The 54,953-nt window shown below is 71.3% G+C and carries 59 protein-coding genes, 1 other RNA gene and 2 pseudogenes (2 of these 62 only partly in view); 30 read left to right on the top strand and 32 right to left on the bottom strand.

All coding sequences use genetic code 11. The features are described from left to right. The 4 genes from VIS07_01285 to VIS07_01270 form a co-directional block, all read right to left on the bottom strand. Positions 1-190, bottom strand: the 5' portion of a protein-coding gene (locus VIS07_01285; protein ID HEY8514127.1) for a heterodisulfide reductase-related iron-sulfur binding cluster. The gene continues 2,165 nt to the left of window position 1, outside the view; the window shows 190 of its 2,355 coding nt (coding positions 1-190); its start codon is at positions 188-190; its stop codon lies off the left edge, out of view. An 85-nt stretch (positions 191-275) separates the two neighbouring features. After that, positions 276-1,244: an electron transfer flavoprotein subunit alpha/FixB family protein gene (locus VIS07_01280; GenBank protein ID HEY8514126.1), complete on the bottom strand. Its 969-nt coding sequence runs from the start codon at positions 1,242-1,244 to the stop codon at positions 276-278. Positions 1,245-1,274: 30 nt separating this feature from the next. Further along, positions 1,275-2,030, bottom strand: a complete 756-nt coding sequence (locus VIS07_01275; GenBank protein ID HEY8514125.1) for an electron transfer flavoprotein subunit beta/FixA family protein — start codon at positions 2,028-2,030, stop codon at positions 1,275-1,277. A gap of 173 nt (positions 2,031-2,203) precedes the next feature. Next, complete coding sequence (locus tag VIS07_01270; GenBank protein HEY8514124.1) at positions 2,204-2,983, bottom strand: IclR family transcriptional regulator; 780 nt, start codon at positions 2,981-2,983, stop codon at positions 2,204-2,206. Between the two features lie 158 nt (positions 2,984-3,141). Between VIS07_01270 and VIS07_01265 the strand changes: the two genes are divergently transcribed. Both VIS07_01265 and VIS07_01260 read left to right on the top strand, forming a co-directional pair. Beyond that, complete coding sequence (locus VIS07_01265) at positions 3,142-3,885, top strand: dienelactone hydrolase family protein (GenBank protein HEY8514123.1); 744 nt, start codon at positions 3,142-3,144, stop codon at positions 3,883-3,885. Between the two features lie 5 nt (positions 3,886-3,890). After that, the gene (locus VIS07_01260; protein ID HEY8514122.1) at positions 3,891-4,622 is read left to right on the top strand and encodes an N-formylglutamate amidohydrolase; all 732 of its coding nucleotides are present in this window, start codon (positions 3,891-3,893) and stop codon (positions 4,620-4,622) included. On the opposite strand, the gene VIS07_01255 is transcribed toward VIS07_01260, so the two are convergent. After that, positions 4,600-5,064 carry a PKD domain-containing protein gene (locus tag VIS07_01255; protein ID HEY8514121.1) on the bottom strand — a complete coding sequence of 155 codons (465 nt, stop codon included), beginning with the start codon at positions 5,062-5,064 and terminating at the stop codon, positions 4,600-4,602. The two genes, VIS07_01260 and VIS07_01255, sit on opposite strands and share 23 nt — an antisense overlap. Between VIS07_01255 and VIS07_01250 the strand changes: the two genes are divergently transcribed. After that, positions 5,021-6,118: a methionyl-tRNA formyltransferase gene (locus VIS07_01250; GenBank protein ID HEY8514120.1), complete on the top strand. Its 1,098-nt coding sequence runs from the start codon at positions 5,021-5,023 to the stop codon at positions 6,116-6,118. The two genes, VIS07_01255 and VIS07_01250, sit on opposite strands and share 44 nt — an antisense overlap. Before the next feature lie 100 nt (positions 6,119-6,218). Here VIS07_01250 and VIS07_01245 read toward each other — a convergent pair whose 3' ends face one another. Continuing rightward, on the bottom strand, positions 6,219-6,818 hold the full coding sequence (locus VIS07_01245) for an isoprenylcysteine carboxylmethyltransferase family protein (protein ID HEY8514119.1): 600 nt from the start codon (positions 6,816-6,818) through the stop codon (positions 6,219-6,221). Between the two features lie 83 nt (positions 6,819-6,901). On the opposite strand from VIS07_01245, the gene VIS07_01240 reads away from it, so the two are divergent. From VIS07_01240 to VIS07_01215, 6 genes and pseudogenes are all read left to right on the top strand, one after another. Beyond that, the gene (locus tag VIS07_01240) at positions 6,902-7,621 is read left to right on the top strand and encodes a TetR/AcrR family transcriptional regulator (protein HEY8514118.1); all 720 of its coding nucleotides are present in this window, start codon (positions 6,902-6,904) and stop codon (positions 7,619-7,621) included. 40 nt (positions 7,622-7,661) lie between these two features. Further along, entirely contained in the window at positions 7,662-8,321 is a 660-nt protein-coding gene (locus tag VIS07_01235) for a deoxynucleoside kinase (protein ID HEY8514117.1), read from the top strand. A gap of 180 nt (positions 8,322-8,501) precedes the next feature. After that, positions 8,502-9,299 (top strand): annotated as a pseudogene (panB, locus tag VIS07_01230) (3-methyl-2-oxobutanoate hydroxymethyltransferase). A gap of 69 nt (positions 9,300-9,368) precedes the next feature. Next, positions 9,369-10,205: pseudogene (gene panC / locus VIS07_01225) on the top strand (pantoate--beta-alanine ligase). 113 nt (positions 10,206-10,318) lie between these two features. Next, a complete protein-coding gene (gene panD, locus VIS07_01220; GenBank protein ID HEY8514116.1) occupies positions 10,319-10,732 on the top strand; it encodes an aspartate 1-decarboxylase in 414 nt (137 codons plus the stop codon). 235 nt (positions 10,733-10,967) lie between these two features. Further along, positions 10,968-11,804 (top strand): GFA family protein, encoded by an 837-nt coding sequence (locus VIS07_01215; GenBank protein HEY8514115.1) that lies wholly within the window; start codon positions 10,968-10,970, stop codon positions 11,802-11,804. 31 nt (positions 11,805-11,835) lie between these two features. Here the strand turns inward: VIS07_01215 and VIS07_01210 are convergent, their stop codons facing one another. Further along, entirely contained in the window at positions 11,836-12,162 is a 327-nt protein-coding gene (locus tag VIS07_01210) for a hypothetical protein (GenBank protein HEY8514114.1), read from the bottom strand. A 140-nt stretch (positions 12,163-12,302) separates the two neighbouring features. On the opposite strand from VIS07_01210, the gene smpB reads away from it, so the two are divergent. The 3 genes from smpB (at position 12,303) to ssrA (ending at position 14,468) form a co-directional block, all read left to right on the top strand. Further along, positions 12,303-12,782, top strand: a complete 480-nt coding sequence (gene smpB / locus VIS07_01205) for an SsrA-binding protein SmpB (GenBank protein ID HEY8514113.1) — start codon at positions 12,303-12,305, stop codon at positions 12,780-12,782. A gap of 212 nt (positions 12,783-12,994) precedes the next feature. Continuing rightward, entirely contained in the window at positions 12,995-13,984 is a 990-nt protein-coding gene (locus VIS07_01200; protein ID HEY8514112.1) for a hypothetical protein, read from the top strand. A gap of 127 nt (positions 13,985-14,111) precedes the next feature. Beyond that, positions 14,112-14,468, top strand: a transfer-messenger RNA (tmRNA) gene (gene ssrA / locus VIS07_01195). A 129-nt stretch (positions 14,469-14,597) separates the two neighbouring features. Here ssrA and VIS07_01190 read toward each other — a convergent pair. The 4 genes from VIS07_01190 to VIS07_01175 all read right to left on the bottom strand — a co-directional run bounded on the left by VIS07_01190 (position 14,598) and on the right by VIS07_01175 (position 17,629). Next, positions 14,598-15,380 carry an SDR family oxidoreductase gene (locus VIS07_01190; protein HEY8514111.1) on the bottom strand — a complete coding sequence of 261 codons (783 nt, stop codon included), beginning with the start codon at positions 15,378-15,380 and terminating at the stop codon, positions 14,598-14,600. Between the two features lie 10 nt (positions 15,381-15,390). Beyond that, on the bottom strand, positions 15,391-15,537 hold the full coding sequence (locus VIS07_01185; GenBank protein ID HEY8514110.1) for a hypothetical protein: 147 nt from the start codon (positions 15,535-15,537) through the stop codon (positions 15,391-15,393). 117 nt (positions 15,538-15,654) lie between these two features. Then, complete coding sequence (locus VIS07_01180; protein ID HEY8514109.1) at positions 15,655-16,554, bottom strand: RNA polymerase sigma-70 factor; 900 nt, start codon at positions 16,552-16,554, stop codon at positions 15,655-15,657. Between the two features lie 139 nt (positions 16,555-16,693). After that, entirely contained in the window at positions 16,694-17,629 is a 936-nt protein-coding gene (locus VIS07_01175) for a hypothetical protein (protein HEY8514108.1), read from the bottom strand. A gap of 199 nt (positions 17,630-17,828) precedes the next feature. Here VIS07_01175 and VIS07_01170 point away from each other — a divergent pair, with 199 nt between their 5' ends. Continuing rightward, positions 17,829-18,917: a WYL domain-containing protein gene (locus VIS07_01170; GenBank protein ID HEY8514107.1), complete on the top strand. Its 1,089-nt coding sequence runs from the start codon at positions 17,829-17,831 to the stop codon at positions 18,915-18,917. Positions 18,918-18,957: 40 nt separating this feature from the next. Here the strand turns inward: VIS07_01170 and VIS07_01165 are convergent, their stop codons facing one another. The 4 genes from VIS07_01165 to VIS07_01150 all read right to left on the bottom strand — a co-directional run bounded on the left by VIS07_01165 (position 18,958) and on the right by VIS07_01150 (position 21,670). Further along, positions 18,958-19,146, bottom strand: a complete 189-nt coding sequence (locus VIS07_01165; GenBank protein ID HEY8514106.1) for a hypothetical protein — start codon at positions 19,144-19,146, stop codon at positions 18,958-18,960. A 446-nt stretch (positions 19,147-19,592) separates the two neighbouring features. Continuing rightward, positions 19,593-20,264 carry a hypothetical protein gene (locus tag VIS07_01160; GenBank protein ID HEY8514105.1) on the bottom strand — a complete coding sequence of 224 codons (672 nt, stop codon included), beginning with the start codon at positions 20,262-20,264 and terminating at the stop codon, positions 19,593-19,595. Positions 20,265-20,342: 78 nt separating this feature from the next. After that, on the bottom strand, positions 20,343-20,744 hold the full coding sequence (locus VIS07_01155; protein ID HEY8514104.1) for a cupin domain-containing protein: 402 nt from the start codon (positions 20,742-20,744) through the stop codon (positions 20,343-20,345). Positions 20,745-20,920: 176 nt separating this feature from the next. Then, positions 20,921-21,670: an SDR family oxidoreductase gene (locus tag VIS07_01150; protein ID HEY8514103.1), complete on the bottom strand. Its 750-nt coding sequence runs from the start codon at positions 21,668-21,670 to the stop codon at positions 20,921-20,923. Between the two features lie 431 nt (positions 21,671-22,101). On the opposite strand from VIS07_01150, the gene VIS07_01145 reads away from it, so the two are divergent. Beyond that, the gene (locus tag VIS07_01145) at positions 22,102-22,926 is read left to right on the top strand and encodes an alpha/beta hydrolase (protein HEY8514102.1); all 825 of its coding nucleotides are present in this window, start codon (positions 22,102-22,104) and stop codon (positions 22,924-22,926) included. A 122-nt stretch (positions 22,927-23,048) separates the two neighbouring features. Here the strand turns inward: VIS07_01145 and VIS07_01140 are convergent, their stop codons facing one another. After that, positions 23,049-24,383 (bottom strand): choice-of-anchor Q domain-containing protein, encoded by a 1,335-nt coding sequence (locus VIS07_01140; protein ID HEY8514101.1) that lies wholly within the window; start codon positions 24,381-24,383, stop codon positions 23,049-23,051. A gap of 222 nt (positions 24,384-24,605) precedes the next feature. Here VIS07_01140 and VIS07_01135 point away from each other — a divergent pair, with 222 nt between their 5' ends. After that, positions 24,606-26,063 (top strand): RtcB family protein, encoded by a 1,458-nt coding sequence (locus tag VIS07_01135; GenBank protein ID HEY8514100.1) that lies wholly within the window; start codon positions 24,606-24,608, stop codon positions 26,061-26,063. Position 26,064: 1 nt separating this feature from the next. Next, positions 26,065-26,502 carry an archease gene (locus VIS07_01130; protein ID HEY8514099.1) on the top strand — a complete coding sequence of 146 codons (438 nt, stop codon included), beginning with the start codon at positions 26,065-26,067 and terminating at the stop codon, positions 26,500-26,502. 134 nt (positions 26,503-26,636) lie between these two features. Here VIS07_01130 and VIS07_01125 read toward each other — a convergent pair whose 3' ends face one another. After that, entirely contained in the window at positions 26,637-27,182 is a 546-nt protein-coding gene (locus VIS07_01125; GenBank protein HEY8514098.1) for an HPF/RaiA family ribosome-associated protein, read from the bottom strand. A 336-nt stretch (positions 27,183-27,518) separates the two neighbouring features. On the opposite strand from VIS07_01125, the gene VIS07_01120 reads away from it, so the two are divergent. Continuing rightward, positions 27,519-27,989 (top strand): CBS domain-containing protein, encoded by a 471-nt coding sequence (locus VIS07_01120; protein ID HEY8514097.1) that lies wholly within the window; start codon positions 27,519-27,521, stop codon positions 27,987-27,989. Positions 27,990-28,070: 81 nt separating this feature from the next. Here VIS07_01120 and VIS07_01115 read toward each other — a convergent pair whose 3' ends face one another. Both VIS07_01115 and VIS07_01110 read right to left on the bottom strand, forming a co-directional pair. Then, positions 28,071-28,445: a hypothetical protein gene (locus tag VIS07_01115; GenBank protein HEY8514096.1), complete on the bottom strand. Its 375-nt coding sequence runs from the start codon at positions 28,443-28,445 to the stop codon at positions 28,071-28,073. Between the two features lie 109 nt (positions 28,446-28,554). Then, a complete protein-coding gene (locus VIS07_01110) occupies positions 28,555-28,785 on the bottom strand; it encodes a hypothetical protein (GenBank protein ID HEY8514095.1) in 231 nt (76 codons plus the stop codon). Positions 28,786-28,930: 145 nt separating this feature from the next. On the opposite strand from VIS07_01110, the gene VIS07_01105 reads away from it, so the two are divergent. Continuing rightward, positions 28,931-29,854, top strand: a complete 924-nt coding sequence (locus VIS07_01105) for an NYN domain-containing protein (GenBank protein ID HEY8514094.1) — start codon at positions 28,931-28,933, stop codon at positions 29,852-29,854. Between the two features lie 43 nt (positions 29,855-29,897). Here VIS07_01105 and VIS07_01100 read toward each other — a convergent pair whose 3' ends face one another. Both VIS07_01100 and VIS07_01095 read right to left on the bottom strand, forming a co-directional pair. After that, the gene (locus VIS07_01100; GenBank protein HEY8514093.1) at positions 29,898-30,800 is read right to left on the bottom strand and encodes a universal stress protein; all 903 of its coding nucleotides are present in this window, start codon (positions 30,798-30,800) and stop codon (positions 29,898-29,900) included. A 212-nt stretch (positions 30,801-31,012) separates the two neighbouring features. After that, the gene (locus VIS07_01095) at positions 31,013-31,294 is read right to left on the bottom strand and encodes a hypothetical protein (GenBank protein HEY8514092.1); all 282 of its coding nucleotides are present in this window, start codon (positions 31,292-31,294) and stop codon (positions 31,013-31,015) included. 80 nt (positions 31,295-31,374) lie between these two features. On the opposite strand from VIS07_01095, the gene VIS07_01090 reads away from it, so the two are divergent. Beyond that, complete coding sequence (locus VIS07_01090) at positions 31,375-32,259, top strand: c-type cytochrome (protein HEY8514091.1); 885 nt, start codon at positions 31,375-31,377, stop codon at positions 32,257-32,259. 31 nt (positions 32,260-32,290) lie between these two features. Here VIS07_01090 and VIS07_01085 read toward each other — a convergent pair whose 3' ends face one another. Next, the gene (locus tag VIS07_01085; protein ID HEY8514090.1) at positions 32,291-33,214 is read right to left on the bottom strand and encodes a c-type cytochrome; all 924 of its coding nucleotides are present in this window, start codon (positions 33,212-33,214) and stop codon (positions 32,291-32,293) included. 10 nt (positions 33,215-33,224) lie between these two features. After that, positions 33,225-34,244: an alcohol dehydrogenase catalytic domain-containing protein gene (locus VIS07_01080; GenBank protein HEY8514089.1), complete on the bottom strand. Its 1,020-nt coding sequence runs from the start codon at positions 34,242-34,244 to the stop codon at positions 33,225-33,227. 192 nt (positions 34,245-34,436) lie between these two features. On the opposite strand from VIS07_01080, the gene VIS07_01075 reads away from it, so the two are divergent. Next, the gene (locus VIS07_01075) at positions 34,437-34,913 is read left to right on the top strand and encodes a universal stress protein (protein HEY8514088.1); all 477 of its coding nucleotides are present in this window, start codon (positions 34,437-34,439) and stop codon (positions 34,911-34,913) included. Here the strand turns inward: VIS07_01075 and VIS07_01070 are convergent. The 3 genes from VIS07_01070 to VIS07_01060 form a co-directional block, all read right to left on the bottom strand. Then, on the bottom strand, positions 34,891-36,183 hold the full coding sequence (locus tag VIS07_01070) for a HAMP domain-containing sensor histidine kinase (GenBank protein HEY8514087.1): 1,293 nt from the start codon (positions 36,181-36,183) through the stop codon (positions 34,891-34,893). The two genes, VIS07_01075 and VIS07_01070, sit on opposite strands and share 23 nt — an antisense overlap. After that, positions 36,173-37,531 (bottom strand): sigma-54 dependent transcriptional regulator, encoded by a 1,359-nt coding sequence (locus VIS07_01065; GenBank protein HEY8514086.1) that lies wholly within the window; start codon positions 37,529-37,531, stop codon positions 36,173-36,175. The genes VIS07_01070 and VIS07_01065 overlap by 11 nt, the downstream gene beginning before the upstream one ends. A 118-nt stretch (positions 37,532-37,649) precedes the next feature. Then, the gene (locus VIS07_01060; protein ID HEY8514085.1) at positions 37,650-38,039 is read right to left on the bottom strand and encodes a cytochrome c; all 390 of its coding nucleotides are present in this window, start codon (positions 38,037-38,039) and stop codon (positions 37,650-37,652) included. Positions 38,040-38,226: 187 nt separating this feature from the next. Between VIS07_01060 and VIS07_01055 the strand changes: the two genes are divergently transcribed. Beyond that, on the top strand, positions 38,227-39,735 hold the full coding sequence (locus VIS07_01055; GenBank protein HEY8514084.1) for an MBL fold metallo-hydrolase: 1,509 nt from the start codon (positions 38,227-38,229) through the stop codon (positions 39,733-39,735). Here VIS07_01055 and VIS07_01050 read toward each other — a convergent pair. Then, positions 39,732-41,726: a protein-L-isoaspartate(D-aspartate) O-methyltransferase gene (locus VIS07_01050; GenBank protein HEY8514083.1), complete on the bottom strand. Its 1,995-nt coding sequence runs from the start codon at positions 41,724-41,726 to the stop codon at positions 39,732-39,734. The two genes, VIS07_01055 and VIS07_01050, sit on opposite strands and share 4 nt — an antisense overlap. 203 nt (positions 41,727-41,929) lie before the next feature. On the opposite strand from VIS07_01050, the gene VIS07_01045 reads away from it, so the two are divergent. Next, positions 41,930-42,358, top strand: a complete 429-nt coding sequence (locus tag VIS07_01045; GenBank protein HEY8514082.1) for a CBS domain-containing protein — start codon at positions 41,930-41,932, stop codon at positions 42,356-42,358. 73 nt (positions 42,359-42,431) lie between these two features. Here VIS07_01045 and glgP read toward each other — a convergent pair whose 3' ends face one another. Then, positions 42,432-44,672, bottom strand: a complete 2,241-nt coding sequence (glgP, locus tag VIS07_01040; protein HEY8514081.1) for an alpha-glucan family phosphorylase — start codon at positions 44,670-44,672, stop codon at positions 42,432-42,434. Continuing rightward, complete coding sequence (locus VIS07_01035; GenBank protein ID HEY8514080.1) at positions 44,669-44,890, bottom strand: hypothetical protein; 222 nt, start codon at positions 44,888-44,890, stop codon at positions 44,669-44,671. Before VIS07_01035 ends, glgP begins: the two co-directional genes overlap by 4 nt. Before the next feature lie 270 nt (positions 44,891-45,160). Here VIS07_01035 and VIS07_01030 point away from each other — a divergent pair, with 270 nt between their 5' ends. Next, complete coding sequence (locus VIS07_01030; GenBank protein ID HEY8514079.1) at positions 45,161-45,667, top strand: DUF3011 domain-containing protein; 507 nt, start codon at positions 45,161-45,163, stop codon at positions 45,665-45,667. Positions 45,668-45,786: 119 nt separating this feature from the next. Continuing rightward, entirely contained in the window at positions 45,787-46,473 is a 687-nt protein-coding gene (locus VIS07_01025; GenBank protein HEY8514078.1) for a sulfite exporter TauE/SafE family protein, read from the top strand. Between the two features lie 15 nt (positions 46,474-46,488). On the opposite strand, the gene VIS07_01020 is transcribed toward VIS07_01025, so the two are convergent. Beyond that, positions 46,489-46,881, bottom strand: a complete 393-nt coding sequence (locus tag VIS07_01020) for a hypothetical protein (protein ID HEY8514077.1) — start codon at positions 46,879-46,881, stop codon at positions 46,489-46,491. 408 nt (positions 46,882-47,289) lie between these two features. On the opposite strand from VIS07_01020, the gene VIS07_01015 reads away from it, so the two are divergent. The 6 genes from VIS07_01015 to VIS07_00990 are packed head-to-tail and all read left to right on the top strand — an operon-like array spanning position 47,290 to position 52,867. Beyond that, complete coding sequence (locus VIS07_01015; GenBank protein HEY8514076.1) at positions 47,290-48,081, top strand: cytochrome c; 792 nt, start codon at positions 47,290-47,292, stop codon at positions 48,079-48,081. Continuing rightward, positions 48,078-49,478 (top strand): cbb3-type cytochrome c oxidase subunit I, encoded by a 1,401-nt coding sequence (locus VIS07_01010; GenBank protein HEY8514075.1) that lies wholly within the window; start codon positions 48,078-48,080, stop codon positions 49,476-49,478. The genes VIS07_01015 and VIS07_01010 overlap by 4 nt, the downstream gene beginning before the upstream one ends. Then, complete coding sequence (locus VIS07_01005) at positions 49,479-50,117, top strand: cbb3-type cytochrome c oxidase subunit II (protein ID HEY8514074.1); 639 nt, start codon at positions 49,479-49,481, stop codon at positions 50,115-50,117. After that, a complete protein-coding gene (locus VIS07_01000; GenBank protein ID HEY8514073.1) occupies positions 50,117-50,419 on the top strand; it encodes a hypothetical protein in 303 nt (100 codons plus the stop codon). The genes VIS07_01005 and VIS07_01000 overlap by 1 nt, the downstream gene beginning before the upstream one ends. Continuing rightward, a complete protein-coding gene (locus VIS07_00995; protein HEY8514072.1) occupies positions 50,412-50,681 on the top strand; it encodes a hypothetical protein in 270 nt (89 codons plus the stop codon). Before VIS07_01000 ends, VIS07_00995 begins: the two co-directional genes overlap by 8 nt. 2 nt (positions 50,682-50,683) lie before the next feature. After that, a complete protein-coding gene (locus VIS07_00990) occupies positions 50,684-52,867 on the top strand; it encodes a heavy metal translocating P-type ATPase (protein HEY8514071.1) in 2,184 nt (727 codons plus the stop codon). 90 nt (positions 52,868-52,957) lie between these two features. Here the strand turns inward: VIS07_00990 and VIS07_00985 are convergent, their stop codons facing one another. After that, positions 52,958-54,145 carry a cytochrome P450 gene (locus VIS07_00985; GenBank protein HEY8514070.1) on the bottom strand — a complete coding sequence of 396 codons (1,188 nt, stop codon included), beginning with the start codon at positions 54,143-54,145 and terminating at the stop codon, positions 52,958-52,960. After that, positions 54,145-54,953 carry the 3' portion of an ABC transporter substrate-binding protein gene (locus VIS07_00980; GenBank protein HEY8514069.1) on the bottom strand. Its footprint extends 298 nt past the window's final position, so only the last 809 of its 1,107 coding nucleotides appear in the window; its start codon lies beyond the right edge, outside the window; the stop codon is at positions 54,145-54,147. Before VIS07_00980 ends, VIS07_00985 begins: the two co-directional genes overlap by 1 nt.

Raw genomic sequence — 54,953 nt, 5'->3', positions numbered from 1 at the left:
CGCCGAGGCGGATGATCCTGTACCAGCGCCACAGCGGGTACAGGATCGTCAGACCCCAGAGCGCGAACAGGACGAACGGCAGCCCCAGGTAGATGAAGTGGAACAGGTCCGCGAAGTGCTCGCGGAAGACCTGAGGCGCGTTCCAGAAGATCTCGCGGGTTTCGCCGAGCTTCAGGTCCTGTAGCGTCATTGCACTCCCCCGAGCATGCAACCGCTGCCCCGGGAAGCTGGACACCCGGGCTCGAGTCGATTCACGCGGATCGAGAAGCGGGCGCTCAGCTCGCCTTCAGCTTCTTCACCTCTTCCGTCATCTCAGGGACGGCCTTGAAGAGGTCGGCGACCAGACCATAGTCCGCGACGCTGAAGATCGGCGCGTCCGGATCCTTGTTGATCGCCACGATGACCTTCGAGTCCTTCATGCCGGCGAGATGCTGGATCGCGCCGGAGATGCCGACCGCGATGTAGAGCTGCGGCGCCACCACCTTGCCGGTCTGGCCGACCTGCAGGTCGTTCGGCACGAAGCCCGCGTCCACCGCGGCGCGCGAGGCGCCCATCGCGGCGCCGAGCACGTCGACGAGCGGCTCGAGGTACTCCTTGAAGTTCTCGCCCGACTTGAGGCCGCGGCCACCGGAGACGACGATGGTCGCGTCGCCGAGCGACGGACGATCGCTCTTGGTCTCGTTGAACGAGACGAAGCGCATCTTGCTCGTCACGTCGGCGGGCAGGGCGGCCTTCTCGACGCTCGCGCTGCCCGACTTCTCGGCCGGCTCGAACGCGGTGGTGCGCACCGTGACCACCTTGACCGGCGTCTCGATCGTCACCGTCGCGAGCGCGTTGCCGGCGTAGGTCGGACGGGTGATCGTGCCGTCCTCGTTGAACGCCGTGATGTCGCTCGCCATGCCGGCGTCGAGGAGCTGCGCGACGCGCGGGAAGAAGTCCTTGCCCTGCGCGGTCGCGGCGCCGACCACCCAGGTCGCGCCCTTCTCCTTGGCGACGTGCGCGACCGCCTTCGCCTGCAGGTCGGCGACGTAGCTCGCGAGCCGCGCGTCGTCGATCGCGACCACTTGCTTGACGCCGTGGCCCGCGACCTCCGAGGCGATCGCGTCGATGCCCTGACCGAGTACGAGGGCGACGACGTCGTCGTTGCCCTTCTTCGCGACTTCCTGTGCGGCGCGGACGGCCACCAGCGAGCTCTTCAGGAGCTTGCCGTGCGCGTGCTCGATGTAGACCAGAACCGTTGCCATGACTCGTTGCTCCTCAGCGCGCGTGCGGCGTCAGATCAGCTTCGCTTCGGTGTGCAGCAGGTTGACGAGCTCCTGCACCGACTCGACCTTGCGCCCGGCAGCGCGCTTCGGCGGCGGGGCGAGCTTGTGCGTCTTGACGCGCGGCGTGGTGTCGACGCCGAGCTCGGCGAGCGGGATCTCCTTGAGCTCCTTCTTGCGCGCCTTCATGATGCCGGGCAGCGAGGCATAGCGCGGCTCGTTGAGGCGCAGATCGGTGGTGATGACACCGGGCAGCGCGAACGCGACGGTCTCGAGGCCACCGTCGACCTCGCGCGTCACCGTGACCTCCTTCTTGTCGTCGGAGAACTCGACCTTCGACGCGAACGTCGCCTGAGGCCAGTCGAGGATCGACGCCAGGATCTGGCCGGTCTGGTTCGCGTCGTCGTCGATCGCCTGCTTGCCGAGCAGCACCAGGTCCGGGTTCTCCTGCTCGACGAGCTTCTTCAGCACGTTCGCGGTGACCGAAGGATCGAGCTCGTCGTCCGACAGCACCAGGACCGCGCGGTCGGCGCCCATCGCGAGGCCGGTGCGCAGCTGCTCCTGGGCGACCTTCTGGCCGATCGAGACCAGCACGACCTCCGCGCCACCCTGCTTCTCCTTGATGCGCAGCGCTTCCTCGAGCGCGATCTCGTCGAAGGGGTTGATCACGAACTTGACGTTGTCGGTGACGATGCCCGACCCGTCCGCCTTCACGCTGATGTTCGTCTGCGGGTCCGGAACCCGCTTGATCGGTACCAGGATCTTCACTCTGGATGCTCCTTCGCTCGGGAAAAGCGCCGCGAGGTCCCGCGCGCCGTTGGTCGCGCGGGGCGCACAGGACGCGCATGTCGCGATCGACCAGGGCTGGATAACACGGTGCTACTCGGAGTCAACGAAGGGTTTGCTGATGGAAGACGTGAGCGCCCGTGTTGGACGCCAGCTCAGGCGTTGTAGCCGAGCCGGTTCGAGAGATCGCGTCCGGCGCGCAGCGCGAGCGGCGCGATCTCGCGCTCGATGCGATCGGGCGAAAGACGGTACTCGGGCGCCGTGATCGACAGGCTACCGACCACGGTGCGCGTGTAGTCGCGAATCGGCACCGCGATCGACATCAGGTCGGGCAGGTACTCGGCGGCCTCGATGGCGTAGCCGCGCTCGGCGACCGCGCGCAGATCGGCGATCAGATCGACGCGCCTGGTGATGGTCTTGTCGGTGTGGCGCTCGAGCGACTCCGGCAGCGATTGCTTGATCTCTTCCTCGGACTCGAACGCGAGGTGAACCTTGCCCGCGGCCGTGCAGTGCAGCGGCAGCGCCTGGCCGAGGAGCGAGATGACCCGCACCGGACGGTCCGCCTCGACCGACTGCAGCGGCACCACCGACGCACGCCGCAGCAGGCTCAGGTAGACCGTCTCCTGACACGCCTTGACGACGTCCTCCATGATCGGACGCGCCTGGCGCAGCAGCCCCATCTGCTGGACGAAGGTCTGGCCGAGCTGCAGGCAGCGGATGCCCAGGCGGTAGTTCTCGGTCGACTTGTTCTGCTCGATGTAGCCGCGCGACTCGAGCGTCGCGAGCAGACGGAAGACGTTGTTCTTGTGCAGCTTGAGCCGCTTGGAGAGGTCGGTGACGCCGAGCTCCTCGGTGTCGCCTGCGAACTGCTCGAGGACGTCGAGGGCATGCGCCACCGACTGAATCACGTAGTTGGTTTTGTCGCGTCGCACCATGGTAGGAGAGCGGCCCGGCCGGAAGGCCTGCAGCCGGCCATCCGGCTGCAAAAAGCGTTTTACGACTAGGCGGCACCGGCGGCGAAGTCAAACCCCGGCTGGCGGAGCCGCCTGGGCCCGTTCTATTTTCGCGCTCGAGCGCGCGGGAGGTGTCGGCAGTGGACGTGCAGGGCGAGATGGTCGAGATCCGGACCGGCGACGGCGTGATGCCGGCCTACCGGTCCCAACCGGTGGGTGAGGGGCCCTTTCCGGGCGTCATCGTGGTGATGGAGGCCTTCGGGCTGAACGGCCACATCAAGGAGGTCGCCGATCGGATCGCCCGTGAGGGCTACGTGACGATCGCTCCGGACCTCTACTACCGCCATCCCGGCGAGCGCGTCTGCGCCTACTCCGAGCTGCAGCGGGCGATCGGGCTCATGATGGAGCTCCCGGGCTACGACGCGATCGTCGGCGACGTGCGGGCGACGATCGACCACCTCGAAGCGCTGCCGTCGGTCAAGCGCGGCGCGATCGGCATGACCGGCTTCTGCATGGGCGGCTTCATCACCTTCCTCGCCGCCTGCCGGCTGCCGCTGCGCGCGGCGGCGCCGTTCTACGGCGGCGGCATCGGCCGCAACATGATGCCGAGCGAGCGTCGACCGCACCCGCCGATCGAGGAGGCGCAGGGGATCGGCGCCAAGATGGTGGTCTTCTACGGCGAGAAGGACGCCTTCATCCCGCCCGACGAGGTCGCGCTGGTGAAGGAGCGCCTCGCGGCGCTCGGCAAGGACGCCGAGGTGATCGTCTACCCGGGCGCGGACCACGGCTTCTTCTGCGACGAGCGGCCGTCGTACCACGCGGCTGCGGCGCAGGACGCGTGGAAGCGTCTGCTGCGGCTCTTCGAAACGACGCTCAAGAAGTGAAGCCGGTGGCGCGGTCGGCGGGCGGACGCGTCCTCTGGGTGCTGACGTGCGAGCACGCGAGCTACGCGGTGCCGCGCGAGTACCGCGGTCTCGGCGTGCCGCGCGCGGCGATCCGCGACCACATCGGCTGGGACATCGGCGCCCACGCGGTCCAGCGCGAGGTCGCGAGGCGGCTCGGTGTTCCCTACGTCGCGTCGCGCTGGTCGCGCCTGCTGATCGACTGCAACCGCGATCCGCGCGACCCGAGCCTGATCGTCCGCCAGAGCGACGGGGTGGTGGTGCCGGGCAACGCGCGGGTCGACGCGGCCGAGCGTCGCCGGCGGATCGCGCTCTACCACGAGCCCTACCACGCGGCGGTCGACCGCATGGTGGCGCGCGCCAAGCGTCGTCATCCGGACGCGGCCGTGCAGATCCTCGCGCTGCACAGCTTCACGCCGGTGCTGAACGGCAACCCGCGGCCGTTCGACATCGGCGTGCTGTTCGATGCCTACCCGGTGCTCGCCCGCCGGCTCGGGCGCGCGCTCGCGAAGCTCGGCTACCGGGTGCGCTACAACGAGCCCTACTCGGGGCTCGACGGGTTGATCTACAGCGCTCGCCGACACGGCGAGGCGCACGACGTCGCCTACGTCGAGCTCGAGATCAACAACGCGCTGCTACGCACGCGCGCGGGCGTCGCGCGCCTGGGACGCGACGTCGCCCGCGCGCTCGCGAGCCTCACTCTTCCGTGTAAACGCTGACGTCGATCTCGGTCTCGCCCTCGATCCCCTTCGAGTCCTTGCACTTGAGGGTGACCACGTAGTCGCCCTCCGCCTGGTACACGTGCGTCGGGTTCATGTCGTTGCTCGCCGGCGTGCCGTCGCCGAAGTCCCAGGTGCACGTGACCGCGCCGGTCGCGTCCTCCACCGTCGAGGTGAACTTGACGGTGAGCGGCGGCGCGCCCTCGTCGGGGTCGGCTTCGGCGTCGACGTAGAGCTCGTCGATCACCATCGACATCGTCGCGCCGGGAGCGGGCGCCTGCGCAGGCTGCCCGGGCGCGGGTGCCGCCGGAGCCGCCGCGCTCGGAGCCGACGCGGGCTGCTCGGTCTTCTCGGGCTCGGACTGCGTGCAGGCGTGCAGCGCGAGCGTGCTGCACACGATGAGGCCAGACAGGATCCACGACCACGAGCGTTTCGCAGGCATTCGTTCGACCTCCGAGGAAACAGGTACGTTTGGTACGTTCGGCGAAGCCTTATCATCCGTCGCGAGAGCTTGGGAAGCCGCGTGTCCGCTTGGAATCGAGCGCGGCTTCCATGCTAGCCGACGGGCCATGCGTGTCGTTCTCGTTGGTCAGGCTGCGTTCGCACAACGTGTCTTGCAGGGTTTGCTCGCGTCCGGGCACGAGGTCGTGGCGGCGTATGCGCCGCCGGAGAAGGGCGGCAAGCCCGATCCGCTCGCGGCCGCGGCCGCCGAGGCGGGCGTCCCGGTGCGGACGCCGGCGAGCTACAAGACCGAGGAGGTCGCGCGCGAGTTCCGCGAGCTGAACGCCGACCTCGGCGTGCTCGCCTACGTCACCAAGATCATCCCGCCCGCGGTGTTCGAGGCGCCGCGCCTCGGCACGCTGTGCTTCCACCCGTCGCTCTTGCCGCGCTACCGCGGCGGCAGCGCGCTCGCCTGGCAGATCATCCGCGGCGAGACGCGCGGCGGCTACACCGTCTTCTGGACCGACGCCGGCATCGACACCGGACCGATCCTGCTCCAGGAAGAGGTCGAGATCGGTCCCGACGACACCGCCGGCTCGCTGTACTTCGACAAGATCTTCGAGAAGGGCGTCGCCGGGACGGTGCGCGCGGTCGACATGGTGGCCGCGGGCACCGCGCCGCGCATCCCGCAGGACGAGTCGCAGGCGAGCTACGACCCGCTGTGCACCGACGAGCACGCGGGCGTGCGCTGGGAGCTGCCGTGCAAGCAGGTCTACGACCTGATCCGCGGCTGTGATCCGCAGCCCGGCGCGCACACGCGCCTGCGCGGCGAGACGCTGCGTCTCTACGACGCGCGCCGGGTCGGCGACGACGTGCGCGGCGCCGCGCCCGGGACGGTGCTCGCGGTCGACGAGCGCGGGATCGTCGTCGCGGCCGGGCAGGGCGACGGCGCCGGCGCGATCGCCATCGGCCGCGTGCGCGGCGCGGGCGGCAAGGTCAAGGCGGCGGAGTTCGCGGCCGAGGCGAAGCTCGCGGCGGGCGAGCGGCTCGGCTGAGGCGCGGCTCGACGCAGCTCACGGTCGTCACGGCGCGCGCCTGAGCTCGCGCGCGTGACGACGGTCGGCCGTCCGTCGCGTCGCAAGGCCGCGTCTACGCTCAGCGACCGATGCCCGGGACGAAGCGCCCGGTGCGCGCGCGGTACGCGCGGTACGCGTCGCCGTGCGTGCGCTCGAGGTAGGGCTCCTCGACCTTCTTCACCTGGATCTCGACCGCGACGATCAGCGCCGCGACCGCGGCGAGCGCGAGCACGTTCGGCGTGAGCAGCGCGAGACCCGCCACCGCGAGCACCATGAAGCTGAAGATGGGGTTGCGCACGCTGCGGTAGGGGCCGCGGGTGACGAGCGTCGTGCGCTCGCTGGGATCGACGCCGATGCGCCACGAGTCCCCCATCGCGAGCTGCGACCACAGCGTGCCGGCGACGCCGAGCGCGTAGGCGACGAGCCCGACGACGCGCGCGAGCGTCGTGTCGAGCAGGGCGACGCGCGTCAGCGTGCCGGTGAGATCGAGCACCGCCGCGAGCGGGGCGGCCGCGATCGCGACCGCGAACAGCAGCCCCGCGAACCGCTCGAGGCTACCGGCGCGTCCCGAGAAGCCGCGGAAGCCGCTCGAGCCGGTGCGACGCCAGTGCACCCACGTGCGCCAGCCGAAGGCGAGCAGGGCGAACAGCACGAAGCCCACGAGAGCGAGGACGGGCATGAGGCGATCCTCCATTCTTGACGCTCCTTCTTGACGCCGCGAGAAATACCGAGTAATTGCTCGGATTCGCTACTCGGATTCCCATGCCCACCCGAGCGCCCCGCAAAAAGCGGCTCGAGCCGCGCAAGAAGCCGATCCAGCGGCGCTCGCAGGCGACGGTCGACGCGATCCTGCAGGCGGCTGCTCGGGTTTTCGCGACCTCGGGCTACGCGCGCACGACCACCAACCACATCGCGCGGCGCGCCGGCGTGTCGATCGGCTCGCTCTACGAGTACTTCCCGAGCAAGGACGCGATCCTGGTCGCGCTCACCGAGCGCCACGTCGACGAGGCGGAGCGCACGCTCGCGGCGGAGCTCGCCGCGGTGCGCGCGTCGCGCCTGCCGCTTCCCGACGTCGTGCGCCGGCTGGTCGACGTGATGGTCGCGCTGCACGCGCGCGATCCGGGGCTGCACCGGGTGCTGTTCGAGGAGGCGCCGCTGCCGCCGCGTCTGCGCGCGCGCGTCACCGCGCTCGAGCAGGCGATGGCGTCCGAGGTCGCGAAGCTCCTCGAGGAGCACGGCGTCCCGCCCGCCGAGGCGCCGATCGCCGCACGGCTCGCGGCCGAGGTGCTCGAGAGCTTGACGCACCGGCTCGTCGTGCACGACGACGCTGCACCGCGCGCCGCTGCGAGCCCGAACTCGACGTTCGAGCAGCAGGCGCAGGAGATGACGCTCCTCGTGACCAGCTACCTCGCCGCCAAGCGGACCGGGTCGACGGGCGCGCGGACGGGCGCACGCCGGGGTGACGTTCGCGTGTTTACGTAGCCGGAACCGTGTGTTATCCGGGCCGCGGCGGTGCGGCGGGGTGAGCCGAGGACGGTACATCGTAGTCGAAGGGCCCATTGCCGTTGGAAAGACGTCGCTGGCGAAGATCCTCGCCGAGGAGTTCGATGCCGAGCTGGAGCTCGATCCGGCCGAGCACAACGAGTTCCTGCGTCCTTTCTACATGGCGCCCGACCGGCATGCGCTCGCGGCCCAGCTTCGCTTCCTGCTCTTGCGGCTCGAGCAGCAGGCGCGCATCGCGCAGCGTCGGGCCTCTGGCGACGACCGCGCGGTGGTCTGCGACTACCTCCTGGCCAAGGACGAGATTTTCGCGCGCCTCACGCTGGCCAAGCCCGAGTACGAGCTGTACCGGGCGATCGCCGGCGCGCTGGCGCAAAACAGCCACCCAGAGCTGCGGAAGCCCGACCTCGTGGTCTACCTCGAGGCGAGCGCCGAAGTTCTGCAAAGACGGCTTCGCAAGCGAAACCGGGACTACGAGCGCCGAATCGCGCCGGAGTACCTGCGCTCGCTGGCAGAGGCGTACAGGAACTACTTCCACTCGTATGACGACGCGCCCCTGTTGGTCGTGAACAGCTCCATGATCGATTTTCTCGGGAACGGCGACGAACGCGTCGACCTGCTCCGAGAGATCAGGAGCGTCCGCAAAGGGGTGCAGCACTACATACCGCTGGGATCCAGGTAACCGTCGCAGCCCGCTCGTGACCGAGCGGCGGCGACCGAGACTGGACCGGGACGGGTAGGGGGCACGACAGCCCCAGACGCCACGCCGTGGCCGAGGCCTGTCGAGCTCGCGAGCGCCGAGCGACGTGCGCATGCGTCGATCGCTCTCACGGCCTTCCGACCGGTCCGGGAGGATTGATCCGTGAGAACGAAGATCACCGTCCCGGACGTTCGACGAGCGAAGGGAACGCGTCGCCTGACGATGGTGACGGCGTACGACTGCACCTTCGCGCAGCTGATCGACCGGGCAGGCATCGACATGCTTCTCGTCGGCGATAGCCTCGGGATGGTCGTGCAGGGCGAGGAATCGACCCTGCCGGTCACCCTCGACGAGATGGCCTACCACGTCCGGCTGGTCGCCCGGGCGCGGACCAACGCGCTGGTCATCGGCGACCTGCCGTTCCTGTCCTACCAGACCAGCCGACGCGACGCGCTCGAGAGCGCCGGCAAGCTGATCAAGGCCGGCGCCGAGGCGGTCAAGCTCGAGGGCGGACGCGCGCAGGCGGCGACGATCCGCGCGCTCGTGCGCGCCGACATCCCGGTCGTCGGCCACATCGGCCTCACGCCGCAGAGCGTCCACCGCATGGGCGGCCACAAGGTGCAGGGCCGCGACGACGAGAGCCGCAAGCGGCTGCTCGACGACGCGCGCGCCGTGGCCGATGCGGGCGCGTTCGCGGTGGTGGTCGAGGGCGTGCCGCTCGAGCTCGGCCGCGAGATCACGGCGGCGATCGACATCCCGACGATCGGCATCGGCGCGGGGCCGTTCTGCGACGGCCAGGTGCTGGTGATGCACGACCTGCTCGGGCTCGCGACCGAGGAGCGCAAGGCGCCGCGCTTCGTGCGCCGCTACGCCGGCCTCGGCGCGCAGGTGACCGCGGCGGTGCGCGCGTACGCCGACGACGTGCGCGCGGGCGGCTTCCCGTCGGACGCCGAGTCGTACCACGCGCCGCGCGCGAAAAACGGCGAGCGCGACGCCGCCGAGGCCGCGGTCGCCGCGCCCGGCAAGCGCATGCTCGAGATCGAGCGCGTCGCCGAGATGCAGGAGTGGGCCGATCGCCAGCGTGCGCTCGGGCTGCGCATCGCCTTCGTGCCGACCATGGGCTACCTGCACGAAGGCCACCTGTCGCTGGTGCGCGCGGCGCGCGCGCGCGGCGACCGGGTCGTGGTCTCGATCTTCGTCAACCCGATCCAGTTCGATCGCGAGGAGGACCTGATCTCCTACCCGCGCGATCCGGAGCGCGATCGCCGCTTGCTCGAGGAAGCGGGCGTCGACGTGCTGTTCGCGCCGCAGGCGCAGGAGATGTACCCGGAGGAGTTCGTCACCGCGGTCGCCGTCGATCGCTTGACGGACGGGATGTGCGGCGCGCACCGTCCCGGTCACTTCCGCGGCGTGACCACGGTGGTCGCGAAGCTCTTCCACGCCGTCAAGCCGCACGTCGCGGTGTTCGGCGAGAAGGACTTCCAGCAGCTTGCGGTCGTGCGCCGCATGGTGCGCGACCTCGACTTCGGCATCGAGATCGTGGCCGGTCCGACGGTGCGCGAGGCGGACGGGCTCGCGATGTCGAGCCGCAACGCGCGGCTGTCGCCGACCGGTCGCGAGGCGGCGCGCTGCGTGCCGGCGGCGCTCGACGCGGCGCGGCTCGCGGTGGCGCGCGGCGCGCGCAGCGCCGACGAGGTCGCGGGCGCGGTCGCGCGCGTGATCGCAGCCGAGCCGCGGGCGCGGCTCGAGTACGCGGTGCTGTGCGATCCGACGTCGCTCGAGCCCGTCGAGCGCGTCGACCGGGCCGCGCAGCTCGCGGTCGCCGTGTGGGTCGACGGCGTACGTCTGATCGACAACGCGCTCGTCGACCCGAGCGACACCTCGCCGGCGCGCATCGCGCGTCACGAACCTTCGATGATCCATCCGACTGCACGGGCGCAGGCGCTCGTCCCGTCGCTCGAGAACCGCTGAGGCGCACGATGCTCGAGATTTCGCAGAAGAAGCAGAACGACCGTCCCCTGCCGGTGCGCAAGATGCTGCGCGGCAAGATCCACCGCGCGACCGTCACCGACGCGAACCTCAACTACGAGGGCTCGATCACGATCGACAAGACGCTGATGGAGGCGATGGACCTCCTCGAGTTCGAGTCGGTGCACGTCTGGGACGTGAACAACGGCGAGCGCTTCGAGACCTACGTGCTCGAGGGCGAGCGCGACTCGGGCGTGATCTGCGTCAACGGCGCGGCGGCCCGCAAGGTCGCGCCCGGCGACCTGATCATCATCGGCGCGTTCACCTGGCTCGACGAGGAGAGCGCGCGTCGGCACCAGCCGAAGATCGTGATGGTCGACGAGCGCAACCGCGTCAAGCAACCGCCGCTGCTGCAGTCGGCGTGACGCGTTGAAGAGCGGGGCGCGCGCTCCGGCGCGCGCCCCGGGCAGCACGGCCGTGCGCGCGCGGCGGTGTCCGAACGCCTGGCGCGTATCCGCCGTGCTCGCGCGCCGCGGGCACGCGTGACGCTCGGGCGCGCGCGCGATACGACAGGTCCACGCTCGTCGAAGCAGCGCGGCGCGTGCACTCTGTCCTTGACCGCTCGGATGTGGCGTATGTGTGGCGCCAAGGAGGTGCGTCATGCGAGGACGCTGTCTGTGCGGGGACATCGCCTGGGAGGGAACGGGCGAGGGCGAGCTGGTTCACCACTGCCACTGCGGCATGTGCCGCAAGTCGTCGGGGACGGCGTTCACCACGATGGGCGCCTTTCCCGCCGCGAGCTTCCGCTTCGTGCGCGGCGCGGATCGCGTGGCGCGCTACCAGACGTCGCCCGGCGGCCAGCGCTGCTTCTGTCCGCGCTGCGGCTCGAGCGTGCCGGGCGCGCCGTTCGAGGACCGGGTGTTCGTCCCGTTCGGCAACCTCGAGGACGATCCTGGCGGACGTCCGACGGTGCACATCTTCGTCGCGCACAAGGCGCCCTGGTACGAGATCACCGACGATCTGCCGCGCTTCGACGCCTACCCGCCGGGCTACGGCGAGGCGCTGTCGCCGCCGGCGTCGGTCACGCAGGCGGATCCCGTGCGCGGGAGCTGCCTGTGCGGCGCGATCGCGTACACCTTCACGGGTCCGGTCGACGCGTGGAACAACTGCCACTGCTCGCGCTGCCGCTTCGCGCGCGGCGCGGCGCACGCGTCGAACCTCTTCGTGAGCGTCGAGCGCTTCTCCTGGACGCGCGGCGGCGACCTCGTGGCCGCGTACAAGGTTCCCGAGGCGGAGCGCTTCGGGCAGAACTTCTGCCCGACCTGCGGCGGCAAGGTGCCGCGCGTCAACACCCAGCGCGGCTACGTCACGATCCCCGCCGGCAGCCTCGACGACGACCCCGGGGTGCGCCCCGCGCGCCACATCTACGTCGACTCGAAGGCGCCGTGGTTCGAGATCACCGGCGACCTGCCGCGCTTCGCCGAGATGCCGGCTTGAGGTGCGCGAGCGCGAGCTCGGCGCGACGTCCTCAGGCGCGCGCGTAGTCGCGCGCGATCCGCGCCGCGGCGAACAGCGCCACGGCGAGCATCAGGATCCCGGTGACGACTTGCCCGCCGACCACGGCGAGCGTCAGCGCGCCGAACACCATCACGCCGAGCAGGCCCAGGGTGATCAGCAGCGCGGGCGCCGCCGCGCGCCACTCGCCGGCCTGCAGCAGGTGCTTGAGCCCCGCGACGCCTCGTCCGGCGCGGCGCTCCGCCTCGCTCGGCGCGCGGCTCTTGGCGAGCACGTTGGCGGCGATGCCGAACAGCAGCGCGAGCAGGCTCGCGAGCGTGAGGAGGACGAGCGGATGCACTGCCTTTCGATTGAGCCCCGAAGCCGGGCGGCGACGCAAGCGCTTCCGAGCGCGCCGGGGGCCTCCACCGTGGCGCGGATCGTCGCGGAGGACGCACGGGCAGTCGCCGAGAGCGCGCGCTCCTGTTAGCGAGAGCGCGCATGGCCCGCGAGAGCGGTGAGAAAACGATCGCGGTCAACCGCAAGGCGCGACACGACTACTTCATCGACGAGACGGTGGAGGCGGGCATCGTCTTGCTCGGCTCCGAGGTGAAGTCGCTGCGCGAGGGCAGGGTGAACCTGAAGGACTCCTACGCGCGCATCACCAAGGACGGCGAGGCGGTGCTGATCGGCGTGCACATCTCGCCGTACGGCTTCACGACCCGCGACGTCCCGGAGCCCGACCGTCAGCGGAAGCTGCTCCTGCACCGCGCGGAGATCGATCGACTCGCCGGCAAGACGCGCGAGCGCGGCTACACGCTCGTGCCGACCCGCATGTACTTCAAGAACGGCCGGGCGAAGGTCGAGATCGGGCTCGCGCGCGGCAAGGAGCGCCACGACCGTCGTGAGGCGGTGCGCAAGGCGGAGAGCAAGCGCGAGATCGACCGCGCGCTGAAGGCGCGGCAGCGCCAGCGCGGCTAGCGCGGCGGAGGGCGCTCGCCCGATTTCGGCGCGGGCCAGGCTCTCCGGCCGCGGAGATCACTCGACCGTCCGGTGCGAACGGCGCTCGCCCGGGCTGCGCGTTTGCTGTGCGCGGCGAATTCGCGACGTCTCTAACGTTCTCCTCGACGAACGCCGAATCCTCGAATGGGCTGCCGCCTCACGCGGCGTAATCGATGGCCCAGGAGGATTCGATGAGTAGGAGATGGATCGGGAGCCGGGCGTCGATTGCGCTTGTGGCGCTGGCGGCGGTGCTCGGAACGGCGACGGTTGGAAGCGCGCAGGTCGAGGCTCCGGAGGCCGAGGCGGCTGGGCAGGGAACGACGGTACGCAGCTGCCTGACGACGATCAAGACGAACATCGGGCCTGTCCGGGTCTTTCGCAAGCTCGGCCCCAAGCAGACCTGCCCGCCGGGCGAGGAGTACTACACCTGGGAGCGGACCGGCTTTCAGTGGCGCGACGCCTGGCAGCCCGACGTCACCTACAAGATCAACGACGCGGTCAGCTTCGGCGGGACGAGCTTCCTGAGCCTGATCGACGACAACGTCGACAACCCGCCCGACGAGAGCCCGCACGCCTGGGCGATCCTGGCCCTCGAGGGCGAGACGGGGCCGACCGGTCCCACCGGCCCGACGGGTCCCACGGGTCCGACGGGTCCCACGGGCCCGACCGGTCCGGACGGGATGATGGGTCCCGCCGGGCCGACCGGCGATCCGGGCCCCACGGGGCCGACCGGTGCGACGGGCGCCACGGGTCCCACCGGGCCGACCGGTCCCACCGGTGCGACGGGCCCGACCGGCCCGCGCGGCCTGGTGGTGATCATCATCGTCGTCGCCTCGGACGTGACCTTGCCGGACGAGACGACCCGCTACGTTGCGATCGGCTCCGGGCGCTTGGAGGAAGATCCGCTCTCGGCCTCGTCGCCGCTGCCCGTGGGCGGAACGATCGGCAACCTGCGAGTGCGCCTGACGACGGCGAGCTCCGATTCGGTGCAGGTCCGCGTCATGGTGAACGGCCAGGCGACCTCCCTCGCGTGCGAGGTCGATGCGTTCAGCCAGACGTGCAGCGACACCGCGAACGAGGTCGTGGTCGACCCGGGCGACCTGGTGACGATCGAGGTCCAGACGGGCGACGTCACGAGCCCCCACGTCCACGCGTCGTTCACGCTGTCGGGCGAGGAGTGATCTTCACGCCGAGCGGCGCGGAGTGAGCTGCGGCGGGCCGGGGCGGAGATCCCTCCGGCCCGCCGTTTCGCGCCCGAGGGTGGCGCGAGCGCCCGAAGCGCCTTATAGTGAACGTGTCCTTCGAAACGGGGGCGACCTGGTTTCGACGGAGGTTGACGAAGTCGAGAGTTGCACGCCGAGGTTCCGGTTGGCCTCGTTAAACAGCCGGACTGCTTAACCGCAGACAACGATCAGTACCTCCTCGCGGCCTAAGTCCGTGAGGCGCTCGTCCGACCCTCTCCCGCGGGGTTGAAGCGAGCGTCGCCAATGCGGGATCGGAGGCGAGCTGCCGCCGGGAGGCTCGCGACCTAAATCTCTCCTGGCTGGTCCCCGAGGAGCCCGCTCACGGGCGCCGAGGCGGATGACGACAAATCGTGAGCTAAGCGTGTAGGAGCTTTCGGCCGAGCGCCTTCGGACGGGGGTTCAATTCCCCCCGCCTCCACTGGTTGCGAAGCGAACCGCCCTCTGGGCTTCCGTCTCGACGATGCGTCGGGCGCGTGGTCCAGAGGGCGGTTTCGTTTTGCCCCGTCTCGAGCGACGGCACGCCTCGTCGCGTCATACGGCGGCTGGCTCCTCAGGAAACCTCGAGGCCGCCGTCGATCGTCACGACCTGACCCGTGACCCAGGCGGATCTCGGATCGGCGAGCTGCACGATCCAGCGCGCCACCTCCGCCGGTACACCGCGCCGTCCGAGCGGGATCTGTCTCGCCTCCTCGCGCTCAAGCGCCGCGGCCTCCTCGCGCGACATGCCCATCATCCCGGTCAACGCACCGGACTCGGTCGGGCCCGCGGCCACCGCGTTGACCCGCACGCCGAGCGGTGCCAGCTCGAGCGCCCAGCAGCGCGTCAAGTGCTCGAGCGCCGCCTTGCTCGCCGCGTAGTGCGAGAGCGTCGCCGCCGGCTTGTGGCCGAAGGTGCTCGACACGTTGACGATCGCGCCCTTCGCAGCCGCGAGGTGCGGCAGCGCGGCCGCCGCGAGGAGGCTCGGGCCGATGACGTTGACGGCGAAGATGCTCGCGATGCGTTCCGCCGTCGCGTCAGCGAGCGGCAGGATCGCGCCCGCGCCTGCGTTGTTGACCAGCACGTCGAGGCGTCCCCAGGTCTCGATCGCGGTCGCGACGGTGCGCGCGGCGTCCTGCGGCATGGCGACGTCGGCGACGAGACCGACCACGTCGGGATGCTCGGCGGCCGTCGCCTCGAGCGGCTGCGCGCGTCGACCCGTGACCACGACGCGCGCGCCGCGGGCCGCGAGGTCGAGCGCCGTCGCCCGCCCGATGCCGGAGCTGCCGCCGGTCACGATTGCCACCGTGTCCTGCAGCGCTGAAGCCTCTCCACGCCTCTCGCCGTGCGCTTCCATCGCGGCGCCCCTAGCGCGCCGCCCACGCCGACGGATCGGCGAAGCGGATCGTCGTGACGCGCACCGGGCGGGCCTGTGCCGGCGATGTGTGCCATCGCGCGCGAAGGACCTCGACCCAGGCTGCAGCCAACGCGCCGGTCACGCCGCGGATCTTCATGATCGTCTCCTTTCGTCGTTCGGCGACGCGCGACGCCGTGTGCGCGCGTCGCGCTCTCGACGAGCAGGACCAGCGAGCATGGTCTTTCGTGACGCGCTCGACCCGCGCGCGCGTCGTTCAGGCCGTGCGAGGCACGCGGGCAAACGCCAGCTTCGCCGGGTTCATCACCCAGAACACACGGTCGATCCCGCCGCTCGACGCACCGACCGTCAGCACGGCGTACGGCGCGCCTTCACGCTCGATCAAGACCGCGCCATGGCCGTTCGCGTCGAGCGGCTCGACGCTCGCGTCCAGCCAGAGCCAACGTGCGATCGCTGCGTGGAAGCGTGCGACGCGGCTGATTCCCACGACCGGCTTGCGCGCGGCCCGCACGACACCCCCGCCGTCGGAGTAGCTTACGACGTCGGCGGTGAAGAGGCGCTCGAGCGCCCCGAGATCACCATCCTTGGCGGCGGCGAGGAACGCCTCGAGGAGACGGCGCTGCTCACTCGCGGGCGCCGGACCGCGCCTGTCGTTCGCGAGGCGCTTGCGAGCGCGGCTCGCGAGCTGACGCGCGTTCGCCTCGCTCACCGAAAGCATCTCGCCGATCTGCGCGTACGCGTAGTCGAAGGCTTCGCTCAGGACGTAGGCTGCGCGTTCCGCGGGCGCGAGCTTCTCGAGCAGCAGCAGGGTCGCGATCTCGAGCGCCTCGCTGCGCTCGGCGCCGAGCGCAGGGTCGTTCGTCGTATCGACCGGCTCCGGCAACCACGGCCCGATGTAGGTCTCGCGGCGTGCGCGCGCCGATTGCGCGACGTTGATCGCGAGGCGCGTGGTCGTCGTGACGAGGAACGCGGTCGCGTCGAGGACGACGCTCCGATCCGCACCCTGCCAGCGAAGCCACGCGTCTTGCACGACGTCGTCGGCTTCGGCGGCGCTGCCGAGCATGCGGTAGGCGACTCCGAAGAGCCGGCCGCGCAGCGCCGTGAACGTGGCCGCCGCGTCGTCACGCTCCGCGCCCGGGACGTCCTTGGGGTCCATCGCCAGGGGCGAGCGTATCCCCGGGGCGGAGGTACACCAATCGCGTTCGCGCGCGGCGCGGAGAAAAGTGACGCGCGCGTCGCGAACGCGATTGGCGAGGCGTTCGGTAGAGCGTGGGACGCCGTCCGGGGGAGGCTCCTCACAACGCCGGCCACCAGCACCCTTCGCACGGCGCGCGCCGCGCTCGCGTGCTGTGCGTCGCGATGAGCGCCCCGTCGTCGGCAGGGCTCGCGTCTTCCAGCGGCGGCGCCGAGGCGACGGCCGCCTCGATCACGTCGGTCTCTTCCGCGACACGCGGCTCGTCGACCAGCTCGAAGACGTCCCCGCGCTCACCGTGCTCCGCAAGAGCGATCGCGGCCTTATCGAGGATGGCGTGCTCGGTCGCGTCCGGCGGACGGTTCGGCAGCCCGAGCTCGCGCAGCTCGTCGGCGTCGATCACGAAGCCGTGCGACGGGTAGTTGTGGATGAGGCGGTGGACGAGTTGCGCGTGCCGCTCGCGCGGAACGTCCGGGCGGTAGCGCGCGAGGATCCGCCGCGCGTATTCGGAGCCGAGCTCGAGGCCGCGCGCCGCCTCGGCGACGCGGATCGGATCGATCTTGGCGTAGATCGGCCCGAACAGGCTCGCGGTGAGCTCGCTCGCCTTCGTGCCCGCGTCGAACGGGCTCATGCGGCTTTGATTGACGACGCGGCGAGCGGCGTCGTCGTACGCGTCGAGGGCCATGAGCTGCAGCTGCTCGACGGCCTTGAACAGCGCGAGCCGCGAGGTGTTGAGCGGGAAGTCGGCCTGCTGGCGCTCGTCGCACTGCGCGTCGAGCGGCCCGAGCTCGCCGAGGTCGCCGAGGACGAGCTCGTCCGCGGCGAGGCAGAGCAGCGTCGCCGCGCTCTTGGCGATCAGCGGCACGAACACCGCGAGGTGCTCGAAGCGCTTCCGCAGCTCGCGGGCCATGATGTAGGCCGCGTCGATGTCGCCGCCGCTGCTGCAGAACAGCACGTCGAGCGCGTCGCCGCGCTTGCTGCCGAGCGTCTCGCGCAGCGTGAGCACGTCCCAGCGCTGCATGGTGGGGGCGACGAGCACCAGGCACGGGCGGGAGCGGTGCGCGCGCAAGGCCGCTGCTTGCTCGAGGATCCGCTGGGTCGGGTCAACTTGTTTCTCTTCGTCTGCCGGCAAGTGCACCTCCTTGGTTGCTGACGTCTGACAGAGTCTTGTACATCGGGGCGCGGCCAACGGCTGTCCGCGACGAAGCGGACGCTCAGCGGACGAAGATGGGAGTGGGATGAGCAGCGGAAGGAAGCCGACCTACGGCGCGGCGACACGCCTCGCGCGAATCGTGTACGGGCTCGTCGAGCGGCCTTTCGGCTGGAGCCTGAAATCGATCGCTGACGAGCTCGGCATCGCCGAGCGCACGGTGAATCGCTACGTCGAGGCCTGTCGCGAGGAGCTCGTCGATCCGACGGGCGCGCCGCTGATCGAGGTCGAGACGCGCGGCGGCAAGCGCGTGCTGCGCCTCGCGTCGAAGGGCAAGCCGCCCGAGGCCGGCGCGTGGGCCGCGGTGTCGTTCTTCTTCACCTGGTCGATGATCCGCTTCCTCGAGGGCACCGTGCTCGATCAGGGCATGGACCTGCTGTGGAAGAAGATGCTCAACAGCCTGCCGCTGTCGCAGCGCGAGCGGCTGCGCGACATCGACCGCAAGTTTCACGTCCTCGCCTTCGTGCCCAAGGACTACCGCAAGCACGACGCGACGATCGGGGAGCTCATCAAGGCGCTGGTCGATCAGTACCGGCTGCAGATCGACTACGGCGGACTGCTCGGCGAGGGTCGCGTGCACGAGGTCGAGCCCTACACGCTGCTCGGCTACCGCGGTGGCCTCTACCTGCTCGGCAAGAGCAACCACGGGCAGCGCGTGCTCTGGTTCGCGGTCGAGCGCATGCGCGCGGTGACGCCGGTCAACGGCGAGGATGGCAAGCCCGTGCGGTTCACGTACCCGAAGGGCTTCCGCCCCGAGCGCTACACCGCAGGAATGTTCGGCGTCGTCGAAGGTCCGGAGAGCGAGGTCGAGCTCCTGATCCTCAACGCCGAGACCGAGGCCTACCTTCGCCAGCGTACGGTGCACCCGTCGCAGCGGATCACGCGTCGCAGCGACGGCCGCGCCGTGCTGACGCTCAAGGTGCGCGGCACGGTCGAGCTCGCGAACTGGATCATGAGCATGTCGCCGTGGGTCGAGGTGCTGCGTCCGGCGGAGCTGCGCGCGGAGATCGCGGAGCGGATCGCTTCCGCGGCGCGACGGTACGGGGCGACGCGCCGCGATGCCGCGAGGTCCTCATCGGGTCGAGACGAGCCGACCGATCACGCGGCGCGAGCGTAGGAAGCCTGCTGACGTTCAGGCAGGCGGGGCTGTTGCGGCGTCACGCCGGCGCGAGGTCGACGAGCAGCATGGCGTGGTCGGGCAAGCCGACGCGCCCGGTGCTCGCGTGGGCGTCGAGCGCGTGGAAGTCCCAGGAGTACGCGACGTCGTCGCAGCGAAGCGTCGACGTGTGGAAGGCGAGGTCGATCCGCGGACCCCTGCCGCCGGAACGCGACGACGTCGACGTCACCGTCGGTGAGACGCACGTGGAGGAAGTTCGGCGGTAGCGTCGTGGATCTCGCTCGGGGCCGTGAGCGTTCCCGGAGCGACCGGCCGGCGAGTGGCGACGCGCACCTGATTGCTGCGCTTGACGCGAATCGTGATCGCGCGGTGGCCGAGGCGTGTCTCTCGTCATCGCGCGAAAGAACGTTCCGCGTGATCCCACGCGAGATCGGCGACGCCGCGGAACGCGCTGGTCTCGAGTGGTTACTGGTTGCCGATTCCCGACGAGCGCGGTCACACCTATGGCGCGAAAGCTTTCGATGTCGCGTCGCAGCGCACCGCGATCGTGCGCCGGCGCACCGGGGCAGGGCGACATGCCGATGGCACCGCCGCCAGGAGCCTCGACGAAGGGGATCAACTGCCCGCCCATCGCAAGTCATCCGATGGAATCCGACATCGTCGCAGCGTCCGGAGTCAGTCGAGCTGCACCGACCGCTCGGTGTACTCGTCGAGCATGGCCTCGCTCGCTCCGACCAGATCAGCCGGCCCGAACGGCGCGCCAGCCTTCGTCGCCCGCGTGATCGCGCGGCGGTATCCGGCGCGCGCCGCGTCGAGCAGATCCGGATCGCAGATCGTGACCGTGCACCAGCGAACGTCCGAAACGTACTCGGCTGCATGGAACCTCACTCCCCGGCTGGCGAGGAGCTCCTCGATCACGGCGCGTCGGATCTCGAGATCGGCGGACGGCTGCGCGTGGGCGAGCAGCAGGACGGGCTCGTCCGGTTGCTCGGGATCGCCGATGGCGATGAAGAGCGAGCTTCCGTCGCGCAGCTCGAGCCGTTCGACAGAGGACGTCCACGTACCCGCCAGCGAAGCCCAGTTGGTGATGACCGCCTCGGTCGTGACGTGCCAGAGCCGAGCACGCCGGTCGAACAACCGCGCGACGCGGTCGCGGGCGTCGAGCCAGGCATCGAAATCCTTGTTTTCGATGGCGCGCTCGAGCTCGCCTAGGTCTGCTCTGTAGGCCCAGCTCACCGGCTCGTCCGCGATGCGGACGGCGGTGTCACCGAACCGTCGCCAGGTCGTCCGCAGGGTGCTGCGCGCAAGCTGCTCGATGTACCAAACTCCGATCTTCTGACGCGTCACGGGGGCGGGCTCCTCTCGCGTGTCGATGACGCGGGAGCTTAGCCCGGCGTGGGGACAGAGGTTGTCCGCCGCCCCGTATCAGGGCTCGACGACCTCGAGCAGCGGCGTCCCGCGATCCTTCACCAGCACCACGACGAACTTCGCAGGCTTCGTGTCACTCGTATTCCGCCCCACCGCGTGCACGCGGCCCGGCTCTTCGTAGAACGTCTCGCCGGCCTCGAGCGTCACCTTCTGGCCGCCCTCCATCTGCATCTCGATCGTCCCTTCGAGCACGTAGAGGAACGCGGCGCCGTCGTGGCGATGCACGGGGTCGACGGCGCCGGGCGCGTAGTCCACCGTGATCATCGTGACCTCCTTGCCAGGGACGTTCGGGAGCGCCTGCGTCATGAGCTCCGTGACGCGTCCCGCCTCGCCGGCGCGCGCCTCGTCCGCCGACGCGATCACGACCGAGGCGACGGCGACCACGACCAACGTGCACAACAGCGCGACCGAACGCGTCGCGCCGCGCGAGCCACGAAGAATGAGAGCCGACCGATTCGCCATGCGTCGCCTCCTCGGCAAGCGGACCGGACGCGCGAAGGAGACCGCGTGCACGCGCACGGCGCACGCCGCCCGTCCTGCGCGCACCATGTGAACGTCGCTCGGAGCCAGCAGCGTCAGTGCGCGACCCGCGGCAACCACTCGGCGAACCGCGTCGGCGCGAGCCGCGCGTCGTCGCCGGCGACGAGCGACTCGTCGTCCGCCGGCGTGCCGAAGTAGAGCGCCTCCGGGTCCGCGACCACGGGACGGTCGTCGCCGCGCGCGTGCAGCACGCGGCGCGCGAGGCCGTCGAGCCGCAGGCGCTCGGGACCGGCGACCTCGGCCATGCCCTGCAGCGGCTTGCCGCACGCGACGTCGGCGAGCGCCGCCGACACATCACGCGCCGCGATCGGCTGCATCAGGATCGGCGGTACGTGCACCGCGGTGCCGTCGAAGCCGGCGTCGGCGACCTGTCCGAGGAACTCGAAGAACTGCGTCGCGCGGAGGATCGAGTACGGCACGGGGCCGTTCTCGATCAGCTCCTCCTGCGCGACCTTGGCGCGGAAGTAGCCGCTCTCGGGCATGCGCTCGCAGCCGACGACGGAGAGTGCGACGTGATGCTGCACGCCGGCCTTTCTTTCCGCTGCGAGCTGGTTGCGCGTCGAGGTCTGGAAGAAGCGCATCACGTCGTCGTCGGCCCACGACGGCGAGTTGGTGACGTCGACCACGACGTCGGCGCCGTCAAGCACATCCGCGAGGCCCTCGCCGGTCAGCGTGTCGACGCCCGAGCGCGGCGAGGCCGACACGACCGTGTGTCCGCGCTCGCGAAGGATCTCGACGAGGCCGCTGCCAATGAGCCCGTTGCCACCGATGACCACGATCTTCATGGATTTTCCCTTCGTCGGCAGGCGAGGTGGGCGCCGCGCGGCCCGTGCTCCTCGCAGTGCGAATACGAAAAGGAAGACCAGGTAGCAGCACGTTTCGTGACAGGAGACGCGCACGAGGGCGCCGGAGCATCAGCGCGACGCGACCGCAGCGACCACGAAGACGACGCCGACGTCACGCAGACGCCAACGCACGCGTCACGATGCCGAAAGGATCGCCAGAGCTGCCGACATAGCGTCACGGTGCCGACATCCGATCAGGCGCGTGATCCGCAACGACGCTGCAATGCGGCTCTGGAATCTACTCGCGACGCTGGCAGGATGCTTGCGGACGAGAATACGCCGTCGACGGAGCTCGACTCGCGTGTCGAGCGGACGCGCAGCGCTGGTCGTCGGCAGGAGGAGAGTCAGAGGAGATTCAGAGGAGGAAGACCATGGGCGTGTTCAAGACGAAGGACGGCACGGAGATCTTCTACAAGGGCTGGGGCAGCGGACAGCCGGTCATGTTCCATCACGGCTGGCCGCTCAGCTCGGACGACTGGGATGCCCAGATGCTGTTCTTCCTCGAGAAAGGCTACCGCGTGATCGCGCACGATCGGCGGGGCCACGGTCGCTCGACGCAGACCGCGACCGGCAACGACATGGACACCTATGTCGAAGACGTCAAGCAACTCGTCGAGGCGCTCGATCTGCGCGACGCGATCCACATCGGACACTCCACCGGTGGCGGCGAGGTCGCACGCTACGTCGCCCGCTACGGCAAGGGGCGCGTCGCCAAGGCCGTCCTGATCAGCGCGGTGCCGCCGATCATGGTGAAGAGCGACAAGAACCCGCAGGGCACGCCGCTCGAGGTCTTCGACGGCTTCCGCGCGTCGCTCGCCGCGAACCGCGCGCAGTTCTACCTCGACGTCGCGAGCGGGCCCTTCTACGGCTTCAATCGCCCGGGCGCGAAGCGTCTCGACGGGGTGGTCTGGAACTGGTGGCGCCAGGGCATGATGGGCGGCGCCAAGGCGCACTACGACTGCATCAAGGCGTTCTCCGAGACCGACTTCACCGAGGACCTGAAGGCGATCGACGTGCCGACCCTGATCCTGCACGGCGACGACGACCAGGTCGTGCCGATCGAGGCCTCGGCGCTGCTGTCGGCGAAGCTCGTCAAGAACAGCACGCTGAAGGTCTACAAGGGTTTCTCGCACGGCGCGTTCACCATCAACGCCGACGTGATCAACCCCGACATCCTCGCGTTCATCCGCGGCTGAACGCCGGCCGCGTCGCCGCTCCGGGCGTCACGCCACGTGCGTCCCCGGAGCGGCGACGTGCGCTCCATCCTTCGTCACGCGTCAAGTACCGCGCCAACGCGTCGACGAAGACCTACCGCGCGTCAAGAGACGCGCTCGTCCGCGCCGATGTCGCACTCCGCACCGACCGGCCGCGGGTCGCCCTCGAAATCGACCGGCGGCGCGCCGACGCACGTGCCGGCGTTCACGCACGGCGAGGTCGCCTTCAGGTGGACGTCCGAGCCGTTCGCGCGCACGAGCTGCGGGTCGGCCGAGATGTTGCCACCGAAGTCGTTGACGACGCCGGGGACGCCCGGGAACGCGATCCCGCCGACGTCGCTGTGGTCGAGGTCGAGGACGCCGCCTCCGTGCAGCAGCACGGCGGCGCCCGTGCTCCACACGATCGAGCTCCGCACGGTGACCGTGCCGTTCACGATCCGGAGCGGGATCGGCGGCGGCTGACGCTTCGACGCGGTCAGGAGCGTCGAGCTCGACACCGTCAGCTCGGGAAGCGGCACGAGCGGCTCGCCGTCGACGGAGACGACGCCGAAGGGTGCGCGGTTGTCGCGCGCCACGGTGTTGACCAGCGTCGCCGTCACCGCCCCGCGGAGCGAGAGGGCCGCGCCTTCGTGCGCGCGGTTCTTCTCGAGCAGCCCGGCGTCGATCGTCATCGTCGTGAAGCCGGGATCCGCGAGCCGGTCGAGCGCGATGGCGCCACCGCGCCCGCTCGAGCGCGCGACGTTGCTGCGCAGAGCCGTGCGCTCGAGCTGAAGAGAGACGTTCCCCGCGCCGACCACGGAGATCGCGCCGCCGTGCTCGGCGACGTTGTTGCTGAACGACGCGTCCTGCGCGAGCACCGTCACCGAGCTCGCGTCGTGGCCGAACACGCCGAGTCCGCCGCCGGAGATCGGGAAGTCCTTGGTGGTCTGGTTGCGCATCACGGCCACGTTGCGCAGCGTGAGCGAGAGCGTGCCGCCGTTGCGCGCCGTCGCGAGGATGCCGCCGCCGTGCAGCCCGACGCCGGGTAGGGCGGTCGACGACTGCCCGCGCAGGACGGTCAGGTTCTCGAGCGTGACGTCGATGGTCTCGGCGTCCGCGTCGAGGGCGAGGACGCGATCGAGCTTGCGACCGTCGAGGCGCGTGCGCGGCGTCTTGCGGGGCGCGTCCTGCTTGGTGAAGCCGGACGTCCAGCCGCCTGAGACCGTCAGCGTCGCGGGAAGGTCGACGAGCGCGTTCGTGCGGTGCGTGCCAATTGCGAGCTTGACGACGTCGCCGGCGCCCGCCTGGCCGAGCGCGTGCGCGAGGGTGCGGCAAGGAGCGGCGCTGCTCGAGCAGTCGTTCGCGGTGTCCGTCCCCCGCGGCGACACGAAGCGGTCGATTGCGAGCGCCTCGCCGGGAATCGACGCCAAGGCCACGAGGAAGATCGAGAGGCGCAGCATGGCGCCCTCCTTTCGGCTGCGGGTGGTAGCGACGGCATCTCACGGATCCACGACCGCAGCAAGACGAAAATGTCGTTCGCGCGCTCTTCGAGACGTGCTCGACGGCAGCGCGCGCGGCGCGCAGTGCGACGTCGCGTTGCGGGTGGTGCAGATCGCACGCCGCCGGGCCAAATCAACCAAGACGCTCTGGCTCCGCTCGCAGCCAGCGATACAATCGACGAAATGGCAGCACCGAAGGGCATCAAGCGAATCAGCGACGCGGTGTGGGAGCTGCCGACGAGCTTCCGCTCCGGCATGCGCGTCCCGATCCGCGTGTTCGCAACCGAGGATCTCGTGCACGCGATGGACGACGCGGTCTTCGAGCAGGCGGCGAACGTCGCGCGCCTGCCGGGCATCGTCGGCGCGAGCATGGTGATGCCCGACGCACACTGGGGCTACGGCTTCCCGATCGGCGGCGTCGCGGCGATGGATCTCGAGGACGGCGTGATTTCGCCCGGCGGCATCGGCTTCGACATCAACTGCGGCATGCGGCTCGTGCTGACCAACCTGACGCTCGACGAGGTGCGGCCGCGGCTGCGCGAGCTGGTCGACGCGCTGTTCGAGCGCGTGCCGGCGGGCGTCGGCTCGCGCGGCTTCCTCGAGCTGACGCCGTCGGAGTTCGCCGACGTGCTGCGCGAGGGCGCGCCGTGGTGCGTGCGGCGCGGGCTCGGCACCGAGGAGGACCTGCGCCGCACCGAGGAGCGCGGCTGCTTCCCCGGCGCCGATCCCGACGCGGTCAGCGAGCGCGCCGTCGAGCGCGGCCATCACCAGATCGGCACGCTGGGCTCGGGCAATCACTACCTCGAGATCCAGGTCGTGCGCCCGGAGCACGTGATCGACGCGAAGCTCGCGCAGCGCATGGGCTTCGTGCGCCCCTACCAGGTCGCGGTGATGTTCCACTGCGGCAGCCGCGGCTTCGGCCACCAGGTGGCGAGCGACTACGTGCGGCTCTTCCTCGACGTGATGACCAAGAAGTACGGCCTCGAGGTGCTCGACCGCGAGCTCGCCTGCGCGCCGTTCCGCTCACCCGAAGGGCAGCGCTACTTCGCAGCGATGAAGTGCGCCGCGAACGTGTCGTTCGCGAACCGCCAGGTGATCCTGCACCGCGTGCGCGAGGTGTTCTCCAGCGTGTTCCGTCGCGCGCCGGAGGACCTGGGTCTGAACCAGGTGTACGACGTCGCGCACAACACGGCGAAGGTCGAGACGCACGTGGTGGGCGGCGTCAAGCGCAAGCTCCTCGTGCACCGTAAGGGCGCGACGCGCGCGTTCGCGCCTGGCATGGCGGGCGTGCCGGAGGAGCTCGCCGAGGTCGGCCAGCCGGTCATCATCGGCGGCTCGATGGAGAGCGGCTCGTATCTGCTCGTCGGTACCAAGGGCGGCGAGGCGTCGTTCTTCAGCACCGCCCACGGCAGCGGCCGGACGATGAGCCGGCACAAGGCGAAGAAGTCCTTCCGCGGACGCGAGCTGCGCGACCAGCTCGAGCGGCGCGGCATCTACGTGCGCAGCGTCTCGTGGTCGGGCCTCGCCGAGGAGGCGGGCGCGGCCTACAAGGACATCGACCAGGTGATCGCGGCGACCGCGCGCGCCGGGATCAGCCGTCCGGTCGTGCGCTTGACGCCGATCGGCAACGTCAAGGGCTGACGTGCCGGCGCCGCGCTTCGAGTACATCGAGGGCGTCACCGCCGACGTCACGTTCCGCGCCTACGCGGACGACCTCGACGGGCTCTTCTGGATCGCCGCCGAGGCGACGGCGAGCGCGATGGTCGGCTCGCTCGACTCGATCGCGCCGACCGTCGCGAAGCCGGTGCTCCTGACGGCGAGCGAGCTCGATCTGCTGCTCATGGTCTTCCTCGAGGAGCTCGTCTTCTGGAAGGACGCGGAGCAGCTCCTGCTGCGCGCGACCGAGGTGCGCGTCGCGTCGCGCGACGGCGAGCACGAGGTGCGCGCCGAGCTGCGCGGCGAGCGCATCGATCCGACGCGTCACCGGCTCGAGGCGGACGTCAAGGCGGTGACGCTCGCGGGCCTGCGCGTCGAGCGGACCGACGACGGCTGGATGGCGCAGGTCACGCTCGATGTGTGAGCGCCCGCGCGCGTGCCGGCGGCGCGCGCGGGCGCGGCGCATTGGCGAGCCGCTGCGTGCGCGAGCCGTCGCGGGGACGGGGGCGCGCTTACCATCGCGCACCGCGCACCGCCCGCCCCGACACGCAGCGCGCGCTACGGCAGCGCCACCGTGCTCGCCTGCGGCCCCTCCGTCCCTTGCTCCTCCGCGTAGCGAACGAGCGTCCCTTCGGTCAGCCGATCGAAGGCGCCGTTCAGCACGCTGTTGCGGTGAAAGTAGATCTCGCGCCCGTCGGGCGTCTCGAGAAAGCCGTAGCCCTCGTCGGGGAAGATGCGCGCGACGCGGGCGCGCGGCGGGTGCTCGTTGACCTTGACCTCGCGCCGCTGGCGACGCGCGTGGTCCTGGAGCCGGCGCTTGGCGGCGTCGAACGCGTCGCGGATCGCCACGTAGAGATCGGTGTGCTCCGGGTGCTGCGCCGGCTCGCGCCGCACGACGATCTCGGCGCCCTTGACCACCAGATCGATGCGCACGTCGTACAGCTTGGCCTTGACCTGGCTGCGGTGTGGCGTGTCGACCGTCACGTGGCAGCTGATGATGTCGTCGTAGTAGCGATCGAGCCTCGCGGCGCGCTCGCGGATCTTGGCCTCGATGGCCGGCGTCGGCTCGATGCCGCGATACGTGATTCTCAGCGGTTCCTTCATTCCTTCCCCCGTGTGGCGCGGATCCGCCGGGCTGGCAGACCCGTCCCCATCGCGGCCCGTGGGGCCCGACCGCGGAGACGCAAGCCCGCTGCCAGGCGAGCGCCGAAGAAAAGCTGCACCACGACGCCACCTCGCGGCGCGGCCGTTCCCGAACGAGCGAAAGCCGGGCGGCGGGGCGTCGCAGGTTTGGCATCGCGAACGACGCGCAGGCGCGAGGACGCTGCACGAATCGGCGGACCGGTCTGGCCTCGCGCTTGCGACCGCGCAACGCTTGCGTGGGCCGCGACCGGTGCGGTCCACCGTCGCTGCCGCGCGCAGGCGCAGAGGAGGTTCGCCATGCTGATCGAGGAATGGATGTCGCGCCCCGTGCACACCGTGAAGCCGCTCGACACGATCGCGCACGCGCGCGAGCAGATGTTCCGCCACCGCGTGAACCAGCTGCCCGTGGTGCGCGATGGGCACGTGATCGGCATCGTCACCGACCGCGACCTCCGCGACGCCTTCCCCTCGGTGTTCACCGAGATCGAGGAGGCGATCACTCGCGAGCTCGAGCCGCGACGGCGACGGCCGCGCGCGCGCGACAACGATCCGGGCAAGGTGGCGGTCGAGATGGTCATGACGCACGAGCCGATGACGCTCTCGCCGCAGGACACCATGGAGGATGCCGCACGGCTGATGCGTCGCGAGCGCTTCGGTGCGGTGCCGATCGTCGAGAACGGCAGGCTCGTCGGCATCGTCACGCGCAGCGACGTGCTCGACGCGTTCCTCGGCCTCGCGAGCTCGATGAGCGAGGTCTCGGGCGCCTGAGCACCTCGCCCGGACGCCGGCGCCGATGCGATCCGCATCGGGCCGCGCGCGCCGGTCATTCGCGTCACCTCGCCGTCGACGTCACTCCGACGACGCCTCGTACAGGAGCCGCATCGCCTCGGCGATCTTCTGCATCCGCGTGACGTCCGACTTGTCGCGCGAGCGCAGCGTGATCGTCACGCCGTCGTCGAGGTTCTTCACCTCGATCGTATCCGCGTGCTCGGCGAGCGTGCACATCGCGCCGCCCGGCCCGCCGCCCATCGGGCCGCGCGCGCGCATGCCGTGAGCGCCCATCCGCGACCCCATCGGCCCGCGCGGTCCGCCCATCTTGGCGCCGCCCGGCACGGGCGCGAGCGTCGGACCCGGCGCGGGCGTCGCGTTCTGGGCGTCGGCGGGGCCTCCGACGAGAAGCGCTGCGACCAGGGTCGCGCCGAGGAAGATCGTCTTCACGGTCATCGCTCACCTCCTTCGCGCGCGACGGCGATCGCTCGCCGTCCGCGCGCCTCGTCGCATCGTTCCGCCGCGTCCCGGCGCGGGCGTCCGCCGGCCGCGCGCCACGCGCCGCTCACAGCAGGTCGTCGAGCTTCAGGTGGCCGGCGATCCGGTGCAGCTTCTCGTGAATCGACGCGTTGTTGAGCCGCTGGATGTCGTTCAGCGCCACGCAGTAGTCGGTCAGCGCTTCGAGCCACTCGCGGCTGCACTGCTGGTCGAAGGGCTTCACCTTCGCTGCCTCGATCCGGAGGCTCGCGTCCTCGAGCCGGCCCACCGCCTCGTCCAGAAGCTTTCCAAATGACACGTCGGTCCTCCTTCCAGCCCGGCGACCCGGGCGGGCCGCTGCGCGCCCCGGCGCGCAGCCGTCATCCTATCCCAAACCGAATGCAGGTGAACGACCCGGAGCCACTTGCGCTCGGGGCCTGCAGGCTGTCATTTCGACGTCGCCCATGGTGGATGAGCGCAAGATCCTCGCGGTATTCGTCGACTTCGAGAACCTCGCCCTCGGCTTCAAGGCGGGCGAGCGCTTCGACATCGAGCGGGTGCTCGCGCGCCTGGTCGAGAAGGGCGACATCGTCGTCAAGCGTGCGTACGCCGACTGGAAGCGCTTCGCCGACTTCCGCACGCAGCTCCACGAGGCGGCGTTCGAGCTGATCGAGATCCCCGGCCGCGGCATCAGCGGCAAGAACTCGGCCGACATCCGTCTGTGCGTCGACGCGATGGATCTCTGCAACTCGAAGCCGCACATCAACACCTTCGTGATCGTCTCGGGCGACAGCGACTTCTCGCCGCTGGTCTCGAAGCTCAAGGAGAACGGCAAGCACGTCATCGGACTCGGCACCGAGGCCTCGACCTCCGATCTTTTGCGCGACAACTGCCACGAGTTCATCTACTACGAGGACCTCGCCGCCGTCGTCGAGGAGCCGGCCGAGCTGCCGGCCGCGAACGAGAAGCAGCGCAAGGCGTTCGCGCTGCTGCTCGAGTCGCTGCAGGCGCTGCGTCGCGAGAACCGCGACGTGCTGTGGTCGTCGCTGATCAAGGAGACCATCAAGCGCAAGAGGCCGTCGTTCAACGAGGCGTTCTACGGCTACAAGACCTTCGGCAAGCTGCTCGAGGACGCGGCGCGCCGCGGCCTGCTCGAGCTCACGCGCGACGCGCAGAACCGCTCCTACATCGTGACCCGCTTCGGACCCGAGATGAGCACGCGTCCGGCGGAGTCCGCAGAGCGAGCGGAGCGCACGGAGCGAGCGCCCGAGCCCGAGGCGGCGAAGGCCGAGAGCGCGAAGCCCGCCGCGAAGAAGGCGTCCCGCTCGCCGCGCTCCTCGCGCCGGCGCTCGCGCTCGTCGTCCCCGGCCGCCACTCCGGCTTCCTGAGCACGCTCGACGCGAAGCTGCGCCACCGCCGCACGCGCGTCGGCTAGCTCGGCCGGTGCACCGTCAGCACCGGGCAGGGCGCCGTCGGCAGGACGCGCTCCGCGGTGCTGCCGAGCAGGAAGCGGCCGAGCCCCGAGCGTCCGTGCGTCCCCATCGCGATCAGATCGGCCTTCGCGGTGCGCGCGAGCTCGACGATCACCTCGGGCGGGTAGCCCTCGCGCGCCATGGTGTCGATCGTGAGCCCAGGACGGCGCAGCGTCGCGGCGAGCGACTCGAGGCTCTGCTGCGCCGCGCGCTCGGCGTCGCGCAGCGCGTCCATCAAGACCTTCGCCGGCAGGTGCGCCGCCTCGATCGGGCAGCGGTAGGCGTGCAGCAGCACCAGACGCCGCTCGCCGCCGAGCTCGCCGAGCAGCTTCGCGGCGGCGTTCGCCGCGAGGCTCGCGTCCTCCGAGAAGTCGGTCGGCACGACGATCGTGCGCACCGGACGCGGCGGACCCGCGTCCTGCGGGTGCACGACCAGCACGGGGCAGGTCGCCTCGCGGACGAGCCGCGCCGCCGTGCTGCCGAGCAGCGCGCGCTTCCAGCCGGTCTGACCGCGCGTCCCGACGACGATCAGATCGGCGTTGCGCCGCGCGGCGACGTCGAGCACGCCGTTCGCGGGCAAGCTCAGCAGGAGCTCGCAGTCGACCGTCAAGCCACGCTGACGGACCTCGGCCGCGATGCCCTCGAGCCGCTGTCGCGACTCGGCGTGGATCCGCTCGTAGTACTCGGCCGGCAGCGGGATGAACTCCGGCGCGGGGAGCACCTCGGAGGGCGCCGCGTGCACCAGCACGAGGTGCGCTCCGTGGTCACGCGCGATGGTTTCGGCCCACCCGAGGGCGGCGGTCGCGTCCTCCGAGAAGTCGGTGCCGACGACGATGGTGCGAAGCCCCTTGCCGTTGCTCATGTCGTCCTCCAGTCGAGGCGGCCGGTGGTGCGCCGCGCATGCTCGCTCGTGCGGTTTGTCGTGGGTTCCGTCGTGGCTGCTCGCGCTTGCAAAGAATGCCCGGGGTGCGCAGGTCCGCGACGCGCCGTCAAGCGGCGCCGGCGCCCTCCGCTCAGCGGACGCCGCGAGGATCGGAATCCCGGGCGCTCACGGCGTCGCAGCGATGGGAAAGCTCAGTGCGCCCCGTTCTCGTCCCGTGGTGTGGGTGCGGGGCCGATCACCTCGTCGAACGCCTTGCGCGCGAGGTCCGCCGAGCCCTGGTCGAGCGCGTACGCCGATTTGAGCCAGCTCCAGATGCGGCTCTGCGACCAGCCGCGCGCCGCTTTCGCCTGCACGTCGCGACGGATCACCTCCGCGAAGCGGTCGCGAGTCCATTCGACGTTCACCCCGTGGAAGCGTCCGCGCACCCGTCCGGCGCCGATCCCGATGCGTCCTTTGTCCTGCGCCAGCATCATGCGCTCTCCTCCATCGCAAGAGCGCTGCCAGCTTGCGCGGGTTGTTTGAAGTGGGTCCGGCCTCGTGGTGGAAGGTCCGCATGCGGATCGTCCTTCGCTGCCGGCTGGTCGCGATCCTGGGCGTCGTCCTGGGACTGCTCGTGCCGTCCGTGGCCCTCGGCGCCGACGCGCCCGACGGCGCCGCGCTCTACCTCGTTCAGTGTGCGCCCTGCCACGGCGTCGGCGGCAGCGGCGACGGACCGGAGGCGCGCTGGTTCGTGCCCAAGCCCCGCGACCTGCGCGCTGGCGTGCTCGACGCCAGCGAGGACGCGCTGGTCGCCCGCCTGCGCGACGGCGCGCCGCTGCCGATCACGCCCGATCCGAAGACGCTCGCCGAGCGCCTCGCGAATCTCGACGCGCTGGTCGCGCACGTCGAGCGCCTGCCGACCATCGACTGGGCGCAGGTCGACGCCGGTGCGGCGCTGTTCGCCGCGCGCTGCGCCGTCTGTCACGGACCGTACGGCAAGCCGCTGCCGGCGTCCGAGCTGCCGCCCGGCGTGCAGCGTCCGCCGCGCGACCTCTGGGACGCGGGCTTCCAGCGCGTAACGAGCGACGACGAGCTGATCGCCGTGGTCCAGCACGGGCACCGCGCGATGCCGGCCATCCCCGGGCTGCAGGACGACGCCAAGGCGCGCACGCTGCTGCCGTTTCTCCGCCTGCTGTCGCCGGGCTTCGAGACCTACTCGTACTCCTGCGCGCCGTGCCACGGCGACGAGGGACGCGCGAACGGCGTGCTCGCGCGCGGCGAGCAGCGGCCGCGCGTCGTCTTCGATCGCGCCTGGCTCGCGAGCAAGGATCGCGCGCAGCTCCGCAAGGAGGTCGCGCACATGCTCGAGCAGCACGGCGCGCGCATGCCGCACTTCCGCGAAGCGCTGTCGGATGCCGAGCTGCGCGCGATCGTCGGCCATTTGAAGCAGAACGACTGAGCGCCCGACCGCACGCGCACGACGCGCGGGTTCACTTGCGCTGCGGCGAGGGCCGCGGGCTCTTGTCGGTCGCGCGCAGGTACTCGACGATGCTGCGCACCTGCTCCTCGCTGAGGCCGCGCTGCATGTGCGGCATCGCGCCTTCCTGCGACTCGAGCATGTGCACGACGTTGCGCCGCAGCTCCTTCGGATCCTGCGCGCGCAGATAGGCGCGGTCGAGAACGACCTCCGGACGGTCGACGCCGACGCCGGGCTCGCCGACGCCGCTGCCGTCGTCGCCGTGGCAGCCCGCGCACCACAGCGAGTAGAGCTCGAAGCCCGGCGACAGGAGCCGCACGTACGCGACGACGTCGCGCGCGTCGGAGGCGTCGAGCGGCGCGATGCGGGGCAGGCCTTCGCGCTCGTGCCGCACGAGCTCGAGGAGCTTTGTGTCGCTGACCGATTTTTGGAAGGACGGCGCGGACAGGTTCTGCCGCGGGGGCTGCTCGGGAAGGGCGCCGGCCTCCTCCGGGCGCCCGAACGGCCCGTGGCAGCCCGCGCAGCGCGTCGCGTAGAGCTCGGCGCCGCGCTCGACGCGCTCCCAGTCGACGTCCGGCAAGCGCTCGAGGTGCGCGACGATGTCCTCGACCATCCGCTCGCGGCGGCGCAGCGCCACCTGATCGATCTCGATCGTCAGCGGCTGCCCGCTGCGGATCCGCGCCACGATCTCGTCGGTCTCGTAGAGCGCGAGAAAGCCCTCGTGCAGGTTGCGCGGCGGCGGGTTGAAGTAGACGCCCTCGGGGCCGTCGCCGCGTCCGGTCGGACCGTGGCACGGCGCGCACTCGGTCGCGTAGAGCTGCGCGCCGCGCAGGTCGGTGCGCAGGCGGGCGTGCGCGTCGCGCGCGCCGAGCGCGCAGGCGAGCGTCGCAGCCAGGACGAGCGCGGAGGCCGCGGCGCGGGCGCCGATCGTGCTCATGACGGACGGCTCACGCGACGCGCAGCACCTTCGCGCCGCGCCCCGCGGCGCGCTTGAGCTCGACCAGCACGCGGTTCGCGTCCGCGAGCGGGAACTCGGTCGCGGCGGGCGCGATCTTCGCGGTCGCGGCGAACTCGAGGAACTCGCGCACGTCGGCGCGGGTCACGTTGGCGACGCTCTTGATCTCCTTCTCGAGCCAGAGGTCGCGCGCGTAGTCGAGCGTCGCGAGCCGGTCGCGGTCGGCGCTCTCCTTGCGGATCGCGTTGATCACCAGCCGTCCGCCCGGCTCGAGGTTCGCGAGCGCGCCGAGCACGGGGCGCCACGCGGGCGTGGTGTCGATGATCGCGTGCAGCTTCGCGGGCGCGAGATCCTCGCTGTCGCCGGTCCACACGGCGCCGAGCTCGCGCGCGAACGCGCGCTCCTCGGGGTTGCGCGCGAAGACGTACACCTCGCTCGACGGGAAGCGTCGGCGCACCATCGCGAGCACGAGGTGGCCCGAGGCGCCGAAGCCGGTGAGGCCGAGTCGGTCGCCGTCGGACATCCCGGTGAGACGCAGCGAGCGCCAGCCGATCGCGCCTGCGCAGAGAAGCGGCGCGGCCTCGACGTCCGACAGCCCCTCCGGGATCGGGTGCGCGAACGTCTCCGGGACGATCATCCGCTCGGCGTAGCCGCCGGGGACGTCGCGTCCGGTGGCGACGAACTCCAGGCACAGGTTCTCGTCGCCCACGCGGCAGTGGCGGCAGACGCCGCACGCGTGGTGGATCCAGGCGACGCCGACGCGCGCGCCGAGCGCGATCTGCGTCGCGGCCTCGCCGCGGCCGATGACGCGCCCGACCGCCTGGTGGCCGAGGATCATCGGCAGCGTGCGTGGCGGCGTGCGGCCTTCGATCTCGTCGAGCTCGGTATGGCAGACGCCGCACACGCTGACCTCGAGCAGCAGGTCGTTCGGACCCGGCTCGGGGTCGGGCACGGTCTCGTACGACAGCGGCGCCGTCTCGTGCCGCAGGTCGCACAGCTTGCGGAGAACCATCGCTCGCACGGCTCGCTCGCTTTGCAAGCGACGATCCCTCGTCGCCGGCGTCGGCGCAAGGGCAGGCGACCTGCACGACTCTCAGGACTGGAAACGAAGCCGAGGCGGCGATTCCAAAGCTTGCGAACGCGGCGCGTCGAGGTGTGGCGTCGACGCGCGCGCAGGACGGTGGCGCGCTGGTGTGTGCCTTGCATGGCGCTCGCGCCGATGAGCCAGCCAGGTCCGCTTCTCGTGCCGCTCGACTTCTCGCCGACCTCCGAGGTCGTGCTCGAGTTCGCCGCGGACATGGCTGGCCGCTTCGACGCGGAGATCGTGCTGCTGCACGTCGAGGCGGCGGCGGAGACGGCGCCGCTCGACGGCGATGGCCTCGCACGACGCGAGCGCTCGCGCGCGGCGCTCGAGCGCGCGCGCAGCACGCTCGTCGAGCGCGGGCTCAGCGTGCGGACGCTGCTCCGTCCCGGCGATCCCGCGCGCGAGGTGCTGCGGCTCGCCGACGTCGAGCGCCCGCTCGCGATCGTCATCGGATCGCACGGCCACTCGCGCTCGACGGCGCCGCTGCTCGGCAGCGTCTCGGACCGCGTGGTGCGCTACGCCGGCTGGCCGGTGCTGCTCGTCCCGCACCCCTCGCGGCGCCTGACGAGCACCGTCACGCGCTCCGCGGCAAGCTGACCCAGAAGGTCGTCTCGACGCCCGGCTGGCTGCGCACGCCGATCCGGCCGCCCATGTGCTCGACGGCGAGCTTGCAGAAGGGGAGGCCGAGCCCGGTGTCGCCGGTCGGTGCGCTCGCCGGCGAGCGGCGCACGGAGCGGAACTTCTCGAACACCACCTCGAGGTCCGGCTCGTCGAAGCCGCTGCCGCGGTCGGTGACGGTGAGCACGACGTGCGACGGATCCTCCACCGCCGCGGCGATGACGACGTCCGGGCTGCCGCTGTGGCGCAGCGCGTTCGCGACCAGGTTGACGAGCACGCGCTTGAGCAGGCTGCGGTCGGCGACCAGGTCGGGCAGGCCGTCCGGGACCTGCACGATGAGCTCGCGTCCCGCCTGTGCCGCGACCGGCTCGTACTCGCGCTGCACCTCGGCGATCAGCTCCGCCGCTGGCAGCGCTTCCTTCGCGACCGGCATCTTGCCCTCCTCGATCTTCGCGATCTCGAGGAGGTTCTGGATGAGACGCATCATCTCGCGGCAGGTGCGCTCGATCTGCCGCAGGTAATTGACGTGCGCTTCCGGCAGGTCGGCGCTCTTGCGCAGCGCGAGCTGCGCGGTCATCGCGATGCCGTTCACCGGATTCTTCAGGTCGTGGACGACCATGCTCGTGAGGTCGTCCTTCAAGCGCTCGGTCTGCTCCTTGGTGCGCAGCGCCTCCTGCGCCATCTCGGTCGCGCGCTGCAGGCGCGCCGCGTGCTCGCGCTCGACGAAGCCGCCGGCGATGTAGGTGTCGATCGCGAGCGAGAGGTCGAGGAAGAGCGTCTTGATCAGCGCCTCCGCCTCGGGCGGCAGCGTGCTGCCGCGCTGCTCGAAGATCGTCCGCAGGTACGCGCGCAGCAGCAGGCTGAAGCCGCCGATGTACCACTCGGGCCGGAGCCCGACGCGCTGGTGCGCGTTGCCGACGCGCAGCCGGCTCTCGAAGTAGTCCGCGTCGAGGCGGCCGCGCGTGAGCTGGTGGAAGTACTCCCGCTGCAGCCCCTGCAGCTTGTGCACGCGGTCGGGGACCGCGCGCAGCATCTCCTCGAGCTCCGGGAAGCGCAGCAGGTGCGCGTAGAAGTCGGCGATCGCTCGCTCGAGGTGCGGGTCGCAGATCTCCGCGAGCTTCGCGAGGTGCGCCTCGTCGGCGGGGGAGATGTCGTAGAACGCGAGGCGCTCGGCCCGCTTCTCGGCGTCGAGGCCGATCAGCTCGCTGAGCTCGCGCGTCTTGCGCGCCGTGTCGCGTTCATCGGCCAAGCGGAATCCCCAGCTCCTCGATCTTGCGATACAGCGAGGAGAGCGAGAGACCGAGGCGCTCGGCGGCGAGCTTCTTGTCGTTGCCCGTGCGCTGCAGCACCGACTCGATGTGGATGCGCTCGTAGGCGCGCAGCGCCTCGCGCAGGTCGTCGCCGACCACCGGCGACAGGTCGGCGTCGGGACCGCGCAGCGAGCGCGGCAGGTCGGCGAGCGTGATCCACTCGCCCTCGCCGACGATCATCGCGTGCTCGATCACGTTGTCGAGCTCGCGCACGTTGCCCTTCCACGGCTGCGCCATCAGCACCTTGAGCGCCGCGTTGTCGACGCCCTTGAACGGCCGCTTGAGCTCGCGACGGTGACGCCGGATCAGGAAGTCGATCAGGCCGGGGATGTCCTCGCGCCGCTCGCGCAGCGGCGGCAGGTGGATGTTCACCACGTTGAGCCGGTAGTAGAGGTCCTCGCGGAACGTCCCTTCCTCGACCATCTTCGCGAGGTCGCGGTTGGTCGCGGCGAGCACGCGGACGTCGACCTTGATCGGCGTCGTCGCGCCGACCGGCAGGATCTCGCGCGACTCGACGACGCGCAGCAGCTTCGACTGCAGCCCGAGCGGCATGTCGCCGATCTCGTCGAGGAAGATCGTTCCGCCGCGCGCGCGGCTGAAGAGGCCTTCCTGGTTCGAGACCGCGCCGGTGAACGCGCCGCGCACGTGCCCGAAGAGCTGGCTCTCGAGCAGCGACTCCGGGATCGCCGCGCAATTGACCGGCAGGAAGATCTTGTGGCGCAGCTCGCTCGCGGCGTGGATCGCGCGCGCGATCACCTCCTTGCCGGTGCCGCTCTCGCCGGTGATCAGCACCGTGCTGCGCGTCGGCGCCACCTTGGCGAGGAGCTTCGTCACCTCCTGCATCGCCGGGCTCTTGCCGACCAGGTCGAACTCGACGTGGCGCTCGAGCTCGCGGCGCAGCATCTGCGTCTGCCAGACGAGCTCGCGGTGCTCGAGGATGCGCTCGACCTTGGTGAGCAGGTCGTCGAACAGCACCGGCTTGAGCACGTAGTCGGCGGCGCCCGCGCGCAGCGCCTCGACCGCGCTCTCGATGCTGCCGTGCGCGGTCATCACCATGACCACCGTCTGCGGCGACAGCTCGCGCGCGCGGCGCAGCACGGTGAGGCCGTCCGCGCCCGGCATGCGGAGGTCGGTGACGACGACAGCGAATTCTTGTCGCTCGAGCGCCGCGAGCGCGCTCGCGCCGTCCGCCGCGGTTTCGACCACGTGGCCCGCGTCGCGCAGCACCTCGGCGAGGCTTTCGCGGACTCCGGGCTCGTCTTCCGCGATCAGGATCGGATCCGGCACGGCTCGGGCTTAGCGTCGGCGTGTCGCGGATTGCAAGGGCTGCACCGGGCGCCGGGGGCGCGCGTCCCGCCGCGCCGTCCGGTTCGTGCCCGACGAGCGCGGAGCGCCGTCCGCGGGGTCAGTTCTTCCCGTCCTTGTCGGACTTCTGCAGGCTGCGCACGTACTCGGCGAGGATCTGCTCGGTGCTGAGCGCCGCGCGGTGCTGGCGCGGGCTTCCCTCGAGCGCGTGCTCGAAGACGCGTCCCCAGACCGGCATGGCGGCGTCGCCGTGCGCTCGGATCGTGCGCCGTCCGTCGATGACCTTCATCAGCTCCGGGACGCTGAGGTCCGACTTGGTGAGGTCGGTCGGCGGCGGCGAGAGCGCGGGCGCCGCCGGACCGTCGCCGCGGCCGTCGACGCCGTGGCACGACGCGCACAGCGTCCGATAGAGCTTCTCGCCTTCGCTTTCGCCGCGTGCCGGCTCCGCGGGCGCTGCGAGCCAGGCGAGCGCCGCGACCGCCGTCGTCACGGCGCGCACCACCGGCCTGCGCGCGGCGCGTCGCCGCAGCGCCGCCGAGCGGCTTGCCGTCTCCTCGCAGGGCCCACGGTGCGTTCTGGTCATGACGGCCGTTATCGCGGGCTTCCCGCCAGGGCGCAACCTTCGCCGCTCGTGCGCGGCGCTTCGCGGAGCGGCGACGCTGCTGTAAAGACACCGCGTGCGCGAGCGTCCGCGGAAGGCCGACGGCAAGCGCGCCGGGGACGCGACGACGCTCGCCTTCCTCGGCGGTGCCCGAACCGTCACCGGCTCGAAGCACCTCGTGCGCACGGCGAAGAGCCAGGTGCTGCTCGACTGCGGGATGTTCCAGGGGCAGAAGGAGCTGCGCCTGCGCAACTGGCGCCCGCTGCCGCTCGATCCCGAAGCGGTCTCGGCGGTGGTGCTGAGCCACGCGCACATCGACCACTCCGGCGCCCTGCCGCTCCTCTTCAAGCAAGGATTTCGCGGGCCCGTGTACTGCACGCCCGCGACCGCGGACCTGCTCGCCATCCTGCTGCTCGACGCGGCGCGGTTGCAGGAGGAGGAGGCCGCGTACGCGAACCGGCACGGCTACTCGAAGCACCGTCCGGCGCTGCCGCTCTACACCGCCGAGGACGTCGAGCAGGTGTGGCGTCTCGTCGAGGTGCGCAAGCGCGGCGAGTGGTTCCGCGTCGCCGACGGCGTGTCGGCGCGCCTGCGCCAGGCGGGGCACATCCTGGGCTCGGCGATCGTCGAGCTCGAGATCGACGGACCGCCGCCGCGTCGGCTCGTCTTCTCGGGCGACCTCGGACGCTGGAAGCGGCCGATCCTGCACGACCCGGAGTACATCGACGAGGGCGACGTCGTGCTCGTCGAGTCGACCTACGGCGACCGCGTCCACCCGAGCGACCCGACCTCGATCCTCGCCCAGGTCGTCAACGACACGGTGGAGCGCGGCGGCGTGCTGATCGTTCCCGCGTTCGCCGTCGGGCGCACGCAGGAGCTGGTCTGGGCGCTGCGCCACCTCGAGGACACCGACCGGATTCCGGTCGTGCCGGTCTTCGTCGACAGCCCGATGGCGTCGCACGTGACGCAGATCTACGCGCGTCACCGCGACGAGCACGACGTCGACATGCAGGCGCTCACCGACGCGCAGCGCAACCCGCTCGAGACGCGGCGCTTCGAGCTCGTGCGCTCGGTCGCCGACTCGCGCGAGATCGGCATGGCGCGCGGTCCGATGATCGTCATCGCCGGCAGCGGCATGGCGACCGGCGGACGCGTCCTGCACCACCTGCGACAGCGTCTGCCCGACGAGCGCAACACCGTCCTGCTGACCGGCTTCCAGGCCGCCGGCACGCGCGGACGCTCGCTGCAGGACGGCGCGAAGACGCTACGCATGTTCGGCGAGGAGGTGACCGTGCGAGCGAAGGTCGTCGCGCTCGACGGCTTCTCCGCGCACGCCGACCGTCAAGACATCCTGCGCTGGCTGCGCGGCTTCCGGCGCGCGCCGAGGAAGCTCTGGCTCGTGCACGGCGAGCCCGAAGCGTCGGCGAGCCTCTGCGAGCTCGTCGAGGAGCAGCTCGGCTGGAACGTGAGCGTCGCCGAGGACGGCGCGATGGTGCCGCTCGACGGCGACGTCGCCGCCGTCCGCGAGCGCTCGCGCCACGAGCCGTCGCGCCGCGCGCCGCGACGGCGAGGAGCCGTTCGCTAGCGCGCGCCGTCCGCGAGCTGCTCGAGCACGCGCATGTCCTGCGCGGTCACCGGCAGGACGGTGTGCGACTCGTCGAACCAGATCCACGCGTCGAACTGCAGCGGCAGCGAGGCGTGGAAGTAGTGGCTCTGCAGCTCGGTTTCCGGCCGGTAGATCACGCCGATCGCGCGCTCGAGGCGCGGCGGGACGAGCTCGCCGCGCAGCTCCTCGCGCTCCGGCTCGCGGAGCTGCAGGATGAACGCCGGCACACCGCTCTGGTGGCAGATGCGCTCGTAGCTCTCGGCGTGCGCGTGGCGGACGCGCATCACCTCCATCGGGGCATCCCAGTCGTGCGCGGCGGCGACCGTGCCGTGGTCGGTGCCGAAGCCGACCAGGAAGGCCGCGCGCCCGAAGCGCTCGCGGCAGAGCTGTCCGACGTCGAGCTGGCCGCGCACGCCCATCTCGGTCGCGCGCGCGTCGCCGACGTGCGAGTTGTGCGCCCACACCACGGCCTTCGACTCCGGGCCGTGGAAGTCGAGCAGCGCGAGCAGCGTGTCGAACATGTGCCGGTCGCGCAGGTTCCACGACTCGTCGCCGCCGTAGTACATCACGCGGTAGTAGCGCTCGGCGCTCGCCACGAGCGCCGCGTTGCGCGCGGCGTCGAAGAAGCGATCGCCGTCGCGGGCCGAGTACTCGAGCCGGCGCGCGAGCAGGTCGGCGAGCATCGCGGTCGCCTCCTTCTCGCACACGCGGTAGCGGCCGGTGACGGCGGCGCCGCCGTAGGCCTGGGGATCGTTCTCCCACGGCGTCAAGCATGCATAGCGGCGGCGCGCGATCCTGGCCGCCTCCGGATCGACGCTGTCGAGGTAGTCGAGCACGGCGCGGATCGAGCTGAACATCGAGTAGAGGTCGAGTCCGTAGAAGCCGGTCTGCGCCGCCTCGTCGTGGAACGCGTTCCAGGCGTTCAGCCAGCGCACGAACTCGAGCACCTCGTGGTTGCGCCACATCCAGGTCGGGAAGCGGGAGAACGGACCGCCGGGAAGAGGCGTGCCGTTCGGGAGGCGTCGCACCCAGCGGTTGACCACCGCGGCGTCCGGCCAGTCGCCTTCGATCGCGACGATGCGGAAGCCGTGGCGCTCGATCAGCGCGCGCGTGATGCGCGCCCGCATGCGGTAGAACTCGGAGGTGCCGTGCGTCGCCTCGCCGAGGCAGACGACGCGCGCGTGGGCCATGCGCTCGAGGAGCGGTCCGAGGTCGGCGTCGTCGATCTCGTCGAAGCGCCACGCGCTCTCGCGCACGAGCTGCGCGACCGCTTCCGGCTCGCTCGGGACGTGCGGCGCACGGCCGTCCCAGGGCCGCTCGTCGTCGCGCCAGCCCTGCACGCCGATCAGCGGCACGAAGCGCACGTCGCCGAGCGACTCCTGCTCGAGCGTGCCGTCGGCGCGCCGCGTGATGCGCACGAGCGTCTGCAGCTCGCGGTCCTCGCCGACCGGCATCACGAGCCGTCCGCCGACCGCCAGCTGGTCGAGCAGCGCCTCGGGGACGCTCGGGCCGCCGGCCGCGACCACGATCGCGTCGTACGGCGCGCTCTCGCGCCAGCCGAGCGTGCCGTCGCCGTGGTGCACGGTGACGTTGTCGTAGCCGAGCGCGCGCAGACGCTCGGCGGCGGTGCGCGCGAGCTCCTCGTGGCGCTCGATCGTCACCACCTCGCGCGCGATGCGCGACAGCACCGCGGCGGCGTAGCCCGATCCGGTGCCGACCTCGAGCACGCGATCGCCCGGCTCGAGCTCGAGCGCGGCGGTCATCAGCGCGACGATGAACGGCTGCGAGATGGTCTGGCCGCGCTCGATCGGCAGCGGGCTGTCGCGGTAGGCGAACTCCGCGAGCTCGGGCGGCAGGAACGCCTCGCGTGGCACCTCGCGCATCGCACGCAGCACGTGCGGATCGCGGATGCCGCGCGCCTGGATCTGCGTCGCGACCATGTACTCGCGTTCGGCGGTGGTGTCGCTCATCGCTGCTCCTCCCGCGCAGAGGTCGCCCTGCGCTCAGGATACGCCATCGTCTCGGGGTGGGGGATGCGTGCTGGCCCGCGCCGCTTTCCGACCTGCGAGAACGTCGTGCGGCGACGATTCGCCGGTCCGGGAAGACGAGCGCGCGACGCGCACGAAATCCGGGGTACGTCGCTTGCTGCCGCTGCGTCTCGGGAGGCTTCGCGATGAGCACCGTGCCAGCCGAGCGCAGCGAGGTACGTCATCTGATGACGCCTGTCGTACGGACTCTGCATGTCGACGATCGCCTCGAGGTCGCGGACGACATCATGGCCATGCAACGCATTCGCCACCTGCCGGTCGTCGACGAGCGCGGCGTGGTGTGCGGTGTGGTGAGCCAGCGCGACCTGTTCCGCGGCGCGCTCGCGCAGGCGCTGGGCTACGGACGCACGGCGCAGCAGAAGCTGCACTCGACGCTGCGCGTGAAGGAGGTGATGAGCCCGCACGTGGTCACCATCGGGCCGTTCGAGCCGATCGCCAACGCCGCGCGGCTGATGCTCGAGCACAAGATCGGCTGCCTGCCCGTGGTCGAGGGGCAGCGGCTCGTCGGGATCGTCACCGAGACGGACTTCGTGAAGCTCGCGCTGCCGACGTGAGGCGGCGACGAATCGCTGGGTCGAGGGGGCGGCGGCGCGGGGGCAGGCGAGGGCGGCCATCGTGCGCCGTCGCTCAGGTCGGACGCCCCTGCGCCGCGAGCGGCGTCGTGTCGGGCGGCGCGCTCGCCGAGGTCGGCGTCGGGCGCGGCGCGTAGAGCACGCTTGCGTACTCCTCGACCATGCGCTGCGCGCTGAAGCGCGGCGCGAGCCGCTGCAGCGACGCGCGCACCTTGGCGAGCCAGCGCTCCGGGATCCCGTCCGCGCCGCGCTCGTAGAACTCCGGCACCACCTCGTGCTCGAGGAGATCGAAGAGCACGAGCGCGTCGTGGTCGTCCTGCGTATGCAGGTCGCCGGGCGGCGATTCGATCGCCCAGCCGACGTCGGGCTCGTAGGCCTCGCACCACCAGCCGTCGAGCACGCTCAGGTTGAGGCCGCCGTTGAGCACGACCTTCATGCCGCTCGTGCCGCTCGCCTCGTACGGCGGCCGCGGCAGGTTGAGCCACAGGTCGACGCCCGCGACCAGGCGGCGCGCGATGTCGAGGTCGTAGTCCTCGAGAAACGCGATGCGCCGCCCGACGTTCGGCATGCGCCGGACCTCGAGCAGGCGGCGCAGCGTCTGCTTCGCCTCGTCGTCCGCAGGATGCGCCTTGCCCGCGATCACGATCTGGATCGGCGCCGCCGCGTCGTCGAGCAGCCGCAGACCGCGCTCGAGGCGGTGCATCAGCAGGTGCAGCCGCTTGTAGGTCGCGACGCGGCGTCCGAAGCCGATGGTCAGCGTGTCCTCGTCGAAGACCTGCGCCGCCTGCTCGACGTAGCTCGGCGGCTCGCCGTGCGACAGCCGATCGCGCACCGACTTGTCGCGGACGAAGCCGACGAGGTGGGCGCGCAGCGCGCGCCGCGTCTCCCACAGCTCGCGCGACGGGATCTGCGCGACCGGCTCCCAGGTCTCCGGCTCGGCGACGCGCTCGCGCCAGCCGGGCGTCAAGTAGCGATCGAGCAGCGACTGCATCCGGCGCGACATCCAGGACGTCGTGTGGACGCCGTTCGTGACGTGCTCGATCGGGACCTCGGAGATCTCCCTCTCGGACCACAGCGGCTGCCACATGACCCGCGCGACCTCGCCGTGCCGGCGCGACACCCCGATCGACTTGCGGCTCGTGCGCAGCGCGAGCGGCGTGATGTTCATCGGCTCGTGCTGGTCTTCGGCGCGGAAGCGTCCGAAGCCGTACATCCTGTCGCGCGGCAGCCCGCAGCGGTCGATGTAGCAGCCGAGCACCGGCTCGACCTCCTCCATCGCGTACCACTCGTTGCCGGCCGCGACCGGCGTGTGCGTCGTGAAGACGCTGCCGGCGCGCACCACCTCGAGGGCGTCGTCGACGTCGCGCCCGTCGGCGACGAGCGCGGCGAGACGCTCGACGTTGGCGAGCGCCGCGTGTCCTTCGTTCAGGTGGAGGAGGCCGGGACGCACGCCGAGCGCCGCGAGCGCGCGCACGCCACCGACGCCGAGCACCGCGTACTGCGCGAGCCGCGTGTGTCGGTCGCCGACGTAGAGCCGCGCGGTGATCCAGCGGTCGATGGTCGCGTTGGGCTCGAAGTCGGTGTCGAGGAGGTAGAGCGGCACGCGGCCGATGTCGGCGCGCCAGATCTGCACCTGCACGTGACGGTTGCGGATCTCCACCGACACCGTGAGCGGCCTGCCGTCGTCGGTCGTGACACGCACGAGCGGATGGCGCTCGAAGTCCGTCGCCACCCACGACTCGTGCTGCCAGCCCGAGAGGTCGAGCCGCTGGTGGAAGTAGCCCTGACGGTAGAGGAGCCCGATGCCGACCATCGGCAGCGCCGTGTCCGACGCGGCCTTCAGCACGTCGCCGGCGAGCACGCCGAGCCCGCCGCCGTAGAGCGGCAGCGTCGCGTGCACGGCGAACTCCGAGCAGAAGTATGCGACCGGCCGCTCGGCGCCGACGACGCCGATGGTCCGGCTCGGACGCGCGCGCTGCGCCTCGAGCCGCTGCTCCTGCTCCCCGAGGCGCGCGAGGAAGCCCGCGTCGCCGGCGAGCTCGCGCAGGCGGTGCGGCGCGACGGCCTCGATCAGCCAGCGCGGGTTGCCGCCCGAGCGGATCCACAGCGTCGGGTCGATCGTGCGGAAGAGCTGCGGGCCGCCAAGTGCCCAGGTCCACGAGTAGTCGTAGGCGACGCGCGCGAGCGCGACGAGCGGCTCGGGCAGACGCTCCGCGAGCACGGCGATCGCGCGCTCGACGTCGCGGCGGCCGTCACCGCCCGAGCGGACCGCATGGCTCGCCGCGCCCGTGGTCACGCGCTCGCTCGTGCGGTGAGATGTCGCGAAGCAGGCTCGTGATGCAGCGGGTCGGGGCGCGAGAGATCGAGCGCGCCGTTGTGCTTGACGTTCTCGCCGTGCGCGCGACGGTGCGTGAGCAACGAGACCCGGCCTTCGTGCAGCGCGCCGTCGCGTCCCTCTCGCGCGAGGAAGCTCGCGACGAAGACGAACGGACGCTCGTCGTGCACGTACTGCACAGGATCTCTCTTGATGCGAGACGGCGGGATCCTACACCAGTCGCCTGCCGTGGAATACCCCGTTTGCCGGCTCCGGCCGTGAAGCGCCTCGCCCGTGATGCCGCGCGATGGGCCGCGGCGCGGACGGTCGCGGATTGCGCCGCGCCATCTCGCCTGCCGAAGCGATTGCGCCGCAACCGCTCGCTCGCCCAAGCGAACGCGCGCCCCTTAGGGGAAACTCCCGACCCCGGCCCTTGCGTGGCCCCGCGGGCCCGGGACATGGATGGACCCATGATCGCGCAGCGCACCCTTCTCGCGGCGGCCGCGGTGCTGGCCCTGCTCGCGTCCGCGACCGTCGACGGCGAGGCTCGCGTCTGGCCTCCGGCGGTGCGGATCGAGTGCAGCTCCCTGAAGGGCAAGCACGCCTACTGCCGCACGCACACCGTCGGACGCGTGCGCCTCGAGCGTCAGCTCAGCAAGGCGCCGTGCCGGCAGTACCAGACCTGGGGCAGCGACGGGGACGGCAGCGGCGTCTGGGTGCGCGACGGCTGCCGCGGCGTCTTCGTCGTCGACCGCGGCTCGTGGTCGGGGCGCGACCAGCCGGATCGCGGCAAGCGCATCACCTGCACGTCGCGCGACTACGGCTACGCGCACTGCCCGGTCTCGACCTGGGGGCACAAGGTGCACCTCGTCCGGCAGCTGAGCCGCGAGCGCTGCGTGCGCGGCGACAACTGGGGCGTCGACTGGCGCGGCATCTGGGTCGACCGCGGCTGCAACGCGGAGTTCGTCGTCGATTGACGGCGACGCACGCCGACGCCGCGAGGAATCGCTGGTGTCGACGGGACAGCGAGCTGCGGACGCCGACGCCGACGGCGGGTCGCTGACGCAGAAGCACGGCGCGGCGTCGGGCACCGTCCTTGCTCCCCGCGGGCGGCGTGCTCTACCTCTTCGCCTTCCTGGGGGGGCTCGCGGGCTCGCTGCACTGCGTGGGGATGTGCGGCGTCTTCCCGCTCGCGCTCGCCCGCGCGCGACGGCAGGACAACCTCGCGCGCCAGGTGCTCTACAACGCGGGCCGGCTGAACACGCTCGCCTTCGTCGGCGCGCTGAGCGGCGGGCTCGGCGCGGCGCTGGTCACGACCGCGTCGGTGCAGCTCGCCGAGCGCGTGCTCGCCGTGGTCGCGGGGGTCGTGATCGTGCTCGTCGGGCTCGAGATGCTGGGCGTCGTCGCGGGGCTCTCGGCGCGCTTCGTCCTGCTGCCGCAGCGCGCGCTCGCGAGCTCGCTCGGCTCGGTGCTCGCGTCGGGCTCGCGCGGCGCGCCGCTCGCGCTCGGCGTGGTGAACGCGTTCCTCCCGTGCCACCTGGTCTACGCGTTCGCGGCGCGTGCGGCGGCGACCGCGTCGGCGCTCGAGGGCGCGCTCGTCATGCTCGCCTTCGGGCTCGGCACGCTGCCCGCGATGCTGACCCTCGGGCTCACGCGGCTTCTCGCGCGTCCGGCGCTGCGCTCGCGCCTCTCGCTCGCAGCCGGCGTGCTCGTCGTCGCCTTCGGCGTGCTCACCGTGCTGCGCGGCGTGCTGCCGCCGGACGCGCAGGTGCACCTGCACTGAAGCTCCGCGACGCGCTCAGGGCGACGCGGCGATGCCCAGCACGAGCGCCAGCGTCGCGGTGAGGATCAGCTTCAGCGCCGCGAGCACCGCGCTCGCGCCGAGCCACAGCCCGAAGCGCAGCTCCCGGTTGCGCGCGAGCGCCGCCGCGACGCCGAGCGGGATCACCGCATAGCTCACGACGATGCGCGCGAAGTCGCCCTCGCCGAGGTGGCGCCAGAGCGGACCGCCGAGGAAGGCGTAGACCAGGCAGGCGAGGGTGAGGATCGCGACGAACTGCGCGCGCGTCAGGTGAAGCGGCGTCCACGGACCGCGCACCGGAAGCGGCGCGAACAGCGGTGCGCGCGACCGCGCCGCCTGCGCCACCGGCGTCTCGTCCTCGTCCAACGACCTCGCTCTCACCTGCTGCATGCGTTCTTCGACCTCGTTCGCAGTTTCTGGGCGGGTTCGGGGTCGCCGATTCCCAGCGCTGGGAAAAGCGCGCGTCCCGAGTCCGCAGGAACGCGTACCGTACGTGGCATACGGCTTGCCGTCACCGGCGCGGCGACCATGGCCCACGACAGCGAGCAGTTCCCGCGCCACCTCGCGCGAATCGCACCATTCACATTCTCGGACCGACGCGACCGACGGCGTCCGGAGCGCGCGAGGCTCGCGCGGGACGCCCGCCGCGCCCGCGTCGCTCGACCGTTCGAGCGGCTCACGGCACCTCGAGCCCGCGAGCGTCGGCGACGCGGGCGCGAGCGGTGTCTCGCTGCGGCGTTCGCGATCGCGCTGCTCGCGCTCGCATCGGCGGCGCGCGAGGCGAGCGCAGGTCCGCCGGTGACGCCGCAAGCCGAGACCATCGCGCGCGGCAAGGCGGTCTACGAGACGTACTGCGCGGGCTGCCACGGCGTGAACGGCGACGGCAAGGGCCCGGCCGCGGCGATGCTGCTCGTCAAGCCACGCGACTTCACGAGCGGCGTCTACAAGTTTCGCACGACGCCGAACGGCGCGCTGCCGACCGACGCGGATCTCTTCCGCACGATCACCAACGGCGTGAACCGTACCTCGATGCCCGAGTGGTCGCTGCTCTCCGAGCGCGACCGCTGGGCGCTCGTCGCGTATCTCAAGACCTTCTACCCGCGCTGGGCGGAGGAGGAGGGCGCGGCGACGCCGATCCACGTCCCGCGGCCGCCGGCGACGCTCGGCTCGCCCGAGTCGGTCGCGCGCGGGCGCGAGCTCTACGAGATGCTCGACTGCGGACGCTGTCACGGCGACGCGGGACGCGGCGACGGGCCCTCGGCCGCGACGCTCGCGCCCGACGGCTGGGGCAACCCGCAGAAGCCGTTCGACTTCACCAAGGGCGCGCTCAAGAGCGGTGCCGCGCCCGAGGACGTCTACCGGACGTTCATGACCGGGCTGAACGGCACGGCGATGCCCTCGTACGCCGACGTCTTCGAGAACCCCGACGGCGAGAGCATCCACCCGGGCGACGCCTGGAACCTCGTCTCGTACATCCTGTCGCTGCGCGCCAAGCCGCGCGGCGGTGCGACGCTCGCGGCGCACGCGAACGCCACCGACGCGCACGCCGTCGCGAGCGCCGCGTCGCGCGACCACCAGGAGGTCCCGTGATCGCGAAGGTCGCGACCGTCAATCACCGCGCGCTCGTCAACCTCGACCTGGTGCGCTGGCATCTCGTCGCGAGCGCCGCGTTCCTCGTGGTGTCGCTGCTCGGCGGGCTCGCCTACGCGTTCCAGTTCAACGGCCTCTACCCGTTCGAGGGGGTCGAATGGCTGTCGCCGGGCCGCGTCCGCATGGTGCACACCAACATGGCGGCGTACGGCTTCATCGCCAACGCCTTCATCGCGGGGCTGCTGTTCGCGATCCCGCGTCTGACCGGCCAGCCGATCCTCTCCGACCGCCTCGGCTGGGTGATCTTCGGCGCCTGGCAGCTCTTCATGGTGCTGACCATCGTCGGCCAGCTCGCCGGCTACGGACAGGCGATCGAGTGGGGCGAGACGCCGATCTTCGTCGACCCGCTGATCCTCGTCGGGCTCGTGCTGCTCGTCATCAACATGACGGCGCCGATCGTGCGCTCGAAGGAGCAGGGGCTCTACGTGAGCCTGTGGTACTTCCTCGCCGCGTTCGCGTGGACCGGGCTCGTCTACTTCATGGGCAACTACCTGCCGCAGTTCTGGGTCCCGGGCACGGCGGGTGCGGCGATCACCGGGCTCTTCATCCACGACCTGGTCGGTCTCTTCGTCACGCCGATCGGCTGGGGGCTGATGTACTACTTCGTGCCGCTGCTGCTGCGGAAGCCGATCTGGAGCCACGCGCTGTCGCTGATCGGCTTCTGGGGGATCGCGTTCTTCTACCCGATGCAGGGCGTGCACCACTTCCTGTTCAGCCCGATCCCGATGTACGCGCAGTACGGCGCGGTGGTCGCGACGATCGCGATCGAGGTCGTGGTGCTCACCGTGCTGGTGAACTTCTTCGGCACGCTGCACGGGCGCTCGGAGGCGGTGCGCGGCAACCTCGCGATCCGCTGGTTCTACACCGGCATGATCATGTACGGGCTCACCTGCCTGCAGTGCGCCTTCCAGGTGACGCTGACCTTCCAGAAGGTGATTCACTTCACCGACTGGGTGGTGGGCCACGCCCACATGGTGATGTTCGGCGTCTTCGGCTTCTGGATCTTCGGCTTCTTCGTCGAGCTCTGGCCGCGGGTGATGGGTCGCGCCTGGGTGCAGCCGCGGCTCTTGACGGCGCACTACTGGCTCACGCTCGCCGGGCTGTCGCTGATGATCGTCGATCTGACGGCGGCGGGTCTCGTGCAGGGCTTCAGCTGGGCCGGGCTCGCGCACTGGGGCCAGTCGGTGAAGGACTCGATGCCGTTCTGGTGGGTGCGAACCTTCGCCGGGTTGATGATCATCACGGGCCAGGTGTTCTTCCTCTACGCGCTGTGGGCGACCGCACGGCGCCGCGTCGAGCGCATCGTGCCGGAGCCGCTTCCCCTGGAGGCCGCCTGAATGGAGCGCTTCGCCTCGACGTTCCTCGTCGCCGGGGTGGTGACCTTCCTCCTCGGCTTCTTCCTGCAGGGCGCGATGCCGATGATCACGCTGCGCGACGTGCCCGTGCGCACGGTCGAGGAGATCGCGCAGGACGTGCCGCCCGAGTTCGTGCAGCTCGCGGAGGACTACCCCGAGGAGTTCGAGCGCAGCTTCGGCACGCCCGACGCGAAGAGCTTCGCGCGCGCGCTGGTGATGGGGCGCGACTGGTACATCGCCGAGGGCTGCTGGCACTGCCACTCGCAGTTCGTCCGCCCGGTGTCGAACGAGGATCAGCGCTTCGGTCCGGTGTCGGTCGCGAGCGAGTACCAGAACGAGATGAACCTGCCGCACCTCTTCGGCACGCGACGCGTCGGGCCGGACCTCATCCGTGAAGCGGGTCGACACTCGAACGACTGGCACATGGCGCACCTCTACGACCCGACGAGCGTCGTGCCGTACTCGGTGATGCCGTCGTACCGCTGGATGTTCGACGAGGAGCGGCGTCCGACGGAGCGCGCGCTCGCGCTCGTCACCTACCTGCAGTGGCTCGGGAGCTGGGTGAAGGACGGCGTGATCCACGAGCCGGGTGCGCCGGCGTCCGTGGGAGGGCAGGGCTGATGTCGCGCAAGAGTGTCGTGCTGTTCGCGATGACGGTGCTGGTGATGGCCGTCGCCGGACTCGCCTTCGTCTACAAGATGGCCGAGTTCGCGATGACCATGATCGAGGACGACGTCGTGGGCTTCGGCGCCGTGACGGTCGTCACCTACCTGCTCGGCATGCTGCCGATTCTGTTCATGACGCTGTGGGCGGTGTTCTCCGGACGCTTCCGCGACATCGAGGCGCCGAAGTACCGGATGCTCGAGCTCGACGAGCAGATCGAGCGCGGCGGCGAGCTCTACGCGGAGGTATCCCGTGCCTGAGCGGAAGGGAGCGCTGCACGCGCCGCCGCCCGCCGCACCGGACGAGACGTCGCACGACGAGACGCTGATCGCGCAGCCCGACCCCGGTCCGATCGTCGCGGGCCCGCGCGAGAGCGCGGCCGCCGCGTCGCGCCCGGAGCACGCGCTCGATGGGCGCTACCTGCACTACGAGGAGAACCCCGCGCCCTGGTGGGTCGGGCTGATGTGGGTGGCGTTCTTCCTCTTCTCGGCCGTCTACCTCGTCGTCGGCCTCGTCGGCTGACCGTGGCCGGCGACTGCGCGCACTGCGGGCTGCCGATCCGCGGGCGCCCGGTGCGCGGGACGGTCGGCGGCGAGCGCGGCGCGTTCTGCTGCATCGGCTGCCTGCTCGCCATGCAGGTGACGCGGGCGCGCGGCGAGGCGGGCGCCGCCGCGAGCCTCGTCGTGCGGCTCAGCGTGGCCGTCTTCTTCGCGATGAACGTGATGATGACGAGCATGCCGAGCTACGTGCCGCAGGTGTACGGCGACGGCGAGGCTGTGATTGACGGGCCGCTGTTCGCGCTGCTGCGCGTGCTCGCGGCCTTCTTCGCGCTGCCGGTGCTCGCGATCCTCGGCGGCCCGATCGCCTCCTCTGCGCTCGCAGCGCTGCGCGGTGGACGGGCGAGCAGCGACCTCCTCGTCCTGCTCGCGGTGCTCGCCGCCTACGGGCTGTCGCTCGCCAACACGCTCGCCGGGCGCAGCGACGTCTACTTCGACACCGCGGTGATGCTGCTCGTGCTGGTCACGCTCGGGCGCTACCTCGAGGCGGAGGCGCGCGCCGAGGCGGGCCGCGCGGTGCGCGCGGTCATGGCGCCGCAGCCGGAGGTCGCGCGTCGCGTGCGTGGCGAGCGGCTCGAGACGACGCCGATCGACGCGCTCGTGCCGGGCGACGTGATCGAGGTCGCGCCGGGCGAGGTCTTTCCCACCGACGGCGTGGTGCTCGACGGCGAGGCGTCGTGCGACGAGTCGGCGCTCACCGGCGAGAGCCGACCCGTACCCAAGGCGCCGGGCAGCGCGGTCGCGGGCGGCACGTGCAGCATCGACGGCCGGCTGCGCGTGCGCGTCACCGAGCCCGCCGCGTCGAGCGCCGCCGCGCGGATCGCGGCGCTGATCGAGGCCGCGCGACGCGAGCGCGCGCCGATGGAGCGTCTCGCCGATCGCGTCGCAGCCGCGCTCGTTCCGCTCGTGCTCGTCGTCGCCGCCGGCGCGGGCGCGTGGTGGGCGGTCGACGCCGGCGTGGAGCGTGGCGCGCTGGTCGCGATCGCCGTGCTGGTCGTCGCCTGCCCGTGCGCGCTCGGCATCGCGACGCCGGTCGCCGTCGCACGAGGTCTCGCGCTCGCCGCACGGCGCGGCGTCGTCGTGCGCAGCGCGGCACTCCTCGAGCGCGCGGCGGACGCGGCGCACGTCGTCTTCGACAAGACGGGGACGCTCACCGAGCCGCTGCCGCGTCTGGTCGCGGTGCGCGTGATGGACGGTTGCTCGACGGAGGACGAGCTGCTCGCGCGCGCCGCCGCGCTCGAGCAGGGGCTCGCGCACCCGCTCGCGCGGGCGATCGCGGCGGCCGCTGCTTCGCGCGGTCTCGAGCCGTCGTCCGCGCGCGACGTGCGCCTCGTGCCGGGACGCGGCGTGCGTGGCGAGGTCGCGGGCGAGGAGCTCTTCGTCGGCGCGCCGGCGCCGGGCGACCTGGCCGCGCTCGGCGAGACGGACGCGCGCGACATCTCGACCGACGCGCGCGACACGATGCTCGTCGTCGTGCGCCGCGGCGCGCGGGTCGTCGGCGCGCTCGAGCTCGGCGAGCGGCCGCGCCCCGGCGCGCGGGACGCGGTCGCGGAGCTGCGCGCGCTCGGCCTCGGGATCTCCGTCCTCTCCGGCGACCGCTCGGTCGCGGCCATCGTGCCGAACGTCGCCCGCGCCACGGAGGTCGAGGCGGGGCTCCTGCCGGAGGACAAGGTGGCGCGGCTGCGCGCGCTGCGCGCGGCGCTCGGTCGCCGCGCCGCGGCGCTCGTCATGGTCGGCGACGGGATCAACGACGCCCCGGCGCTCGCCGCGGCCGACCTCGGCATCGCGGTCGCGGGTGCGACCGACCTCGCGCGGCTCACGGCCGACGTGGTCCTGCTGCGCGGCGAGCTCGCCGACGTGCCGTGGCTCGTCACGCACGCGCGGCGCGTGCGCCGGGTCGCGCGTCAGAACCTCGCCTGGGCCTTCGGCTACAACGCGGCGGCGGTGGTGCTCGCCGCGGCGGGCGCGCTCACGCCGCTGGTCGCGGCGCTCGCCATGCTCGCGAGCTCGGTCGCGGTCGTGGCGAACGCGCGGCGGATGCGCGCGGGCGCGTCGCTCGCCGCAACACCGGTGCAAGCCGGCCGGCGCGCGGAGCGCGCTCGTGTGGCGCAGGAAGGCTCTCCCGAGCAGAGCGCCCGAGCAGCGGCGTGAGGACCGGCGGCGCGGACGCGGCCGCGCCAGTCTTTGCACGCCGCGCGTCCGGGTGCGGGCGTCCTCGAGCACGACGCCGTGGCGTCGACGTCAAGTACAGACGACGGGCAGGCTCTCGATGCCGGTGATGAAGTTCGACGCCCGCATCGGCGGCGGCGCGTCGCTCGCGAGCCGCAGCTCGGGCATGCGGCGCAGCGCTTCCTCCATCATCACCCGCAGCTCGAGGCGCGCGAGGTTCGCGCCCAGGCAGAAGTGCGCGCCGATGCCGAAGGCGAGGTGGTCGTTCGGCGTGCGCGTCACGTCGAAGCGGAACGGGTCGCGGAACACCTTCGCGTCGCGGTTCGCGGACGGGTAGAGCAGGAGCACCTTCTCGCCGGCCGCGATCTTCTGGCCGCGCAGCTCGACGTCGCGCGACGCGGTGCGCGCCATGTTCTGGATCGGGCTCACCCAGCGCAGCATCTCCTCGACCGCGGTCGGGATGCGCTGCGGCTTGCGCGCGAGCAGCTCGCGCTGCTCCGGGTGCAGCAGGAGCTGGTACATGCCGCCCGACAGCACGTGCCGCGTGGTCTCGTCGCCGCCGATCAGGATGAGCAGCGACTCCATCACCAGCTCGTCGTCCGACAGACGCTCGCCGTCGACCTCGGCGTGCACGAGCACGCTCACGAGGTCGTCCTTCGGATGCGCGCGCCGGTCCTCGATGACGCGCCGCTGGTAGACGCTGTACTCCTCGAAGGCGCGCGCCGCGCCGTCGATCAGCGCCGGGTCCGTCGAGCCGGTGCTGACGAGCATCGCCTCGGACCACTCGAGCAGCTTCGGATAGTCCTCCTCCTCGACGCCGAGCATGTCGCCGATCACGATCAGCGGCAGCCAGGCGGCGACGTCCTTGACGAAGTCGAACGTGCCGCGCGCCCGCGCGCGCTCGAGGAGATCGATCGAGATCTGGCGCACGCGCGGCTCGCGCTCGAGCACGCGGCGCGGCGTGAAGCCCTTGCTCACGAGCGACCGGCGCTTCTTGTGCTCGGGGTCGTCCATGTCGATCATGTAGGGCATCGGCGGGTTGTCGGGACGGATGCCGCCGCTGTTGCGCCAGGTCGCGGAGTCCTTCGCGAGCGCCAGCACGTCCTCGTAGAGCGTGATGCCCCACACCTGACCGCGCTCGTCCCAGTAGACCGGCGCGTGCTCGCGCATCCAGGCGAGGTGCGGGTGCGGATCGTTGCCGTAGAAGGCGCCGTCGGTCAGGCGGACGGCGTCGTTCAGCGGGTGGTTCGGCTTCGCCATCAGAAGGCCCCCGGTGCGGGCTCGTAGAGCCCCTCGAGCTCGAGCTTGCCGTTGCGGACGCGGCCGTAGAGCAGCCAGTCGCCCTTCAGCATCTTGTGGTCGTACGGACTGCACGCGATGTGCGTGCGCGGACCGCCGGTCGTCGACGGCATGAAGCGGATGCGCTCGAGCCCTTCCTTGACGCCCGGACCGGTGAGCAGTGGCGCGCGATGCAGCGCCTCGACCATGACGCGCGCGGTGTCGTAGGCGAGCACCGGGATCGCGTTCGGCCACATCGGCGGGTTCGTCCCGTAGCGCTTCTCGAAGCGCGCGCGGAAGGGCTCGACGAGCGGGTTCTCGAGGCAGAGCTGGTCGATCCCGACCCAGCCCTCGAAGTGCTCGAAGCCGACCAGGTAGAACATGAACGCCGTCGTCATGATGCGCGGCGGGTCCCAGCCGATCTTCTCGAGCGCGGGGCGCACGAGCCCCTGCGCGAAGAGCATCCCGTAGCCCATGTAGGCGAGCGCGTCGCAGTTCGCCTGCTTCAGGTTGGCGAGGCTCTCGGCGAGGTCGCGCGGCTGCTGCGACACGGTCTCGACGGCGCCGATCGACAGCTCGAGCCGGCGGCACTCCTGGCGGAAGAAGCGGAAGTACTCCTCGCCGTTCGGCGACACCTCGTTCAGCACCGCGATGCGCCGGTAGCCCTTGCGCTTGAGCCAGTGCGCCATGAGCGCGGCGTCGCCGCCGCAGTCGCCGTTGCCGAGCTGGAAGCAGTACTCGCCGGAGAAGCGCTCGGTGCCGCACCACGAGATCAGCGGCACCTTGAGCT

This window comes from Candidatus Binatia bacterium (genome assembly GCA_036563615.1).
Taxonomy (GTDB): domain Bacteria; phylum Desulfobacterota; class Binatia; order UBA12015; family UBA12015; genus DATCMB01.
Note: the sequence above shows the minus strand (reverse complement) of the source record. Positions and strands in the feature narration are given on the sequence as shown.

Bases quoted from the DNA above. Each gene is read 5' to 3' on its own strand.
- VIS07_01145 (HEY8514102.1), top strand. From the start codon at position 22,102: ATGGGCGTGTTCAAGACGAAGGACGGCACGGAGATCTTCTACAAGGGC.
- panD (HEY8514116.1), top strand. From the start codon at position 10,319: ATGCTCGAGATTTCGCAGAAGAAGCAGAACGACCGTCCCCTGCCGGTG.
- VIS07_01280 (HEY8514126.1), bottom strand. From the start codon at position 1,244: ATGGCAACGGTTCTGGTCTACATCGAGCACGCGCACGGCAAGCTCCTG.
- VIS07_01115 (HEY8514096.1), bottom strand. From the start codon at position 28,445: ATGACCGTGAAGACGATCTTCCTCGGCGCGACCCTGGTCGCAGCGCTT.
- VIS07_01185 (HEY8514110.1), bottom strand. From the start codon at position 15,537: ATGAAGATCCGCGGCGTGACCGGCGCGTTGGCTGCAGCCTGGGTCGAG.
- VIS07_01200 (HEY8514112.1), top strand. From the start codon at position 12,995: ATGAGTAGGAGATGGATCGGGAGCCGGGCGTCGATTGCGCTTGTGGCG.
- VIS07_01080 (HEY8514089.1), bottom strand. From the start codon at position 34,244: ATGGTTCTCCGCAAGCTGTGCGACCTGCGGCACGAGACGGCGCCGCTG.
- VIS07_01085 (HEY8514090.1), bottom strand. From the start codon at position 33,214: ATGAGCACGATCGGCGCCCGCGCCGCGGCCTCCGCGCTCGTCCTGGCT.
- VIS07_01030 (HEY8514079.1), top strand. From the start codon at position 45,161: ATGATCGCGCAGCGCACCCTTCTCGCGGCGGCCGCGGTGCTGGCCCTG.
- VIS07_01240 (HEY8514118.1), top strand. From the start codon at position 6,902: ATGCCCACCCGAGCGCCCCGCAAAAAGCGGCTCGAGCCGCGCAAGAAG.
- VIS07_00985 (HEY8514070.1), bottom strand. From the start codon at position 54,145: ATGGCGAAGCCGAACCACCCGCTGAACGACGCCGTCCGCCTGACCGAC.
- VIS07_01105 (HEY8514094.1), top strand. From the start codon at position 28,931: ATGGTGGATGAGCGCAAGATCCTCGCGGTATTCGTCGACTTCGAGAAC.
- VIS07_01270 (HEY8514124.1), bottom strand. From the start codon at position 2,983: ATGGTGCGACGCGACAAAACCAACTACGTGATTCAGTCGGTGGCGCAT.
- VIS07_01150 (HEY8514103.1), bottom strand. From the start codon at position 21,670: ATGAAGATCGTGGTCATCGGTGGCAACGGGCTCATTGGCAGCGGCCTC.
- VIS07_01215 (HEY8514115.1), top strand. From the start codon at position 10,968: ATGCGAGGACGCTGTCTGTGCGGGGACATCGCCTGGGAGGGAACGGGC.
- VIS07_01095 (HEY8514092.1), bottom strand. From the start codon at position 31,294: ATGATGCTGGCGCAGGACAAAGGACGCATCGGGATCGGCGCCGGACGG.
- VIS07_01090 (HEY8514091.1), top strand. From the start codon at position 31,375: ATGCGGATCGTCCTTCGCTGCCGGCTGGTCGCGATCCTGGGCGTCGTC.
- VIS07_01000 (HEY8514073.1), top strand. From the start codon at position 50,117: ATGTCGCGCAAGAGTGTCGTGCTGTTCGCGATGACGGTGCTGGTGATG.
- VIS07_01075 (HEY8514088.1), top strand. From the start codon at position 34,437: ATGGCGCTCGCGCCGATGAGCCAGCCAGGTCCGCTTCTCGTGCCGCTC.
- VIS07_01245 (HEY8514119.1), bottom strand. From the start codon at position 6,818: ATGCCCGTCCTCGCTCTCGTGGGCTTCGTGCTGTTCGCCCTGCTCGCC.
- VIS07_01180 (HEY8514109.1), bottom strand. From the start codon at position 16,554: ATGGACCCCAAGGACGTCCCGGGCGCGGAGCGTGACGACGCGGCGGCC.
- VIS07_01255 (HEY8514121.1), bottom strand. From the start codon at position 5,064: ATGCCTGCGAAACGCTCGTGGTCGTGGATCCTGTCTGGCCTCATCGTG.
- VIS07_01190 (HEY8514111.1), bottom strand. From the start codon at position 15,380: ATGGAAGCGCACGGCGAGAGGCGTGGAGAGGCTTCAGCGCTGCAGGAC.
- VIS07_01250 (HEY8514120.1), top strand. From the start codon at position 5,021: ATGAGGCCAGACAGGATCCACGACCACGAGCGTTTCGCAGGCATTCGT.
- VIS07_01125 (HEY8514098.1), bottom strand. From the start codon at position 27,182: ATGAAGGAACCGCTGAGAATCACGTATCGCGGCATCGAGCCGACGCCG.
- smpB (HEY8514113.1), top strand. From the start codon at position 12,303: ATGGCCCGCGAGAGCGGTGAGAAAACGATCGCGGTCAACCGCAAGGCG.
- VIS07_01140 (HEY8514101.1), bottom strand. From the start codon at position 24,383: ATGCTGCGCCTCTCGATCTTCCTCGTGGCCTTGGCGTCGATTCCCGGC.
- VIS07_01100 (HEY8514093.1), bottom strand. From the start codon at position 30,800: ATGAGCAACGGCAAGGGGCTTCGCACCATCGTCGTCGGCACCGACTTC.
- VIS07_01045 (HEY8514082.1), top strand. From the start codon at position 41,930: ATGAGCACCGTGCCAGCCGAGCGCAGCGAGGTACGTCATCTGATGACG.
- VIS07_01135 (HEY8514100.1), top strand. From the start codon at position 24,606: ATGGCAGCACCGAAGGGCATCAAGCGAATCAGCGACGCGGTGTGGGAG.
- VIS07_01170 (HEY8514107.1), top strand. From the start codon at position 17,829: ATGAGCAGCGGAAGGAAGCCGACCTACGGCGCGGCGACACGCCTCGCG.
- VIS07_01120 (HEY8514097.1), top strand. From the start codon at position 27,519: ATGCTGATCGAGGAATGGATGTCGCGCCCCGTGCACACCGTGAAGCCG.
- VIS07_01005 (HEY8514074.1), top strand. From the start codon at position 49,479: ATGGAGCGCTTCGCCTCGACGTTCCTCGTCGCCGGGGTGGTGACCTTC.
- VIS07_01050 (HEY8514083.1), bottom strand. From the start codon at position 41,726: ATGAGCGACACCACCGCCGAACGCGAGTACATGGTCGCGACGCAGATC.
- VIS07_01020 (HEY8514077.1), bottom strand. From the start codon at position 46,881: ATGCAGCAGGTGAGAGCGAGGTCGTTGGACGAGGACGAGACGCCGGTG.